Source organism: Streptomyces sp. NPDC052910 (assembly GCF_055585605.1).
In genome coordinates this window covers 341,563-398,829 of record NZ_JBVJJR010000003.1, presented here as the reverse complement: position 1 = coordinate 398,829, position 57,267 = coordinate 341,563, and the positions used below count along the sequence as shown (strand labels likewise).

50 protein-coding genes and 1 riboswitch (1 of these 51 only partly in view) are annotated in these 57,267 nt (G+C 73.3%); of the genes, 29 read left to right on the top strand and 21 right to left on the bottom strand.

Annotated elements, in window-relative coordinates; all coding sequences use genetic code 11:
• Positions 1-311 precede the first annotated feature (311 nt).
• From ACZ6X9_RS12755 to ACZ6X9_RS12735, 5 genes are all read right to left on the bottom strand, one after another.
• Positions 312-953 carry a GntR family transcriptional regulator gene (locus tag ACZ6X9_RS12755; RefSeq protein ID WP_469778003.1) on the bottom strand — a complete coding sequence of 214 codons (642 nt, stop codon included), beginning with the start codon at positions 951-953 and terminating at the stop codon, positions 312-314.
• 116 nt (positions 954-1,069) lie between these two features.
• Positions 1,070-2,842: a 2-oxoglutarate dehydrogenase, E2 component, dihydrolipoamide succinyltransferase gene (sucB, locus tag ACZ6X9_RS12750; RefSeq protein ID WP_469778002.1), complete on the bottom strand. Its 1,773-nt coding sequence runs from the start codon at positions 2,840-2,842 to the stop codon at positions 1,070-1,072.
• Positions 2,843-2,890: 48 nt separating this feature from the next.
• The gene (gene lpdA, locus ACZ6X9_RS12745; RefSeq protein WP_469778001.1) at positions 2,891-4,279 is read right to left on the bottom strand and encodes a dihydrolipoyl dehydrogenase; all 1,389 of its coding nucleotides are present in this window, start codon (positions 4,277-4,279) and stop codon (positions 2,891-2,893) included.
• Between the two features lie 325 nt (positions 4,280-4,604).
• A complete protein-coding gene (locus ACZ6X9_RS12740) occupies positions 4,605-6,131 on the bottom strand; it encodes a leucyl aminopeptidase (RefSeq protein WP_469778000.1) in 1,527 nt (508 codons plus the stop codon).
• A 150-nt stretch (positions 6,132-6,281) separates the two neighbouring features.
• Complete coding sequence (locus tag ACZ6X9_RS12735; RefSeq protein ID WP_469777999.1) at positions 6,282-7,097, bottom strand: adenosylcobinamide-GDP ribazoletransferase; 816 nt, start codon at positions 7,095-7,097, stop codon at positions 6,282-6,284.
• A gap of 176 nt (positions 7,098-7,273) precedes the next feature.
• Here ACZ6X9_RS12735 and ACZ6X9_RS12730 point away from each other — a divergent pair, with 176 nt between their 5' ends.
• The gene (locus tag ACZ6X9_RS12730; protein WP_469777998.1) at positions 7,274-8,011 is read left to right on the top strand and encodes a hypothetical protein; all 738 of its coding nucleotides are present in this window, start codon (positions 7,274-7,276) and stop codon (positions 8,009-8,011) included.
• On the opposite strand, the gene ACZ6X9_RS12725 is transcribed toward ACZ6X9_RS12730, so the two are convergent.
• The 4 genes from ACZ6X9_RS12725 to ACZ6X9_RS12710 form a co-directional block, all read right to left on the bottom strand.
• Positions 7,978-8,718 carry a hypothetical protein gene (locus tag ACZ6X9_RS12725; RefSeq protein WP_469777997.1) on the bottom strand — a complete coding sequence of 247 codons (741 nt, stop codon included), beginning with the start codon at positions 8,716-8,718 and terminating at the stop codon, positions 7,978-7,980. The genes ACZ6X9_RS12730 and ACZ6X9_RS12725 overlap by 34 nt on opposite strands.
• Positions 8,715-10,466 (bottom strand): phosphatidylglycerol lysyltransferase domain-containing protein, encoded by a 1,752-nt coding sequence (locus ACZ6X9_RS12720; protein WP_469777996.1) that lies wholly within the window; start codon positions 10,464-10,466, stop codon positions 8,715-8,717. Before ACZ6X9_RS12720 ends, ACZ6X9_RS12725 begins: the two co-directional genes overlap by 4 nt.
• Positions 10,467-10,581: 115 nt before the next feature.
• Positions 10,582-11,628 carry a nicotinate-nucleotide--dimethylbenzimidazole phosphoribosyltransferase gene (gene cobT / locus ACZ6X9_RS12715; protein WP_469777995.1) on the bottom strand — a complete coding sequence of 349 codons (1,047 nt, stop codon included), beginning with the start codon at positions 11,626-11,628 and terminating at the stop codon, positions 10,582-10,584.
• 248 nt (positions 11,629-11,876) lie between these two features.
• Positions 11,877-13,073 (bottom strand): bifunctional adenosylcobinamide kinase/adenosylcobinamide-phosphate guanylyltransferase, encoded by a 1,197-nt coding sequence (locus ACZ6X9_RS12710; protein WP_469777994.1) that lies wholly within the window; start codon positions 13,071-13,073, stop codon positions 11,877-11,879.
• Positions 13,074-13,200: 127 nt separating this feature from the next.
• On the opposite strand from ACZ6X9_RS12710, the gene ACZ6X9_RS12705 reads away from it, so the two are divergent.
• Complete coding sequence (locus tag ACZ6X9_RS12705) at positions 13,201-13,416, top strand: hypothetical protein (protein ID WP_469777993.1); 216 nt, start codon at positions 13,201-13,203, stop codon at positions 13,414-13,416.
• 72 nt (positions 13,417-13,488) lie between these two features.
• Here the strand turns inward: ACZ6X9_RS12705 and ACZ6X9_RS12700 are convergent, their stop codons facing one another.
• Together ACZ6X9_RS12700 and ACZ6X9_RS12695 are read right to left on the bottom strand one after the other, a co-directional pair.
• Positions 13,489-14,397 carry a class I SAM-dependent methyltransferase gene (locus ACZ6X9_RS12700; RefSeq protein WP_469778639.1) on the bottom strand — a complete coding sequence of 303 codons (909 nt, stop codon included), beginning with the start codon at positions 14,395-14,397 and terminating at the stop codon, positions 13,489-13,491.
• Positions 14,398-14,615: 218 nt separating this feature from the next.
• Complete coding sequence (locus tag ACZ6X9_RS12695) at positions 14,616-15,221, bottom strand: DUF3043 domain-containing protein (RefSeq protein WP_469777992.1); 606 nt, start codon at positions 15,219-15,221, stop codon at positions 14,616-14,618.
• Positions 15,222-15,588: 367 nt separating this feature from the next.
• Here ACZ6X9_RS12695 and ACZ6X9_RS12690 point away from each other — a divergent pair, with 367 nt between their 5' ends.
• From ACZ6X9_RS12690 to ACZ6X9_RS12675, 4 genes are all read left to right on the top strand, one after another.
• On the top strand, positions 15,589-16,377 hold the full coding sequence (locus ACZ6X9_RS12690; RefSeq protein WP_469777991.1) for a PspA/IM30 family protein: 789 nt from the start codon (positions 15,589-15,591) through the stop codon (positions 16,375-16,377).
• A gap of 29 nt (positions 16,378-16,406) precedes the next feature.
• Positions 16,407-16,685: a PspA-associated protein PspAA gene (gene pspAA, locus ACZ6X9_RS12685; protein ID WP_469777990.1), complete on the top strand. Its 279-nt coding sequence runs from the start codon at positions 16,407-16,409 to the stop codon at positions 16,683-16,685.
• A gap of 235 nt (positions 16,686-16,920) precedes the next feature.
• Entirely contained in the window at positions 16,921-18,231 is a 1,311-nt protein-coding gene (locus ACZ6X9_RS12680) for a sensor histidine kinase (RefSeq protein ID WP_469777989.1), read from the top strand.
• A 9-nt stretch (positions 18,232-18,240) separates the two neighbouring features.
• On the top strand, positions 18,241-18,939 hold the full coding sequence (locus ACZ6X9_RS12675) for a response regulator (protein WP_469777988.1): 699 nt from the start codon (positions 18,241-18,243) through the stop codon (positions 18,937-18,939).
• A 217-nt stretch (positions 18,940-19,156) separates the two neighbouring features.
• On the opposite strand, the gene nadA is transcribed toward ACZ6X9_RS12675, so the two are convergent.
• On the bottom strand, positions 19,157-20,344 hold the full coding sequence (gene nadA / locus ACZ6X9_RS12670) for a quinolinate synthase NadA (RefSeq protein WP_469777987.1): 1,188 nt from the start codon (positions 20,342-20,344) through the stop codon (positions 19,157-19,159).
• Positions 20,345-20,596: 252 nt separating this feature from the next.
• Here nadA and erpA point away from each other — a divergent pair, with 252 nt between their 5' ends.
• Positions 20,597-20,953 (top strand): iron-sulfur cluster insertion protein ErpA, encoded by a 357-nt coding sequence (erpA, locus tag ACZ6X9_RS12665; RefSeq protein WP_071963520.1) that lies wholly within the window; start codon positions 20,597-20,599, stop codon positions 20,951-20,953.
• 95 nt (positions 20,954-21,048) lie between these two features.
• On the opposite strand, the gene ACZ6X9_RS12660 is transcribed toward erpA, so the two are convergent.
• A complete protein-coding gene (locus tag ACZ6X9_RS12660) occupies positions 21,049-22,575 on the bottom strand; it encodes a hypothetical protein (RefSeq protein WP_469777986.1) in 1,527 nt (508 codons plus the stop codon).
• A 171-nt stretch (positions 22,576-22,746) separates the two neighbouring features.
• Positions 22,747-22,980, bottom strand: coding sequence for a hypothetical protein (locus tag ACZ6X9_RS12655; RefSeq protein WP_469777985.1), 234 nt, complete (start codon positions 22,978-22,980; stop codon positions 22,747-22,749).
• Between the two features lie 203 nt (positions 22,981-23,183).
• Here ACZ6X9_RS12655 and ACZ6X9_RS12650 point away from each other — a divergent pair, with 203 nt between their 5' ends.
• Entirely contained in the window at positions 23,184-24,158 is a 975-nt protein-coding gene (locus ACZ6X9_RS12650) for a carbohydrate kinase family protein (RefSeq protein WP_469777984.1), read from the top strand.
• 227 nt (positions 24,159-24,385) lie between these two features.
• Here ACZ6X9_RS12650 and ACZ6X9_RS12645 read toward each other — a convergent pair whose 3' ends face one another.
• Positions 24,386-25,768, bottom strand: a complete 1,383-nt coding sequence (locus ACZ6X9_RS12645; RefSeq protein ID WP_469777983.1) for an aminotransferase class V-fold PLP-dependent enzyme — start codon at positions 25,766-25,768, stop codon at positions 24,386-24,388.
• Positions 25,769-26,031: 263 nt separating this feature from the next.
• Between ACZ6X9_RS12645 and ctaC the strand changes: the two genes are divergently transcribed.
• From ctaC to ACZ6X9_RS12625, 4 genes are all read left to right on the top strand, one after another.
• The gene (gene ctaC / locus ACZ6X9_RS12640) at positions 26,032-26,997 is read left to right on the top strand and encodes an aa3-type cytochrome oxidase subunit II (protein WP_469777982.1); all 966 of its coding nucleotides are present in this window, start codon (positions 26,032-26,034) and stop codon (positions 26,995-26,997) included.
• Positions 26,994-28,715: an aa3-type cytochrome oxidase subunit I gene (gene ctaD, locus ACZ6X9_RS12635; RefSeq protein WP_436782726.1), complete on the top strand. Its 1,722-nt coding sequence runs from the start codon at positions 26,994-26,996 to the stop codon at positions 28,713-28,715. Before ctaC ends, ctaD begins: the two co-directional genes overlap by 4 nt.
• Entirely contained in the window at positions 28,712-29,110 is a 399-nt protein-coding gene (locus ACZ6X9_RS12630) for a cytochrome c oxidase subunit 4 (protein ID WP_469777981.1), read from the top strand. Before ctaD ends, ACZ6X9_RS12630 begins: the two co-directional genes overlap by 4 nt.
• A 137-nt stretch (positions 29,111-29,247) precedes the next feature.
• Positions 29,248-30,492 carry a L,D-transpeptidase gene (locus tag ACZ6X9_RS12625; RefSeq protein WP_469777980.1) on the top strand — a complete coding sequence of 415 codons (1,245 nt, stop codon included), beginning with the start codon at positions 29,248-29,250 and terminating at the stop codon, positions 30,490-30,492.
• 274 nt (positions 30,493-30,766) lie between these two features.
• Here the strand turns inward: ACZ6X9_RS12625 and ACZ6X9_RS12620 are convergent, their stop codons facing one another.
• Entirely contained in the window at positions 30,767-31,180 is a 414-nt protein-coding gene (locus ACZ6X9_RS12620) for a hypothetical protein (protein WP_469777979.1), read from the bottom strand.
• Positions 31,181-31,487: 307 nt separating this feature from the next.
• On the opposite strand from ACZ6X9_RS12620, the gene ctaE reads away from it, so the two are divergent.
• The 6 genes from ctaE (at position 31,488) to ACZ6X9_RS12590 (ending at position 38,775) form a co-directional block, all read left to right on the top strand.
• A complete protein-coding gene (gene ctaE / locus ACZ6X9_RS12615) occupies positions 31,488-32,108 on the top strand; it encodes an aa3-type cytochrome oxidase subunit III (protein WP_152264355.1) in 621 nt (206 codons plus the stop codon).
• Between the two features lie 68 nt (positions 32,109-32,176).
• Positions 32,177-32,986, top strand: a complete 810-nt coding sequence (qcrC, locus tag ACZ6X9_RS12610) for a cytochrome bc1 complex diheme cytochrome c subunit (RefSeq protein ID WP_469777978.1) — start codon at positions 32,177-32,179, stop codon at positions 32,984-32,986.
• Positions 32,983-34,038: a cytochrome bc1 complex Rieske iron-sulfur subunit gene (qcrA, locus tag ACZ6X9_RS12605; RefSeq protein ID WP_469777977.1), complete on the top strand. Its 1,056-nt coding sequence runs from the start codon at positions 32,983-32,985 to the stop codon at positions 34,036-34,038. Before qcrC ends, qcrA begins: the two co-directional genes overlap by 4 nt.
• Entirely contained in the window at positions 34,035-35,675 is a 1,641-nt protein-coding gene (gene qcrB, locus ACZ6X9_RS12600; protein WP_469777976.1) for a cytochrome bc1 complex cytochrome b subunit, read from the top strand. Before qcrA ends, qcrB begins: the two co-directional genes overlap by 4 nt.
• Before the next feature lie 154 nt (positions 35,676-35,829).
• On the top strand, positions 35,830-36,897 hold the full coding sequence (gene trpD, locus ACZ6X9_RS12595; protein ID WP_469777975.1) for an anthranilate phosphoribosyltransferase: 1,068 nt from the start codon (positions 35,830-35,832) through the stop codon (positions 36,895-36,897).
• A gap of 297 nt (positions 36,898-37,194) precedes the next feature.
• A riboswitch (SAM riboswitch) is annotated at positions 37,195-37,312 on the top strand.
• Positions 37,313-37,467: 155 nt separating this feature from the next.
• A complete protein-coding gene (locus tag ACZ6X9_RS12590) occupies positions 37,468-38,775 on the top strand; it encodes an aminotransferase class V-fold PLP-dependent enzyme (RefSeq protein WP_469777974.1) in 1,308 nt (435 codons plus the stop codon).
• Between the two features lie 166 nt (positions 38,776-38,941).
• On the opposite strand, the gene ACZ6X9_RS12585 is transcribed toward ACZ6X9_RS12590, so the two are convergent.
• Positions 38,942-39,223, bottom strand: coding sequence for an Lrp/AsnC family transcriptional regulator (locus ACZ6X9_RS12585; RefSeq protein WP_004949419.1), 282 nt, complete (start codon positions 39,221-39,223; stop codon positions 38,942-38,944).
• A complete protein-coding gene (locus ACZ6X9_RS12580; protein WP_469777973.1) occupies positions 39,220-39,951 on the bottom strand; it encodes a rhomboid family intramembrane serine protease in 732 nt (243 codons plus the stop codon). The genes ACZ6X9_RS12585 and ACZ6X9_RS12580 overlap by 4 nt, the downstream gene beginning before the upstream one ends.
• Before the next feature lie 378 nt (positions 39,952-40,329).
• Here ACZ6X9_RS12580 and ACZ6X9_RS12575 point away from each other — a divergent pair, with 378 nt between their 5' ends.
• From ACZ6X9_RS12575 to ACZ6X9_RS12555, 5 genes are all read left to right on the top strand, one after another.
• Positions 40,330-41,700: an NYN domain-containing protein gene (locus tag ACZ6X9_RS12575; RefSeq protein ID WP_469777972.1), complete on the top strand. Its 1,371-nt coding sequence runs from the start codon at positions 40,330-40,332 to the stop codon at positions 41,698-41,700.
• 261 nt (positions 41,701-41,961) lie between these two features.
• A complete protein-coding gene (locus ACZ6X9_RS12570; protein ID WP_469777971.1) occupies positions 41,962-43,074 on the top strand; it encodes a C40 family peptidase in 1,113 nt (370 codons plus the stop codon).
• 347 nt (positions 43,075-43,421) lie between these two features.
• Positions 43,422-44,513: a C40 family peptidase gene (locus tag ACZ6X9_RS12565; protein ID WP_469777970.1), complete on the top strand. Its 1,092-nt coding sequence runs from the start codon at positions 43,422-43,424 to the stop codon at positions 44,511-44,513.
• 100 nt (positions 44,514-44,613) lie between these two features.
• Positions 44,614-45,879, top strand: coding sequence for a hypothetical protein (locus ACZ6X9_RS12560; protein WP_469777969.1), 1,266 nt, complete (start codon positions 44,614-44,616; stop codon positions 45,877-45,879).
• A gap of 347 nt (positions 45,880-46,226) precedes the next feature.
• The gene (locus tag ACZ6X9_RS12555; RefSeq protein ID WP_469777968.1) at positions 46,227-46,973 is read left to right on the top strand and encodes a class I SAM-dependent DNA methyltransferase; all 747 of its coding nucleotides are present in this window, start codon (positions 46,227-46,229) and stop codon (positions 46,971-46,973) included.
• A gap of 454 nt (positions 46,974-47,427) precedes the next feature.
• Here ACZ6X9_RS12555 and ACZ6X9_RS12550 read toward each other — a convergent pair whose 3' ends face one another.
• Together ACZ6X9_RS12550 and ACZ6X9_RS12545 are read right to left on the bottom strand one after the other, a co-directional pair.
• Positions 47,428-48,324 carry a hypothetical protein gene (locus ACZ6X9_RS12550; protein ID WP_469777967.1) on the bottom strand — a complete coding sequence of 299 codons (897 nt, stop codon included), beginning with the start codon at positions 48,322-48,324 and terminating at the stop codon, positions 47,428-47,430.
• A 9-nt stretch (positions 48,325-48,333) separates the two neighbouring features.
• Complete coding sequence (locus ACZ6X9_RS12545) at positions 48,334-49,476, bottom strand: glycosyltransferase family 4 protein (RefSeq protein ID WP_469777966.1); 1,143 nt, start codon at positions 49,474-49,476, stop codon at positions 48,334-48,336.
• A gap of 229 nt (positions 49,477-49,705) precedes the next feature.
• Between ACZ6X9_RS12545 and ACZ6X9_RS12540 the strand changes: the two genes are divergently transcribed.
• Positions 49,706-50,980: a glycosyltransferase 87 family protein gene (locus ACZ6X9_RS12540; RefSeq protein WP_469777965.1), complete on the top strand. Its 1,275-nt coding sequence runs from the start codon at positions 49,706-49,708 to the stop codon at positions 50,978-50,980.
• Positions 50,981-51,145: 165 nt separating this feature from the next.
• On the opposite strand, the gene ACZ6X9_RS12535 is transcribed toward ACZ6X9_RS12540, so the two are convergent.
• Positions 51,146-52,960, bottom strand: coding sequence for an AMP-dependent synthetase/ligase (locus ACZ6X9_RS12535; protein WP_469777964.1), 1,815 nt, complete (start codon positions 52,958-52,960; stop codon positions 51,146-51,148).
• Positions 52,961-53,227: 267 nt separating this feature from the next.
• Between ACZ6X9_RS12535 and ACZ6X9_RS12530 the strand changes: the two genes are divergently transcribed.
• The 5 genes from ACZ6X9_RS12530 to ACZ6X9_RS12510 all read left to right on the top strand — a co-directional run.
• On the top strand, positions 53,228-54,007 hold the full coding sequence (locus tag ACZ6X9_RS12530) for a metallophosphoesterase family protein (protein ID WP_469777963.1): 780 nt from the start codon (positions 53,228-53,230) through the stop codon (positions 54,005-54,007).
• A 74-nt stretch (positions 54,008-54,081) separates the two neighbouring features.
• On the top strand, positions 54,082-54,531 hold the full coding sequence (locus tag ACZ6X9_RS12525) for an SRPBCC family protein (protein ID WP_469777962.1): 450 nt from the start codon (positions 54,082-54,084) through the stop codon (positions 54,529-54,531).
• Positions 54,532-54,601: 70 nt separating this feature from the next.
• On the top strand, positions 54,602-55,873 hold the full coding sequence (locus ACZ6X9_RS12520; RefSeq protein WP_469777961.1) for an ArsA family ATPase: 1,272 nt from the start codon (positions 54,602-54,604) through the stop codon (positions 55,871-55,873).
• A 242-nt stretch (positions 55,874-56,115) separates the two neighbouring features.
• The gene (locus tag ACZ6X9_RS12515; RefSeq protein ID WP_469777960.1) at positions 56,116-56,622 is read left to right on the top strand and encodes a DUF5304 family protein; all 507 of its coding nucleotides are present in this window, start codon (positions 56,116-56,118) and stop codon (positions 56,620-56,622) included.
• A gap of 157 nt (positions 56,623-56,779) precedes the next feature.
• Positions 56,780-57,267, top strand: partial view of an ROK family glucokinase gene (locus ACZ6X9_RS12510; RefSeq protein WP_469777959.1) — the 5' portion only. The gene runs 454 nt beyond the window's last position; the window shows 488 of its 942 coding nt (coding positions 1-488); its start codon is at positions 56,780-56,782; its stop codon lies off the right edge, out of view.

The following is a 57,267-nucleotide window of genomic DNA, read 5'->3' as shown; positions in this document are numbered from 1 at the left end:
GAAGACCGCGGAAGACCGCGGAAGACCGCGGAGGACCGGGGAAGGCAGCCGGAAGGCAGCGGACAGCGAGGTGCGGCACCGGCAGGCTGCCGAAGACGGGGATCAAGACGGGGATCAGGGGACGACGACAGGTACCCGTACGCCCAGCCAGGGCATGGTCGACGGACGAGGACCTGTCGTCACCCCTGAGCCGCTCCGCGACACAGGACAGGGCGCGCGGCGCGGCTCCGGCGGAGACGATACGCCTTGATCGATGATCGATCAACCGGTGGCGGCGGGCACCGTGGGCGACCCGCGCCACACGCCCGTCCTCAGATCTGCGGCGCGCAGCCCAGCACATGGGTCCGCAGCAGCTCCCCGATGTGCGGGTCGCGCCGGCGGAACGCGGCCACGAGCTCCGCGTGGTCGTCCGCGTGCGGCCGGGGCCGGGGGCTCAGCCAGCGGATCGACAGGGTGGTCCACACCTCGATGCCCAGCGACTCCCAGGTGTGCAGCAGCACGGAGTTGCCGGAGGCCAGCACGATCTCCCGGTGGAAGGCCACCGTGTGCCGTACCTGGGCCTCGCGGTCGCCCCGGCGGTCCGCCTCGTACAGCGGCGCCACCTCCCGGTCGAGCGCCGACGTGTCCTCGGCCAGCGCCTCGGCCGCCAGCTCGGCGGCGACCTGCTCCAGGCCCGCGCGGACCGGATAGCTCTCCTTGAGGTCGGCGGCGGTGAGCTCACGGACCCGGACGCCCTTGTTCGGGGACGACTCGATCAGCCGCAGCGACTCCAGCTCGCGCAGCGCCTCGCGCACCGGCGTCTGGCTGACCAGCAGTTCCGAGGCGATCCGCCGTTCCACGATGCGCTCGCCCGGCTGCCACCGGCCGCTGACGATCCCCTCCAGGATGTGCTCGCGGATCTGCTCGCGCAGAGAGTGCACGACGGGGACGGCGGGGACGGCGGGTGGTGACATGGGCGCTCCTCGGCGGCCGGACGATCGCCCGGCCATTATCCCGGCGGGGGAAACGGCGCGGCCCCGGCCCGTACCGGAGTACGGGGCCGGGGCCGCGCCCTGGGCGGGAGCCGGGATCAGAGACCGATCTCGGTCTCGAACTCGGCGGCCTCCAGGATGGCCTTGACCGTCGTCAGGTAACGGGCCGCGTCGGCACCGTCCACCAGGCGGTGGTCGTAGGAGAGCGTCACGTACGTCATGTCGCGGACGCCGATGGTGGTGCCCTCTTCGGACTCGATGACGACCGGGCGCTTCACCGTGGCACCGATGCCCAGGATCGCGACCTGGTTCGGGGGCACGATGACCGTGTCGAACAGCGCACCGCGCGAGCCGGTGTTGCTGATCGTGAAGGTCGCGCCGGACATCTCGTCCGGGCTGATCTTGCCCGTGCGGACCTTGCCCGCCAGCTCCGCCGTCTTCTTGGCGATGCCCGCGATGTTGAGGTCACCCGCACCCTTGATGACCGGGGTCATCAGGCCCTTCTCCGAGTCGACGGCGATGCCGACGTTCTCGGAGTCGAAGTAGGTGATGGTGCCCTCGTCCTCGTTGATCCGGGCGTTGACGACCGGGTGGGCCTTCAGCGCCTGGACGGCGGCCTTGACGAAGAACGGCATCGGGGAGAGCTTGACGCCCTCGCGGGCGGCGAAGCCGTCCTTGGCCTTGGCGCGCATCCGCATGATCTTGGTGATGTCCACCTCGATCACGGAGCTGAGCTGCGCCTGGCCGTGCAGCGCCTTCATCATGTTGTCGGCGATGACCTTGCGCATGCGCGGCATCTTGACCGTCTGACCGCGCAGCGGGGACGCCTCCACGGCCGGGGCCTTGGGAGCGGCGGCGGGAGCGGCCGGGGCCGGCGTGGCCTTGGCGGCCTCGGCGGCGGCCAGGACGTCCTGCTTGCGGATACGGCCGCCGACGCCGGTGCCCTGGACGCCCGCGAGGTTCACGCCGCTCTCGGCGGCGAGCTTGCGGACGAGCGGGGTGACGTAGGCGCCGTCGGTGTTGGCGGCGGCAGCCGGGGCGGCCGGAGCCTGGGCGGCGGGAGCCGCGGGCGCGGCCGGAGCCTGAGCCGCGGGCTGGGCCGGGGCGGCCGGGGCCTGCGGGGCCGGAGCGGCGGGGGCGGCCGGAGCCGCGGGGGCAGCCGGAGCCGCGGGGGCGGCCGGGGCCGGAGCGGCGGCCGGGGCGGCCGGCGCGGGGGCGGCGGCCTGCGCCGGAGCGGCACCCGGGGCACCGATCACGGCGAGCTTGGCGCCGACCTCGGCGACCTCGTCCTCGCCGACGACGATCTCCAGCAGGACGCCGGAGGCCGGGGCCGGGATCTCGGTGTCGACCTTGTCGGTCGAGACCTCGAGCAGCGGCTCGTCCTCGGAGACCTCCTCGCCGACCTCCTTCAGCCAGCGGGTGACGGTGCCCTCGGTGACCGACTCGCCCAGGGCGGGCAGCACGACGTCGGTACCGGTGGCGCCGCTCGCCGGAGCGGAAGCGGCGGGGGCCTCGGCCGGGGCGGCCGGAGCCGGGGCGGCCTCGGAAGGCGCGGCCTCGGCGGCGGGCGCCGGGGCGGGCTCGGCGGGGGCCTCGGCAGCGGCCGGAGCCGCGGCCTCCGCCGGGGCGCCGGAGCCGTCGTCGATGACGGCCAGCTCGGAGCCGACCTCGACCGTCTCGTCCTCGGCCACCTTGATGGAGGCGAGGACGCCGGACGCGGGGGCCGGGATCTCGGTGTCGACCTTGTCGGTGGAGACCTCGAGCAGCGGCTCGTCGACCTCCACGCGGTCACCCTCGGCCTTGAGCCAGCGGGTGACGGTGCCCTCGGACACGCTCTCGCCGAGCGCCGGCAGGGTTACGGAAACCGCCATGGTGCGGTTGCTCCTTACGAGTAGTGCGGATGGTGATGCGCTCGGGACTCAGTCGTGCGAGTGCAGCGGCTTGCCGGCCAGGGCCAGGTGAGCCTCGCCGAGGGCCTCGTTCTGCGTCGGGTGCGCGTGGATGAGCTGCGCGACCTCGGCGGGCAGGGCCTCCCAGTTGTAGATCAACTGGGCTTCGCCGACCTGCTCGCCCATGCGGTCGCCGACCATGTGGACGCCGACCACGGCACCGTCCTTGACCTGGACGAGCTTGATCTCGCCCGCGGTCTTGAGGATCTTGCTCTTGCCGTTGCCCGCGAGGTTGTACTTCAGGGCGACGACCTTGTCGGCGCCGTACAGCTCCTTGGCCTTCGCCTCGGTGATACCGACGGAGGCGACCTCCGGGTGGCAGTACGTGACGCGCGGCACGCCGTCGTAGTCGACCGGCACGGGGTTGAGACCGGCCAGCCGCTCCGCCACCAGGATGCCCTCCGCGAAGCCGACGTGCGCGAGCTGGAGGGTCGGGACCAGGTCGCCGACGGCCGAGATGGTGGGCACGTTGGTGCGCATGTACTCGTCGACGAGGACGTAGCCGCGGTCCATCGCGACCCCGGCCTCCTCGTAGCCCAGGCCCTGGGAGACCGGGCCGCGGCCGACGGCGACGAGCAGCAGCTCGGCCTCGAAGGTCTTGCCGTTCTCCAGCGAGACCTTGACACCGTCGGCGGTGTACTCCACGCCGGAGAAGCGGGAGCCCAGGGAGAAGTTGATGCCGCGCTTGCGGAAGGCGCGCTCCAGCAGCTTGGAGCTGTTCTCGTCCTCGACCGGGACGAGGTGGGGAAGCGCCTCGACGATGGTGACGTCGGTGCCGAAGGACTTCCACGCGGAGGCGAACTCGACGCCGATGACGCCGCCGCCCAGCACGATCGCGGACTTCGGGACGCGGTCCAGGACCAGCGCGTGGTCCGAGGAGATGACGCGGTTGCCGTCGATGGTCAGGCCCGGCAGCGACTTCGGCACGGAGCCGGTCGCCAGCAGGACGTGGCGGCCCTCGACGCGCTGCCCGTTCACGTCGACGGAGGTGGGGGAGGACAGGCGGCCCTCACCGGTGATGTAGGTGACCTTGCGCGAGGCGACCAGGCCCTGCAGACCCTTGTACAGGCCCGAGATCACGTCGTCCTTGTACTTGTGGACGCCCGCGATGTCGATGCCCTCGAAGGACGCCTTGACGCCGAACTGCTCGCTCTCGCGGGCGGAGTCGGCGACCTCGCCGGCGTGCAGCAGAGCCTTGGTGGGGATGCAGCCGCGGTGCAGGCAGGTGCCGCCCAGCTTGTCCTTCTCGATCAGGGCGACGTCGAGACCAAGCTGCGCTCCACGCAGGGCAGCGGCGTAACCGCCGCTACCGCCTCCGAGGATCACTAGGTCGAAAACGGTGCTGGCGTCGTTCGCCACGTCACGTCCTCCATGCATGGGTACGCCGTTGCCGGTCGTCGATGACCGGGCGGCGGCTGTCGTTCGGCCGCTTTGCTTCGGCCCTGTGATTACTGGGGGCCCTGTCCTGCCGAGACAACATCTTCGCACTTGTTGACGGACGGCGGGACGCCGGGCCGGGCTGAGGGGCGACTGATGCGTCACCTTCGATGGGTTACTCGCGCGTAGAGATGTCCGCCGGCGCGGTGCCCCGGGGGCGTTCGTCCAGAGCGAACGCCGCGCGGCCCCGGACGCATTCCCGGGGCCGCGCGGCGCTTCCGCGAGGGGGGCCGACGCGGCCCGGACGTCAGCCCAGGTCGCCGTCGGCGGTGTGCTCGGCCAGCCGGACGAGCGTACGGACGGCGGAGCCGGTGCCGCCCTTGGGGGTGTACCCGTAGGGGGCGCTCTCGTGGAAGGCCGGGCCCGCGATGTCCAGGTGCGCCCAGGTGATGCCCTCGCCCACGAACTCCTGGAGGAACAGGCCGGCGATCAGGCCGCCGCCGTTGCGTACGCCCATGTTGGCGATGTCCGCGACCGGGGAGTCCATCGTCTTCCGCAGCTCGGCGGGCATCGGCATGGGCCACGCCTGCTCGCCGACCGCCTCGGCGATCTCGTGGATCGCGGTGCGGAACGCGTCGTCGTTGGCCATGACACCGAAGGTGCGGTCACCCAGGGCGAGGACCATGGCACCCGTCAGGGTGGCGACGTCCACGATCGCGTCCGGGTTCTCCTCCGAGGCCCGGGTCAGGGCGTCGGCGAGCACCAGCCGGCCCTCGGCGTCGGTGTTGAGGACCTCGACGGTCTTGCCGCTGTACATGGTCAGCACGTCGCCCGGACGGGTGGCCGTGCCGGACGGCATGTTCTCCGCGAGGGCCAGCCAGCCGGTGACGTTGACGCGCAGGCCCAGCTTGGCGGCGGCCAGCACGGCCGAGAACACGGCGGCGGCGCCGCTCATGTCGCACTTCATGGTCTCGTTGTGGCCGGCCGGCTTGAGCGAGATGCCGCCCGAGTCGTAGGTGATGCCCTTGCCGACCAGGGCGAGGGTCTTCTCCGCCTTGGGGTGGGTGTAGCCGAGGCGCACCAGCCGCGGCGGGTTCGCCGAGCCCTGGCCGACGCCCATCAGACCGCCGTAACCGCCCTTGAGCAGCGCCTTCTCGTCCAGCACCTCGATCTTGAGGCCGTGCTCCTTGGCGGCCTCCTGGGCGAGGGCGGCGAACGCGGCCGGGTGCAGGGCGTTCGACGGGGTGTTGATCAGGTCGCGGGCGCGATTGACCTCGGCGGCCACCACGGCGGCCCGCTCGACGGCGGCCTTGAACGCCTTGTCGCGCGGCTTGCCGCCGAGGATCACGACGTCCGCCGGCGGCTCGCCCTTCTTCGAGGCGCCCTTGCCGCCGCCGTTGCTGCGGAAGGCGGTGAAGGTGTACGCGCCCAGCAGGGCGCCCTCGCCGATCGCGGCGACGTCGTCCGCGTCCGTCACGGGCAGCGCGAAGGCGGCCTTCTTCGTACCGGCGAGGGCACGGGCGGCGGCGCCCGCGGCGCGGCGCAGCGCCTCACCCTCGTAGCCGTCACCCTTCGCGGGGACGCCGCCGAGACCGGCGGCGACCACGACGGAGGCCTTGACGCCGGCCGGGGCGGGCAGCTTGGTGACCTCGCCCTCCTCGCCGGAGGCGCCGAGGGTCTCCAGGACGGCGGCCAGCTTTCCGTCGAAAGCCTGGTCCACGGCTTCGGCGCCGGGCGCGAGGACGGGTCCCTTCGGGCCCTTGGCGACACCGACGACGAGGGCGTCCGCGCGCAGCGTCGCCGCGCCGGAGGTGCTGAGAGTGAGAGCAGTCACGGTGGTGGGTGTCCCTACTTCCGTTGAGGTTCCACGGCTTGAGAGCACAGCGAGGCCTGTGCCGGCCGCCACCGCGCATCGTATGCGCCGCGCGTGCGCCGCCGGGGTCCGGGCCTTCGGGCTGGCGCGAGCCTATCCCCGCGCGGTCGTTCAGCCCAGGGCCGTGACGATCACCGCGGTGGTCGCCGCGGTCTCCGCGAGGGCGCCGAAGACGTCCCCGGTGACTCCGCCGAAGCGGCGCAGGCAGTGCCGGAGGAGCAGTTCGGCCGCCACGGCGGCCAGCGGGACGGCCATCCCGGCGCGCAGGGCGGCGCCCGGGCCGAGGAACGCGCCGGCACCGGCCGCCGCGCAGCAGGCGACGGCGGTCACCGCCAGGGCGGCGGGGACGGGCACCGCCCCGGCGACCGCCGCGCCCAGCCCGCCGGGGCGGGCCGCCGGGACGCCGCGGCGGGCGGCGAGGGTGAGGGCGCAGCGCGCGGCGACGGCCGCCACCAGGGCGGCGAGCGCGCCGCGCGCCCCGCCGGCGGCGTACTGGCCGTGCAGCGCGGCGGCCTGGCCGAGCAGCACGAACACCAGGGTGACGACGCCGAACGGACCGATGTCCGACTGCTTCATGATCCGCAGCGCGTCCTCGGCGGGCTTGCCGCTGCCCAGCCCGTCGGCGACGTCGGCGAGCCCGTCCAGGTGCAGCCCCCGGGTGAGCACGGCGGGCACGGCGGCGGCGGCCACCGCGGCGACCGCGGGCCCCGCGCCGAGCAGCAGCAGGAGCCAGCCCGCCGCACCGGCGCACGCGCCGACGACGAGCCCGGCGAGCGGGGCGACGAGCATGCCCCCGCGCGCCGCCGCACGGTCCCAGCGGGTGAGGCGGACCGGCAGTACGGTCAACGTACCGAAGGCGAACCGGAGGGCGTCACCGCTGGTCGCGCGGGGGGAACCGGGGGAGTCCGGGGAGGGGGTGTCGGTCATCGCGGGCAGGGTATCCCGGGCCTCGGCAGTGGCCCCCGGGCGGTCGGGGGGCGACCGCGGAGGGGCCGGCCGGAGGGCGGACTCCCGGTCGCCGGAAGCCGTTCGCGCGAGCGGGGGCGGATGCCCGCCGGTCGGTAAGCTGCACGTCAGGGCGAGTTCGGAAGTGCGGGAGTCCGATGGAACACTGGCTTGACCGCAACGTCGTCGAGCCGGGCAAGCTGCCGCTGCTGGCGGCCCTGACCGCGTTCGTGCTGACGTTCCTCGTCACCCGGGTCATCACCCGGCTCATCCGCGCGGGCAAGGGCCCCTTCCGCAACATCCGGCCCGGCGGCCTGCACGTCCACCACGTCGTGCCGGGCGTGGTGCTGATGGTGATCGGCGGCTTCGGCGCGGTGGCGGCGGGCCGGCACGGGCTGGGCGCGCTGGTCGCGGCGGTCCTCTTCGGCGCGGGCGCCGGGCTGGTGCTGGACGAGTTCGCGCTGATCCTGCACCTCGACGACGTCTACTGGACCGAACAGGGCCGCAAGAGCGTCGAGATCGTGGTGCTGACGGCGGCCCTGGTCGGTCTGGTCCTCTTCGGGTTCTCCCCCTTCGGGGTGAACGAGCTGACGCCCGAGGAGCTGCGCGGCCGCAGCATCCTGGTCTCGAACATCCTGATCAACTTTCTGATCGCGCTGTTCGCACTGGCGAAGGGCAAGCCGCGGATAGCGCTCATCGGCGCGGTGGTGCCGCTGGTGGCGCTGGTCGGCGCGGTGCGGCTGGCCCGGCCCGGGTCGCCGTGGGCCCGCCGTTTCTACCGCCACCGCCCGCGCGCCCGCCGCCGGGCCCGGGTGCGGGCCTACCGGCACGACGCCCGCTGGAACGCGGTCCGCAACCGGCTTCACGACCTGGTGGCCGGCGCCCCCGACCGCTGACCCCCGCCGCCCGGGCTCCCGGGGCCGCCCCGGAAGCGGTCGTCCCGCGGCTTGCGGCGGCGCCCGCGCACCTCCTCCGCCGCGCTCAGCGTCAGCATCGCCACGACGGCCGCGATGTGCTCCTTGCCCGCCAGATTCGGCTTGACGGCCACCTCGGCCGCCATCGCCAGCGCCACCACCGCGCAGGTGGCCCAGGCCCGGTACCGCCACGCCACGTACACCGCCAGCCCCACCACGGCCGCCGACGGGCCGGTGTCGACCACCTTGGCCGCCTCCGGGGGCAGCCCCAGCCAGCCGGGGCCCAGGGCGATGGCCAGCCGCGCGTACATCGTCCCGGCCAGGGTGGCGACGTAGGCGATGCCGAGCGTCCGCCACCGGCCCAGGCAGATCTCGGCGATCCCGAAGACGATCAGCACCTGGACCAGCGCCCCCCAGACCGGCAGGTCCAGGGCCGGGACGAACAGCGACAGCGGCGTGCGCAGCAGCGCCAGCCACCACGGCAGCTCGGCCCGGACCGACCCCGCCGCCTGGACGGGGCCGAAACCCCAGGGCCGGTTCTGCACCCACTGGAGGGCCATGGTGAGGGCGACCGCCGAGAGGGTCATCGGGATCGCGCGGAGCCGGTCGCGGGCGAGGGCGTCCGTCACGGTCGCGGCGAGCGGTCCCCATTCCGTGCGTGCGGCGCGGCGCAGCGCCGCACGGTTCATCGCCGGCTCTCCAGATGCTTGCGGTTCAGCCACTTGGGCAGCCCGGGCGCCTCCAGGAAACCCTCCGCGCGGGCGCTGGCGATGCCGATGCGCAGCAGGTCACTGCTCTTTTCGAACAGCATGAAACGAGGCTCCCAGATCGGCCGGTACTTCGCATTCGCGCGGTACAGCGACTCGATCTGCCACCAGCGCGAGAAGAAGCTGAGCAGCGACCGCCAGGCCCGCAGCACCGGCCCGGCGCCGAGCCGGGAACCGCGTTCGAAGACCGAGCGGAACATCGCGAAGTTCAGCGAGACCTGGACGATGCCGAGGTCCCGCGCCCGCTGCAGGAGTTCGATGACCATGAACTCCATCAGGCCGTTCTCCGACTCCCGGTCACGGCGCATCAGGTCGAGCGACAGGCCCTTGGGCCCCCACGGCACGAAGCTCAGCAGCGCCCGCAACTCGCCCTTGCCGTCATGGCATTCCAGCATCACGCAGCGGCCGTCGTCCGGGTCGCCCAGCCGGCCCAGCGCCATCGAGAAGCCGCGCTCGGTCGCCCCGTCGCGCCAGTCGTCCGCGCGCCGCAGCAGCTCGGCCATCTCCTCCTCGGGGATGTCCTCGTGCCGCCGGATGCGGACCGTGTACCCGGCCCGCTTCACCCGGTTGAACGCCTGCCGGACGGTGCGCATGGCCCGGCCCTCCAGGGTGAACTCCGCGGTGTCGACGATGGCCTCGTCACCGAGTTCCAGGGCGTCCATGCCGTGCCGGGCGTAGACGGTGCCGCCCTCCTCGCTCGCGCCCATCACGGCCGGGATCCAGCCGTGCGCCCGGGCCTCGGCCAGCCAGGGTTCGATCGCCCCCGGCCACGCCTCGGGGTCGCCGAGCGGGTCGCCCGAGGCCAGCGAGACCCCGCCGACCACCCGGTAGGTCACCGCGGCCTTCCCGGACGGCGACCACACGACGCTCTTCTCGCGGCGCAGCGCGAAGTAGCCCAGCGAGTCCCGGTCCCCGTACTTGTCGAGCAGTGCCCGCAGCCGCGCCTCGTCCTCGGGCGTCAACGGGTCGGTGGCCCGGCGGGAGCGGAACGCCGCCCACACCACCAGCACCAGCAGCACCGTGCTCATCACGTTGATGGTGACGTTGACCCAGTCCGGGGTGTCGATCGCCGGGAACGGGCTGTCGTCGCTCACCAGGAAGACCAGCCGCCGTACGCCGTAGCGCCAGCGGTCCCAGAACGTCGACCGGTACGCGTCACCGGCCTGGTTGGTGACGGTCACCAGGAAGGCGGCGATCAGCGAGCAGACCAGCAGCCCCCCGGCCGCCACCGCCGCGGCGAGCCGGGGGTTGGAGCGGTCGCCGATCGCGTAGAACTCCCGGCGGCCCACCACCAGGGCGGCCACGAACAGCGCCGTGATCACCACCGAGAACCAGTTCTGGCCGTGCGCCCGGAACTCCGGGAACCACATCAGCAGACCCAGCAGCAACAGGAGTACCCCGGCCAGTGCCAGGTTGAGGATCCAGGCCGCCCGTTTGCGGCGCCGCAGGGTCACCGCCATGAACAGCGACACCACGGCCGAGGTGAAGCTGGCCTCCAGCAGATACGGCGTGAAGTAGTCGTCGACGCTGTGCCGCCGGATGCTCGCCCCGAAGGACACCCAGACCGCGCTGAGCAGGTTGACGAAGGCGGCGACACGCAGGTACCACACGGCGAAGGCTGCGGCGCGCCGAGGCCAGGGGCCGCGGCGCACCTCGTCATCCGGAGTCAAGCGGACTTCTCCTGAGAAAGGCGGCGGAAGGGGACGCGGGTACGGCGTGGCCCCCACGTTTCCGCTGCCGGTGACCGCTGTCGAGACCTTCCGGCCCGTGTCGGCCTCCGGAACGTCAGGAACGCTCGGGGAGCTCCGCCGCCAGGGACGCCGCGGCCCGCACCAGCGGCAGAGCGAGCAGCGCCCCTGTTCCCTCGCCCAGTGTGACGCCATGATCGAGCAGAGGGTTGAGCGCGATCCGGTCGAGCGCCTTCGCCTGGGCCGGATCGCCGCTGCTCTGCCCCGCCAGCCACCAGTCCGGCGCCCGGAAGGCGACACGCTGCGCGACGAGGGCGCACGCCGCCGACACCACGCCGTCCAGGATCACCGGCGTCCGGCGGACCGCGCTCTGCAACAGGAACCCGGTCATCGCCGTCAGATCCGCGCCGCCCGTCGTCGCCAGCAACCGCAACTGGTCGCCCAGGACGGGCCGGGCCCGGCGCAGCGCGTCCCGGATCGCCGCGCACTTGCGCATCCACGCCAGATCGTCGATGCCCGCGCCGCCGCGCCCGGTCACCACCGACGCGTCCGTCCCGCACAGCGCGCCGATCAGCGCGCCCGCGGCGGTCGTGCCGCCCACGCTCAGGTCGCCGAGCACCACGAGATCCGTGCCGGAGTCGGCCTCCTCGTCGGCGACCGCCATCCCCGCCCGGAACGCGGCCTCCGCCTCCTCCGCGGTCAGCGCGTCCTCGATGTCGATCCGGCCCGAACCGCGGCGCACCCGGTGCCGCGTGACGTCCGCCGGCAGCAGCTCCGGGTCGCAGTCCAGCGCCATGTCGACGACCCGCAGCCCGACGTCGAACCGGCGGGCGAGCACGGCCGGGGCGCTCGCCCCGTCCAGCGCGGCGCGGACGAGCGGGTACGCGCCCTCGGCCGGACCGGCGGACACGCCGAGCGAGGCGACGCCGTGATCACCCGCGAAGAGAATCGCCTTCGGCCGCTCCACCGGCTTCACCGGCACCCCGCCCTGCGCGGCGGCGAGCCACTCGCCGAGCTCGTCCAGGCGGCCGAAGGCGCCCGGGCGGGGGGCCAGCCGTTCGCGCCGCTCCTCCGCTTCGCGGCGGGTGTCGGGGTCGGGGCGCTCGATCAGCGTGGCGAACTCGTCAAGATTCAGACCGCTCATCCGCGACACATTACCGCTGCGCGGGGGCGGGGTCGGGGGGTGCGGTGCCCCGGTCCCGCCCTTTCGCCGTTTCCTGGGGCTGCGCCCCAGACCCCCTTGTCGCGGCTTCGCCGCTCGTCCTCAAACGCCGGACGGGCTGTATCAGCCCGTCCGGCGTTTGAGGACAACCGCGCGGAGCGCGGTTTCGGGGTCCGGGGGCTGGGCCCCGGGAAACGGCGAAAGGGCGGGACCGGGGCAACACCCCCTCCCTACCGCAACCGCACCGCCTGCCCCGCCACCACCATCAGCACATGCTCACACTCCGCCGCCCACGCCGCGTTCAACCTCCCCAGCTCATCCCGGAACCGCCGCCCGGAAGCGGTCGCGGGCACCACCCCGGACCCGACCTCGTTGCTGACGGCGACGACCGTCCGCCGCGTCTCCCGGACGGCCCGGACGAGCGAGGCGACCCGCTGCGCGAGCGCCGAGGACCCCCCGTCCGCCCACGCCGCGTCGTCCCACGCCGACACGGCGTCCATCGCATGGGTAAGCCACAGCGAGAGGCAGTCGATCAGCAGCGGCGGTCCGTCGGCGGTGAGCAGGGGGACGAGGTCGCAGGTCTCGGCGGTGCGCCAGGAGGAGGGGCGGCGTTCGCGGTGCAGGGCGACGCGTGCCGCCCAGTCGGAGTCGCCGTCGCGGGTGCCGCCGGTCGCGACGTAGAGGACCTCGGGGAACGATTCCAGCCGCCGCTCCGCCTCCACGGACTTGCCCGAGCGCGCCCCGCCGAGGACGAGCGTCCGCCGGGGCACGTCCGGGACGGCGTGGTAGTCGCCGACCGTCAGCGTGCTGCCGTCCGGGACGGCCCGCGCGCCGGCCGCGGCGAGCCGGCGGTGCAGTTCGGGCCCCGGCGGCACCTCGTGGCCGAGGTGGACGGCGATCACGTCCGTGGTCGCCGTGACGGCACCCGTCTCGCGCAGCCGGGCCAGCGCGTCCGGGCGGTCCACCACGTCGAGCAGGACGATGTCGTAGGGGCCGGCCGCGGTGGAGAGCCCGGCCGGGGCGCCGCCGGGCGGCAGGTAGAGCAGCCGGTCGCCGTCGGGACCCGTCACCTCGTAACCGGTGCCCGGCGCGTCCAGGGCCACCGCCCGCACCCGGTGCCCGCTGATCAGCGACAGGTCCCGGCCGTCCGGTACCCGCACCGGCGCCGGCAGGCCGGGCGGCAGCTCGACGGCCGGGCCGTCGTGCGGGTGGGAGAGCAGCACCTGCCGCACCCCGGCGACGGACCGGCCCGCCCGCGCGGCCGCGAACGCGGGCCCGGGCGTGAGATCCAGCAGCAGTTCACCGTCGACGAGCAGCGCGGTCGCCGCCCGGGCGTCCTCGCCCACGGCGGTGGCGCAGGCGGCGCAGGGGCAGCCGGGGCGCGGCAGCCCCTCGGGGGCCCCGGTGCCGAGCAGAGTCAGTTCCACGCCACGATCGTCTCGCGTCCGCGCACGGCGGGCGCGTCGGGATCACCCTTTCCCGCCCCGGGACCGCGCCCCCGACCGGGGGTTAGGCTGCGCTACGGCAGCGAACCACGAGCCTTTGGAGGCTGGCATGGCGTGGGTGTGGCGGTTCGAGAAGGCGGACGGGACGGAGACGGCCCCGGCCGTCGAGCCGGAGGAGTTCACGACACAGGGGGACGCGGAGTCCTGGCTCGGCGAGGAGTGGCGGGCGCTGCTGGAGGGCGGCGTGGAGCAGGTGCGCCTCTTCGAGGACGGCCAGGAGATCTACGAGTCCCCCATGAGCCTCAGGGCCGCGGCGGAGAGCTGACCGGACGTTCCGGGGCCCCGCTTCCGCCGTTTCCCGGGCGCCCCTCCGGGGGCGGGACCGGGGCCACGGGCCCTACCCGCCCCTGACCCCGCACAGGTGCAGCAGCGCCGCCACCGACCGGTACGGGTCCGTGCGGCCGGCCCGGTCCTCCGCCGCGAGCAGGCGGTCGAGGTCGGACCGGCGGGGGCGCGCCGGAGGGTCGCAGAAGACCCGGACGCCGTACCAGGCACGCAGCGGAGCCCCGATGCCGGCCAGGGTCGCGGTCAGGGTCTCGCGCCGGTCGGCGCGGACGGGGACGCCGGCCCGGTCGGTGGCGTAGGGGGAGTCGAAGGCGGCCAGCGCCCGGTCCCAGTCGCCGGCCAGCCCGGGCCGCAGCGCCAGCGCGTCCGCGTTGCGGACCAGCAGGGAGAGCAGACCGCCGGGGGCCAGTACCCGGGCGAGGCCGGCCAGCAGGGGGTCGGGCTCCGGCACGTACATCAGCACACCGTGGCAGAGGACCAGGTCGAAGGCGCCCGGCGTGAAGTGCGCCCCCGTGTCCCGGCCGTCACCCTCGATGAGCCGGACCCGCTCCCGGACGTCCGCGGACTCGGCGGCGAGCACCTTGCGGACGGCGGACACCGTCGCCGGGTCGGACTCCAGCGCCGTCACCTCGTGTCCCGCGCGGGCCAGGCGCAGCGACTGGGTGCCGTGGGCCAGGCCGACGTCCAGGACGCGCAGGCGCTGCCCGGCGGCGAAGCGGGCCGCCGTCTGCTCGTCTATCTGCCGGGCGACCAGCTCGTGCCGGACGGTGTTCCGCAGGCCTTCGCACAGGTCCTCGTCGACGGCCGCCACGTCCCCGGCGTATCCGGCGTATCCGACGGTCCCCGCCGGCCGGCCGGCCGGAGCGGCGAAGCCGGTGACGGGAGCGGGCGGCACGGCCGGGTGGTACTCGGGGGCGTGCCCCGTGGCCGGCCCGGGGGCCGCCACCGCGGGGAGGGCCATCGCGTGGACGCCGTACCCGCCCTCGGAGGGCGTGGCCGTACCGGCGTACGTCGCCGGCCCCGCGTCGGAGAACGACCCGGCCGTCACCCGGAACACCGCCCCGGGACCGGGCCCGGGAAAGGAACCGGGAACCGCGCCGGGTTCAGGGCCGGGCCCCGCCGCCGGTACCGCTCCGGGCCCGTCCGACAACGCGCCGGCCGGGCCCCACGAGGAGCCGCTCAGGGCTTCTCCCCACGCGCGACCTTCGGCTTCGGCAGCCGCAGCCGCCGCATCTGCAGCGAGCGCATCAGCGCGTACGGCACGGCGCCCCGGGTGGGCTCGCCGGCGAAGCGCTTCTTCAGCTCCGCGCGCAGGCCGATCGCGATGACCAGGGAGTTGACCACGATCACGAGGATGACGACCACCCACGCCAGCAGCACGTACTGCTGGAAGGACCCGCGGTTGAACATGCTCAGGACGAGGATCGCCACCGCCAGCGGCAGGAAGAACTCCATGACGGTGAACCGGGAGTCCACGAAGTCCCGCGCGAAGCGGCGCACGGGCCCCTTGTCGCGGACCGGCAGGAACCGCTCGTCGCCGTTGGCCAGCGCCTCGCGCTGCTTGGCCATGTCGGCCCGGCGGGCCTCACGCTGCCGCTTGGCGGCCTCCTTGCGGTTGGCCGGCGTGCCGGCGAGGCTGCGGCGCTGGGACGCCGCCTCGCTGCGCTTGGGCGTCGGGCGGCCCTTGGGGGCCTCGGGATGACGGGGCTGCTGGGGCTGGTCCGCGGTCACCTTGGCGTCGGCGGCCTGGGCGGACTGCTCTTCCTTCGAACGGCTTCGGAACACGGGACCCAAGGGTACGGGGTCCCGGGGGTGGACCCCAGCGTTCTGGGGAATGATCCCGGGATGGTCTCCCGGGGACGCCCCCGGTTTTCCCCGGACGGTTCCCCGGAGGCCGCCCGGTGGCCGCCCGGTGGCCGCCCGGTGGCCGCCCGGTGGCCGCCCGGTGGCCGCCCGGTGGCCGCCCGGTGGCCGCCCGGTGGGCCGTCTCCTCCTCCCGCCGGAGGAGGACGTCCCTCTGATCGTCCTGCAGGAGGAGCGCATCCGGGCCCGGACAGTGCGGTAATGGGGACAGGCCCCGTACTGTGGGTTCTGTAGGTGTGATGGAGCCGAAGCCCGAGCTAAGTCGGTCAGAAGGGGGCGCGCGAGGCCCATGAGCGGTGTCATGAAGCGTATGGGGATGATTTTCCGCGCGAAGGCCAACAAGGCCCTGGACCGGGCCGAGGATCCGCGCGAGACCCTCGACTACTCGTACCAGAAGCAGGTCGAACTGCTCCAGAAGGTGCGCCGGGGCGTGGCCGACGTGGCCACCTCCCGCAAGCGCCTGGAGCTCCAGCTCACCCAGCTCCAGGGACAGTCCGCGAAGCTGGAGGAGCAGGGCCGCAAGGCGCTCGCCCTCGGCCGCGAGGACCTGGCGCGTGAGGCGCTCACCCGGAGGTCCGCCCTCCAGCAGCAGGTCAGCGACCTGGAGACGCAGCACCGGACGCTCCAGGGCGAGGAGGAGAAGCTCACCCTGGCCTCCCAGCGGCTCCAGGCCAAGGTCGACGCCTTCCGCACCAAGAAGGAGACCATCAAGGCCACCTACACCGCGGCCCAGGCCCAGACCCGCATCGGCGAGGCCTTCTCCGGCATCTCGGAGGAGATGGGCGACGTCGGCATGGCCATCCAGCGCGCCGAGGACAAGACGGCCCAGTTGCAGGCCCGGGCCGGCGCCATCGACGAGCTCCTCGCCTCCGGCGCCCTCGACGACCCCACCGGCATGGCCAAGGACGACATCACGGCCGAGCTGGACCGCCTGTCCAGCGGTTCTGACGTGGAGCTGGAACTCCAGCGGATGAAGGCCGAGCTCTCCGGCGGCGGCGCCGCCAAGCCGGCCATCGAGGGCGGCGCCGCGTCGCAGACCGCCCAGCCGCAGGACCGGCCCGACTTCCACAAGCGCTGACCGCGGGCCGCGGAACGAGAGGAGGCGCCGTGATCGTTCGCATCATGGGGGAGGGCCAGTGGAAACTGGCCGACAGCCACTTCGCCGAGCTCAACACGCTGGACGACGAGCTCCTCGAAGAGATGGAGAGCGGCGACGAGGACGGCTTCCGCCGGACGCTCGGCGCGCTGCTCGACGCCGTGCGGCGGATCGGCGAGCCGCTGCCCGACGACGCTCTGGAGCCTTCCGAGCTGATTCTGCCGGCGCCCGACGCTTCGCTCGCGGAGGTCCGCGAGATGCTCAGCGACGACGGTCTCATCCCTGGGTGACCCCTGCGGGGGCTGTGCCCCGGTCCCTCCCCCAGAGGGGGCACCCCCAACGGGCTGAAGTCAGCCCGTCCGGCGTTTGAGGACGCGCGCCGCAGGCGCGCTTGGGGGGCGCGGGGGCTTGCCCCCGCAAGAAACTGGGGGCACCTCCCAGCGGTAGCTGGGGGAGAAAGGGCGGGACCGGGGCACAGCCCGCCGCAGGCGCCCGCAGCCGCATCCCGCCCCGGAGGGGACCGCGATGACCACCCCCGCCCCCTCCGGCGCAGCCGGCCCGCACGGGAAGCTGCGCGCGCACCCCGTGGCCGCCGACGCCGCGGTCGCCGCCGCCGTCCTCGCCCTGATGATCGGCAGCGTTTTCGTCGGCCACCGGGTGGCGGAGCACCCGCTCGAACCCCTCTTCGTCACGTGTGCCGTCCTCGCCGCCGCGGCCCTCGCCGTCCGGCGCCGGGCGCCGCGTACCGTCCTGGCCGTCACGTCGGCACTGACCGTGGCGGGCGCCGCGGACGCCGGGGACGGGATCCCGCGCATCCAGGTGGCGCTGTCGGCCGTCGTGGCGCTCTACACCGTCGTCTCCCGCACCGAGCGCGCCGCGGCCCTGCGCATCGCGACGGTGACGATCGCCGTCCTCACCGGGGCGGTGATGCTGGTGGGCCCGCCGCCCTGGTACGCCCAGGAGAACGTGGGGATGCTCGCCTGGGCCGGCATGGCCGCCGCCGCGGGCGACGCCGTCCGCAGTCGGCGTGCGTACGTCGCCGCGATCGAGGAACGGGCGCTGCGCGCCGAGCGGTCCCGGGAGGAGGAGGCGCGCCGCCGGGTCGCCGAGGAGCGGCTGCGCATCGCCCGCGAGCTGCACGACGTGGTCGCCCACCACATCGCGTTGGTCAACGTCCAGGCCGGGGTCGCCTCGCACGTCATGGACAGCCGCCCGGACCAGGCGAAGCAGGCCCTGGCCCACGTCCGGGAGGCCAGCCGGTCCGCGCTGGACGAACTCCGCGCCACCGTCGGCCTGTTGCGCCAGTACGGCGACCCGGAGGCGCCCACCGAGCCGGCGCCCGGCCTCGGCGCCTTCGACCAGCTCGTGGACGGTTTCACCCGGGCCGGCCTGCGGGTGGCCGTCACCGTGACCGGCGCGCCGGCGGAGGCGCCGGAGCCCGGCGACGAGGACCCCGCCACGTCCGTCGCCGGCGCGCTGCCGGCCGCCGTCGACCTCACCGCGTACCGGGTCCTCCAGGAGGCGCTGACCAACGTCCACAAGCACGCCGGGCCGGGGGCCCGCGCCGAGGTGGTCATCCTGCGGGCGCCCGGAAGTCTGGTGCTCACCGTTCTGGACGACGGCCCGGAGGACGGCGGCCCGGGCGGTGGTGGTCCGGGCGGTGGTGGTCCGGCCGGCGGGCACGGCCTGGTCGGCATGCGGGAGCGGGTGACCGCGCTCGGCGGCACCATCGAGACCGGACCACGGCAGGGGACGCCCGGATTCCGGGTCCGCGTCCGGCTGCCCGTCCCCACCGGCCCCCGCGCCCGCCCCGGGCCCGCCCGCCGCCCGGCCTAGGCTGACCCCATGACCGACGAGTCCTCCATCAGCGTGCTCCTCGCCGACGACCAGGCCCTGCTGCGCAGCGCCTTCCGCGTCCTGGTCGACTCCGAACCCGGCATGCGCGTGGTCGGCGAGGCGGCGGACGGCGCCGAGGCGGTGCGCGTGGCCCGCGAGGTACGCCCCGACGTGGTGCTCATGGACATCCGGATGCCCGGCGTGGACGGCCTCGCCGCGACCCGCGAGATCTGCTCCGACCCGACGCTCGACGGGGTGCGCGTGGTGATGCTGACGACCTTCGAGGTCGACGAGTACGTGGTGCAGTCCCTGCGCGCGGGCGCCTCCGGCTTCCTCGGCAAGGGCGCCGAGCCCGACGAGCTCCTCGCCGCCATCCGGATCGCCGCGGCCGGCGAGGCGCTGCTCTCGCCCGCGGCGACGAAGGGGCTGATCGCCACGTTCCTCGCCCAGGGCGGCGGCTTCGACACCGGCGGCCCGGCGCGGCGGGGGGCGGAGGCGCTGGACGCGCTGACGGGGCGGGAGCGGGAGGTGCTGGTGCGGGTGGCCGGCGGGTTGTCGAACGACGAGATAGGGGAGCGGCTGGCCGTCAGCCCGTTGACGGTGAAGACGCACGTCAATCGGGCGATGGCCAAGTTGGGGGCGCGGGATCGGGCGCAGTTGGTTGTGATCGCGTATGAGACGGGTCTGGTGCGGCCACGGGGGGAGTAGGCCCCAGCCCCGCCCTTTCACCGTTTCTTGCGGGGGCGGACCCCCGCACCCCCGAAGCGCGCTGCGCGCGCTGTCCTCAAACGCCGGACGGGCTAAATCAGCCCGTCCGGCGTTTGAGGACGAGCGGCGAAGCCGCGAAAAGGGGGTCTGGGGGGCTTGCCCCCAGGAATCGGCGAAGGGGCGGGACTGGGGCACCACCCCCCAAACCAACCGCTGCCTACGGCAGCGCGAGCATCCGCTCCAGCGCCAGCTTCGAGAACGCCGCCACCTCCGGATCGACCTCGATCCGGTTGACGACCTTGCCCTCGGCGAGCGACTCCAGCGCCCACACCAGGTGCGGCAGGTCGATCCGGTTCATGGTCGAGCAGAAGCACACCGTCCGGTCGAGGAAGACGATCTCCTTGCCGTCCGCCGCGAAACGGTTCGCCAGCCGTCGCACCAGGTTGAGCTCGGTGCCGATGGCCCACTTCGACCCGGCCGGGGCGGCCTCCAGGGTCTTGATGATGTACTCCGTCGAGCCGACGTGGTCGGCGGCGGCCACGACCTCGTGCTTGCACTCGGGGTGCACGAGCACGTTGACGCCGGGGATGCGCTCGCGCACCTCGCGGACGGAGTCCAGCGAGAAGCGGCCGTGGACGGAGCAGTGCCCGCGCCAGAGGATCATCTTGGCGCCGCGCAGCTCCTCGGCGGTGAGGCCGCCGTTCGGCTTGTGCGGGTTGTAGAGGACGCAGTCGTCGAGGGACATGCCGAGGTCCCGGACGGCGGTGTTGCGGCCGAGGTGCTGGTCCGGGAGGAAGAGGACCTTCTCGCCCTGCTCGAACGCCCAGTTGAGCGCCCGCTCCGCGTTGGAGGAGGTGCAGATGGTGCCGCCGTGCTTGCCGGTGAAGGCCTTGATGTCGGCGGAGGAGTTCATGTACGAGACGGGGACGGTGGTCTCGGCCACACCCGCCTCGGTGAGGACGTCCCAGCACTCGGCGACCTGCTCGGCGGTGGCCATGTCGGCCATCGAGCAGCCGGCGGCCAGGTCCGGCAGGACGACCTGCTGGGCGTCGGTGGTGAGGATGTCGGCCGACTCGGCCATGAAGTGCACGCCGCAGAAGACGATGTACTCCGCGTCGGGGCGGGCCGCCGCGTCGCGGGCCAGCTTGAAGGAGTCGCCGGTGACGTCCGCGAACTCGATCACCTCGTCGCGCTGGTAGTGGTGGCCGAGGACGAAGACCCGGTCACCCAGCTTCGCCTTCGCGGCGCGTGCCCGCTCCACCAGGTCCGGGTCGGAGGGCGCGGGCAGGTCGCCGGGGCACTCCACGCCGCGCTCGCTGCGCGGGTCGGACTCGCGGCCGAGCAGCAGCAGGGCGAGGGGCGACGGGGCGGGGTCCTGGAAATCCAGGGACTGGGCGGTGGTCACGACACGCACCCTTTCTGTTCTGCGGACGACCGGACTGAGCTGCACCGGCCTTGTCGTCAATTTGACGCTATCTATCATAACTGCTTCGTGTCACTTTGACGATGCCCATTGCGTCGATGTGACGCATTCCCGGGCGCGCAAGGGATGTGCGAGCATGAAAGGCAGGAACACACGGCCGGACCCGGAATGAATCCCGGGCTCCGTCGGTTCAGCCGAGGGCAAGAGTCCGCACGAAACCCGGGAGTGAAGCAGATGTCCGTTCAGGACGAGAAGACCACTGTGAGCGACGGCATCCTCCTGTCCGACGCCGCGGCAGCGAAGGTCAAGAGCCTGCTGGAGCAGGAAGGCCGGGAGGACCTGGCGCTGCGCGTCGCCGTCCAGCCCGGCGGCTGCTCCGGCCTGCGCTACCAGCTCTTCTTCGACGAGCGCTCGCTCGACGGCGATGTCGTGAAGGACTTCGACGGCGTCAAGGTCGTCACCGACCGGATGAGCGCCCCGTACCTGGGCGGCGCCTCCATCGACTTCGTCGACACCATCGAGAAGCAGGGCTTCACGATCGACAACCCCAACGCCACCGGCTCCTGCGCCTGCGGCGACTCCTTCAGCTAAGGGCCGCGGGCACCGCGCGCGGAGAAGGCGGGCACCCCTCACGAAGGGGTGCCCGCCTTCCGCATGCCCAGGGACGGGGTGAAAGGGGGGGGCGGTCAGCCCCGCGGCACCGGCTCGCCCGTCGCCACGTCCACCACCTTGCGCCCGTCCAGCGGCCGGTCCAGCGCCACCTTCCGGTCGAACCGCCGGGCCATCAGCACACACGGCCGGCCGGGCTCCCGCTCCACGCCGGTGATCTTCACCGTCACCGCCGCCGGCGACTGGGCCTGCGCCGACACCGCGTAGTCGCTGCACACCCCACCCCAGAAGTGCAGGGTGAGCCGCGAGCCGTCGGCGCTGTACGAGGTCACCTGGGCCGGGACCGTCCGCCCCCGGACCCCGCCAGGAGCCGGCCGCGCACCCCGCGCCGCGGTGCGGAACTTCGGGTCCACGGCCGGCTCCACGACCGTCACCGTGGCCTTCCCGCCACCCGGCACCGCCGCCTCGAACAGCCACGACGGCACCAGCGCCGGCCGGCCCTCCACCGACCGCGCCGCCAGCGCGAACCGTGCCCCGCGTATCGGCACCGAGGCGCGCGGCAGCGTGCCGCCCGCACAGGGCGGGGAGGTGGTCTCCGGCCCGGACGGTTCCAGGGCGCTTCCCGCGTCCCCGCCCGCCGGCACGGGCGTCGCGCAGCCCCCGATCCGTACACCGTCCTTCCCGCCCTTCCCGGCCCGTCGGTTGAGCTCGTCGAGCGCCCGCGCGGCGCTGACCAGCGGATACTCGGCACCCTTCACCGGCGACACCAGCGCCCCCGCACCGTCCGTCACCCGGCCGTCGGCGCCGACCCGCAGCACGGTCTGCCGGCCGTACGTGGGGTGGCCGCCCAGCACCGGATCGGCCGTGACCGTCCGGACGGCACCGAACACCCGGCTCGCGTCCACCGTCGCGTCGCCCAAACCCAGCGCCGCGAGCACCGGCCGGGCCGCCGCCCGCGCCCGTTCCTCCGACACCGGACGAGCCGCCGCCGGATCGGACCCGCCGGGCCGGTCCCGGAACGACGGGCAGGCCGGGGCGTCACCGGAATCCCCGGGGCCTTCCTTCTCCGGCCCCGCGCCCGGCGGACGCACGCACGGCTTCCCGCCGGCGATCCCGTGCAGCGCGTACGTCCAGTCGCCCGGCGCGGCCACGCCCACCTGCACCGACGGTTCCGTTCCCCGTCCGACGGCCCAGACGCCGTCCGCCTTCCGCGGCTCACCCTTGACGCCCAGGGCCCGGGCCAGCGTCGCCACATCCGAGGCGGCCGGCGCCCGGCCCGCCGTGTAGACGGGGGCCCTGGCCGGGCCGTCGGGCAGCTTCCCCTCGGCCCGGTAGCGGGTGCCGCCGCCGTTGGGGTCCGGCTCGCCCACCGCGATGCCCGGCGGTGGCCCGCTCGAACCGGTGCCCCCGTCGTCGTCCAGCGCCAGCGGCGGCGGGGGCACCGCCCGTTCCTCCGCGGCCGGCCCCGACGAGCCGCCGCCCGCCGTCGCCGCCCAGTACGCGCCGCCGCCCCCGGCCAGCAGCACGGCCGCCGCGACCGACGCGACCACCGTCGGCGAGTGCTTCCGCCGCCGCTTGCCGGAGGTGTCGCCCTCGGTGCCCACCGCATCGCTCCTTCGCTCCGCTCCCACCGGTGTCCCGGTCCCCGCCCCGGCCGGGGTGAGGTGCCGGTGGGACGGAGCGGGGGAGCGGGCGGTTCCACGGCGGACCCGTCCGCCCCGGCCGGCTCGGGCGCCGTGCCCGTCGAGCCCCGTACCCGCCGGTCGCCGAAGCCGTCAGTCCCCGTAATCGGACATGCCGCGCAGCAGCCGCGCGGTCCGCTCCGGCACCGACACCCCGTGCGGCGGCCGGGCCGCCGGGGCGGACGGGGCCGCGGGGGTGTCAAGGGCCACCGCGACCGGCCAGTGCGGCAGCATCCCGGCACAGTCCCGGCGCAGCGCGGCGAGGGTGTCGTCGTCGGGAGCGGCGTCCGCGGCGGGCGGGGTGACGTGGTTCACAGGAGTCCCCATACCGGCACCGTACCGATCGCCGTGGCCGGGGAGAAAGGCCGACCATCGGGTAAATTCAGCCGCTCGTGGCGAGATCAGGACTGGTGTCCCGAGCGGGAGCCGGTAGCGTGGTACGGCCTTTTCCTGTTCGGCCCGCTTCCTCCCGTATAGCGCCACCGCCCCACGCCCCTTCACCGCCTCGCCCCGCAAGGAGCAGATTCGCCGTGCGTATCGCTGTCACCGGCTCCATCGCCACCGACCACCTGATGACGTTCCCCGGCCGATTCGCCGACCAGCTCGTGGCGGACCAGTTGCACACGGTCTCCCTCTCCTTCCTCGTCGACGACCTCGACGTCCGCCGGGGCGGCGTCGGCCCCAACATCTGCTTCGGCATGGGCGTCCTGGGCCTGCGCCCGATCCTCGTCGGCGCGGCGGGCGAGGACTTCGGCGACTACCGCGCCTGGCTGGAACGGCACGGTGTCGACACGGAGTCGGTGCACATCTCCGAGGTCCTGCACACCGCCCGTTTCGTCTGCACCACGGACACCGACCACAACCAGATCGCGTCCTTCTACACCGGCGCCATGAGCGAGGCCCGCCTCATCGAGCTCCAGCCGGTCGCCGACCGCGTCGGCGGCCTCGACCTGGTACTGATCGGCGCCGACGACCCCGAGGCGATGCTCCGCCACACACAGGAGTGCCGCACCCGCGGCATCCCCTTCGCCGCCGACCCCTCCCAGCAGCTCGCCCGCATGGACGGCGACGACATCCGGCAGTTGGTCGAAGGCGCCACGTACCTCTTCACCAACGAGTACGAGAAGGCCCTGATCGAGTCCAAGACCGGCTGGACCGGCGACGAGATCCTCGCCAAGGTCGGCACCCGCGTCACCACTCTCGGCGCCCGCGGCGTCCGCATCGAGCGCACCGGCGAGCCCGCGATCGAGGTCGGCTGCGCGGAGGAGCAGGCGAAGGTCGACCCGACGGGCGTCGGCGACGCGTTCCGCGCCGGATTCCTCGCGGGCCTCACGTGGGAGCTCTCCCTGGAGCGGGCGGCTCAGGTGGGGTGCATGCTGGCCACCCTCGTGATCGAGACGCTCGGTACTCAGGAGTACGAGCTGCGGCGCGGGCACTTCATGGAGCGGTTCGCCAAGGCGTACGGGCACGAGGCGGCGGCGGAGGTCCAGGGTCACCTGGGGTGACCCCTGCGGGGGGCTGTGCCCCGGTCCCGCCCTTTCACCGTTTCCTGGGGCTGCGCCCCAGACCCCGCTTATCGCGGCTTCGCCGCTCGTCCTCAACGCCGGACGGGCTGAATAGGGCGCCCACTCCAGCCCGTCCGGCGTTTGAGGACCTCGCGGCAAAGCCGCGATGCAGGGGTGCGGGCCCTCCCGCAAGAAACGGTGAAAGGGTGGGACCGGGGCACACCCCCCTACGAAACCCGCCGCACCGTATACCCCACCCCACCCTCCACCGCCCGCTCCCCTACATACTCCTGCCCCCGCATATCGCACCAGGCGGGAACATCCAGCCGCGCAGCCTCATCATCGGACAGCACGGTCACCAGCCCCCCGACCGGCACCCGGTCGAACACCTTCGCCAGCTCGATCACCGGAATCGGACACCGCTTCCCGAGCGCGTCCACGACGACCTCCGCCGCCCCGGAGGGCGGGGCCGCCGCCGGAGTGGGCGCGCCCAGGTGTTGCCGGACCCCTTCCACCACTGCCGGCAGCACGTCCAGGAACCGCTCCACATCCGTTTCGAGAGCGCCGCGCGGCAGCGAGACCCGTACGTTTCCTTCCGACAGCACCCCCATCGCCCGCAGCACATGGCTGGGTTCCAGCGTGCTGGAGGTGCAGGAGGAGCCGGACGAGACGGAGAAGCCTTCGCGGTCGAGGGCGTGGAGGAGGGCCTCGCCGTCGACGTAGAGGCAGGAGAAGGTGACGATGTGGGGGAGCCGGCGGGCGGGGTGGCCGACGACCTCGACGTCGGGGACGAGGGCGGGGACGCGGGCGCGGATCCGGTCGACGAGGGCGCGCAGCCGGGCCGCCTCCGCGTCGGCCTCCGCCCGTACCGCCCGCAGCGAGGCCGCCGCGGCGACGATGGCGGGGAGGGCGGGGAAGCCGGGCGCGCGGCCCGCCTCCCGTTCGTCCGCCGGGCCGGGCGGGGAGAAGCGGGTGCCCTTGCGGACGGCGAGCAGGCCGACGCCCGCCGGGCCGCCCCACTTGTGGGCGCTTGCCGTCAGCAGTGACCAGCCCTCAGGGACCGGTCCCCAGCCGAGCGACTGGGCGGCGTCCACCAGCAGCGGCACCCCCGCGGCCCGGCACACCGCCGCGACCTCGGCCAACGGCTGTTCCGTGCCGGTCTCGTGGTTGGCGGACTGGAGGGCGGCCAGCGCGGTGCCGGGGCGCAGCGCCGCCGCGTACTCGGCGGGGTCGACGAGTCCGGTCCGGTCCACGGCCACCCGGGTGACGCTCCCGCCGTCCGCCTCCAGGGCGTCGGCCGCGTGGAGTACGGCGGAGTGCTCGACCGAGGAGACCACCAGGTGGCGTCCGGTCCGGCGGCGGCCGCCGAGCGCCCCGGCGATGCCGTCGTGCAGCGCCCGGGTACCCGAAGGGGTGAACGAGAGTTCGTCGGGCCGGCAGCCGACCGCCTCGGCCGCCGTCTCCCGGGCCGCGTCGAGCAGCATGCGGGCCCGCCGGCCCTCCCGGTGGAGCCGGGCGGGGTCGGCCCAGCCCTCGTCGAGGGCGGCGAGCAGCGCCTGTCGGGCGACGGGGTGCGGGGGAGCGGCGGAGGCGGCGTCGAAGTAGGGCACGTCATCGAACCTAGCGCGCCGCCCGTTCCCGCGCGGGCCAGGGCTGACGCCCTCCCAGATCCTGCCCGGAGCCGGTCGTTCCATCCCTTCGGTGGGTCTTGGCGCGGCCCCCCGGCGCGTTGGGCACCCTCCCCGCGCGACCCCAAATAGCGTCCAGTAGGGTTTGGTCCGCATAAACATCCAAACCCTGCCCGCAGCGGGCCGGCGACCGACCGAGACGGCCGCAGCCGGCCGCGCGGGCGAGACTCTCGGGAAGGCGCTACGTGAGTCCCAACGGCTCCGACCGCTCGTCGCGGCGCCCGGTGCGGCGGAAGCTGCTGCAGGCGCTGGCCGCGGGCGCTGTTCTGGCGACCGCCACCGGTTGCACATCGAAGGACTTTCCCCGCCTCGGAATGCCCACTCCCGTCACGGAGGAGGCGCCGCGGATCCTCTCCCTGTGGCAGGGCTCGTGGGCTGCGGCCCTCGCGGTCGGTGTCCTGGTGTGGGGCCTGATCCTCTGGAGCGTCATCTTCCACCGGCGCAGCCGGAGCAAGATCGAGGTTCCTACCCAGACCCGGTACAACATGCCTCTCGAGGCGCTGTACACCGTGGTCCCGATCCTCATCGTCTCGGTGCTCTTCTACTTCACGGCCCGTGACGAGAACAAGCTCATCGCCAACCCGGACAAGCCGAAGCACGTCGTGAACGTGATCGGCTTCCAGTGGAACTGGGCCTTCAACTACATGGAGACCGCCCAGGGCCAGAAGCCGGGCAAGGCGCTGCGCGGCATCAAGGAGCTCGACGCCATCCCCGACCGGTTCCTGAAGAAGGCTCCGGCGGACGCGGCGGGCGTCTACGACACGGGCATCCCGGGCACCCGGAACCCGCAGAACGGCATGCCCGGTCCCACGCTGTGGCTCCCCAAGGGAGAGACGGTCGAGTTCATCCTGACCTCGCGCGACGTCAACCACTCCTTCTGGGTGCTGCCGTTCCTGATGAAGCAGGACGTCATTCCGGGCCACACCAACAGCTTCACGGTGACCCCCAACCGGGAGGGCACCTTCCGGGGCAAGTGCGCCGAGCTCTGTGGGCAGGACCACTCGCGGATGCTCTTCAACGTCAAGGTCGTCTCTCCTGAGCGGTACCAGAAGCACCTCAAGGAGCTGGCCGAGAAGGGCCAGACCGGCTACCTGCCGGCGGGCATCGCGCAGACGGATCACGCGAAGAACGCGGAGACCAAGAACAAGTGAGCATCCTCAACGAACCCCAGGGTGCCGCCGCATCAGCCCCGGCAGCACCGCCTGTTCGCGCCAAGACGCCAGGCAACCAGGTGATCAAGTGGCTGACCACCACCGACCACAAGACGATCGGGACCCTGTACCTGGTCACGTCGTTCGTGTTCTTCTGCATCGGCGGCGTCATGGCGCTGCTGATGCGCGCCGAACTCGCTCGCCCCGGCACGCAGATCATGTCGAACGAGCAGTTCAACCAGGCGTTCACGATGCACGGCACGATCATGCTGCTGATGTTCGCGACGCCGCTGTTCGCCGGCTTCGCGAACTGGATCATGCCGCTGCAGATCGGCGCGCCCGACGTGGCGTTCCCGCGACTGAACATGTTCGCCTACTGGCTGTACCTGTTCGGCTCGCTGATCGCCGTGGCCGGCTTCCTCACCCCGCAGGGTGCGGCCGACTTCGGCTGGTTCGCCTACGCGCCGCTGACCGACAGCGCCCACTCCCCGGGCGTCGGCGGTGACCTCTGGATCATGGGTCTGGCCTTCTCCGGCTTCGGTACGATCCTCGGCTCGGTCAACTTCATCACCACGATCATCTGCATGCGCGCGCCCGGCATGACGATGTTCCGGATGCCGATCTTCACCTGGAACGTCCTGCTGACCGGTGTCCTGGTCCTGCTGGCCTTCCCGGTGCTGGCCGCCGCGCTCTTCGCGCTGGAGGCGGACCGCAAGTTCGGGGCCCACATCTTCGACGCGGCCAACGGCGGCGCGCTGCTGTGGCAGCACCTGTTCTGGTTCTTCGGCCACCCCGAGGTCTACATCATCGCCCTGCCGTTCTTCGGCATCATCTCCGAGGTCATCCCGGTCTTCTCCCGCAAGCCGATGTTCGGCTACTGGGGCCTGATCGCGGCGACCATCTCCATCGCCGGTCTCTCGGTGACGGTGTGGGCGCACCACATGTACGTGACCGGTGGCGTGCTGCTGCCGTTCTTCTCCTTCATGACCTTCCTGATCGCGGTCCCGACCGGTGTGAAGTTCTTCAACTGGATCGGCACCATGTGGAAGGGCTCGCTGTCCTTCGAGACACCGATGCTCTGGGCCGTCGGCTTCCTGATCACCTTCACCTTCGGTGGTCTGACCGGCGTCATCCTGGCCTCGCCCCCGATGGACTTCCACGTCTCCGACTCGTACTTCGTCGTCGCGCACTTCCACTACGTCATCTTCGGCACCGTGGTCTTCGCGATGTTCGCCGGATTCCACTTCTGGTGGCCGAAGTTCACCGGCAAGATGCTGGACGAGCGGCTCGGCAAGATCACCTTCTGGACGCTGTTCGTGGGCTTCCACGGCACGTTCCTGGTCCAGCACTGGCTGGGCGCGGAGGGCATGCCCCGCCGGTACGCCGACTACCTGGCGGCCGACGGCTGGACCACGCTGAACACCATCTCCACCATCAGCTCGTTCCTGCTCGGCCTGTCGATCCTGCCGTTCTTCTACAACGTCTGGAAGACCGCCAAGTACGGCAAGAAGGTCGAGGTCGACGACCCGTGGGGTTACGGCCGCTCCCTCGAGTGGGCGACCTCCTGCCCGCCGCCGCGGCACAACTTCCTCACGCTGCCCCGCATCCGCTCCGAATCCCCGGCGTTCGACCTGCACCACCCGGAGATCGCGGCGCTGGAGCTGGAGGAGAACCTCGCTGACAAGGCCCTCGTGGGTGGCAAGGAGGCCGGCAAGTGAAGATCCAAGGCCGGATGTTCATCTGGCTCTCCGTCTTCATCCTGGCCATGGCCGTCGTCTACGGCGTGTGGTCGAAGGAGCCGGCGGGCACGACCGCGCTGTTCCTCGCCTTCGGCCTGTGCATCATGGTCGGCTACTACCTGGCGTTCACCGCGCGCCGGGTGGACGCCGGAGCGCAGGACAACAAGAACGCGGACGTCGCGGACGACGCCGGTGAGCTGGGCTTCTTCGCCCCGCACAGTTGGCAGCCGCTGTCCCTGGCGATCGGTGGCGCCCTCGCCTTCGCGTCCATCGCGATCGGCTGGTGGCTGATGTACTTCTCCGCCCCCCTGATCGCGGTCGGCCTCTTCGGCTGGGTGTTCGAGTTCTACCGCGGCGAGAACCAGAACCAGTAGGTTCCGCGCCGCGCACGGGCCGGGCCCCGCACACCACTCGGTGTGCGGGGCCCGGCCTTTTGCCGGAGTGTCAGGAGTCCCCACCCGTTTGCACCGCCCCGGGGGCCGAAGAGGCCGATCCTTCCTACGGTGTGACCATGAGCCACTCTCCTCGACGCCGCACGGTGCTCGGCGGCGCGCTGCTGCTGGTCCCCCTGGCGCTGGGGGGCAGCGGGTGCAGCTCGTCCAACCCGCTGGCCGACGCGCCCTACGACGCCACCGGCCAGGTCGTGCTGAAGGGCGCCGAGGACGGCCGCAAGGTCGACCCGAGCGTGCCCCTGGAGGTGAAGGCCACCGGCGACGACCGCATCACGGACGTCATCGCCACCGACGCCGCCGGCCGGTACGTCGGCGGCGAACTGGCCCCCGACGGCTCGTCCTGGCACAGCACCGGATCGCTCGCGGCCGGCGCGCACTACACGGTCCGGGTGAGCACGGAGGACGACGACGGGGCCCAGGGCCGCCGTACGATCGGTTTCGACACCGGCCCGGCCACCCGGCTGCTGACCGTCGCGTTCGGCCCCAAGACGGGCACCTACGGCGTCGGACAGCCGATCACGGCGGAGCTCAGCACCCCCGTCCAAACCCCCGCCGCGCGGGCCGTCGTCGAACGCACCCTGCGGGTGGAGTCACGACCCGCCGTCCAGGGCTCCTGGTACTGGGTGAACAACCGGGTCCTGCACTACCGGCCCAAGGAGTTCTGGCCCGCGCACGCCTCCATCGACGTCCGTGCCACCCTCGACGGCATCAAGGTCGGCGGCGGCATGTACGGCGGCCCGTCCAAGCCGCTGCACCTCGACACGGGCGACCGCGTGGAGGCCGTCACGGACGCCGCCGGGCACTACATGACGGTTCTGAAGAACGGCCAGGAGATCCGGTCGATCCCGGTCACCACCGGCAAGCCCGGCTACGACACGCGCAACGGGGTCAAGGTGATCCTGGGCCAGGAATCCTTCGTACGGATGCGCGGGGACACCATCGGCATCGCCGAGGGCAGCGCCGACTCCTACGACCTGCCCGTCTACTGGGCCACCCGGGTGACATGGAGCGGCGAATACGTGCACGCCGCGCCGTGGTCCGTCGGCTCGCAGGGCGCCGACAACGTCAGCCACGGCTGCACCGGCATGTCCACCGAGAACGCCAAATGGTTCTTCGACACCGTCCGGGTGGGTGACATCGTCAAGGTCGTCGGCAGCGCGGGCGCCACCATGACGCCCTTCGACAACGGCTTCGGCGACTGGAACCTGTCCTGGGAGGACTGGCGCAAGGGCAGCGCCCTGGCGGCCGGGACACGGGAGGGCGCCACCCCGGCCGACGCGGCCCGGCTGCGGCCCAGCGTCTGACGGCCCTGGGCTCCGACGGCCCTGAGCTCCCACGGCCCTCTGCCCGGACGGCCCCTGGGCTCCGACGGCCCTGGGCTCCCACGGCCCTCTGCCCGGACGGCCCTCTCCCCGGACGGCCCTGTGCCCCTGTGCCCGGACGGCTCCGCGCGCCGACCACCCCCGCGTATCCGTCCTGACGCCCGTCGCGGTTCCGGACCCCCGTCCCGGGCCGCCGTCCCGGGCGCCCGTCACATCCCCAGGCGCCCCTCGCGTACTCAGGCGCCCCCCGGGGCCCTCAGGCGTCCGTCACGGCGTGTGCCGCCGACCGTGCCCGCAGCAGCCCGGCCAGGGCGCCGGCGAAGGCCACCGGGTCCACCGGGTGCGTCACCGCCGCGTCCGCCCGGCTCCAGGTGGCCAGCCAGGCGTCCTGCGGGCGGCCCATCAGGAGCAGTACGGGCGGGCACCGGAACACCTCGTCCTTGAGCTGCCGGCAGACGCCCATGCCGCCCGCGGGGGCCGTCTCGCCGTCCAGGACGCAGACGTCGACCCGGTGGTCCGCCAGGGTCCGCAGCACCGCCGGGAGGGTGGCGCACTCCAGGTACTCGACCGGCGGCACGTCCGCCGCCGGGCGCCGGCCGCCGGCCAGCCGCACCTGTTCGCGGGTGCGCGCGTCGTCGCTGTAGACCAGCACCGTGGCCGTCGGCTGCATCGTTACCTCCACGCTCAGACTGGGGTGTCCCGGGCACAGCTATGGAACGAGGGGACCGCTGGCGCGGATGCTACTCCGCGGGAGGGGCCCGCGAGGAGGGGCCGAGCGGGCCGACGGCCCGTCACCGGCGCCCGGTGCATAACGTGCGAAGCCCTGCGGAAGGGTTCGTTCCTCCCTTCGGGGGACCACGTGACGGCTCCGGGGCGGCCGTTGCCGGACACCGCGTTCGGCCGTACGAGCAGGGCACACGTCCTTGACACACCGAACGGCACCCCCCGGAGTGAGCGCGAGATAAGCGACCGACATAATGTCGGTCGTGGCGACAGCAACAGCAGTAGATACCGGGCACGCGCACCCCTCGGTCAACCGACCGAACCTCACCAGCGTCGGAACCATCATCTGGCTGAGTTCCGAGCTGATGTTCTTCGCGGCCCTCTTCGCGATGTACTTCACCCTGCGATCGGTGACCGGCACCGACCACTGGTCGGACATGGCGTCGCATCTGAACGTCCCGTTCTCGGCGGCGAACACCACGATCCTGGTGCTCTCCTCGCTGACCTGTCAGCTCGGCGTGTTCGCGGCCGAGCGCGGTGACGTGAAGAAGCTGCGTACCTGGTTCGTGATCACCTTCGTGATGGGTGCCATCTTCATCGGTGGCCAGATCTTCGAGTACACCGACCTGGTCAAGGAGGCGGGCCTCTCGCTGTCTTCCGACGCGTACGGCTCGGCCTTCTACCTGACGACCGGCTTCCACGGCCTGCACGTGACGGGCGGACTCATCGCCTTCCTGCTGGTCCTGGGCAGGACGTACGCGGCCAAGAGGTTCACCCACCACCAGGCGACGGCGGCCATCGTCGTCTCCTACTACTGGCACTTCGTCGACGTGGTGTGGATCGGCCTCTTCGCCACGATCTACTTGATCAAGTAATCGGTCCCGTCCCGCACCGGACCAACAGTCCAGCATCGACGCAGAAGATCCTGACACCGGGGTAATCCGTGAAAAAGCTCTCCGCACGACGACGCCATCCGCTGGCGGCGGTCGTCGTCCTACTCTTCGCGCTGGCGGTAACCGGGGGGCTGTACGCCGCTTTCGCGCCGGCCGAGTCGGCCAAGGCCGATGACACCGCCCAGTCCCTGGCCATCGAGGAGGGCAAGAAGCTCTACGCCGTCGGCTGTGCAAGCTGCCACGGCACCGGCGCTCAGGGCACCTCCGACGGGCCGAGCCTGGTCGGCGTGGGTTCCGCGGCCGTGGACTTCCAGGTCCGCACCGGCCGTATGCCGATGCAGCAGCAGGGCGCCCAGGCGCCCCGCAAGAAGCCGGTCTACACGCAGGCGCAGACCGACCAGCTCGCCGCGTACATCGCGTCGCTCGGCGCGGGCCCGGCGGTGCCCTCGAAGGACCAGTACAGCCCCGACGGCGGCGACATCGCCCGGGGTGGCGAACTGTTCCGTACGAACTGCGCCCAGTGCCACAACTTCACGGGCAAGGGCGGCGCGCTGTCGAACGGCAAGTTCGCGCCCAGCCTGGAGGACGTCGACCCGAAGCACATCTACGAGGCCATGCAGACCGGCCCGCAGAACATGCCGTCCTTCCCCGACACCACGATGTCCCAGAAGAACAAGAAGGACATCATCGCGTACCTCGACGAGGTCAACACCAGCAAGTCGGAGAGCCCGGGCGGCCTCAACCTGGGCGGGCTCGGCCCGGTCAGTGAGGGTCTGTTCGGGTGGATCTTCGGCCTCGGCGCGCTGATCGCCCTCGCCATCTGGGTCGCCGCCCGGACCGCAAAGGCCAAGAAGTCATGAGTAGCCAAGACATTCCAGAAGAGACCCTGCCGAGCAAGCAGGGCGACACGCGCGAGGGCGCGGTGACGGTCAAGGGCGATCCCTTCGCCGACCCGGGCCTGCCGCCGCACGAGCACCGCATCCAGGACATCGACGAGCGGGCCGCCAAGCGCTCCGAGCGCGCCGTGGCGTTCATGTTCACGCTGTCCATGCTGGCCACGGTCGGCTTCATCGCCGCCTACCTGGCCATCCCGATCGACAAGAACATCTACCTGTTCCCGCTCGGGCATGTCAGCGCCATGAACTTCACGCTGGGGCTCACCCTCGGCGTGGCCCTGTTCTGCATCGGCGCCGGCGCGGTCCACTGGGCGCGGACCCTGATGTCCGACGTCGAGCACATCGACGAGCGCCACCCGATCCAGGCGTCCCCCGAGGTCAAGGCCAAGGTCATGGCCGACTTCGCCGACGGTGCCGCCGAGTCGGCGATGGGCCGCCGCCCGCTGATCCGCAACACGATGTTCGGCGCCCTGGCGCTGATGCCGCTCTCCGCCCTGTTCCTCTTCGGCGGCATGGGCCCCAAGCCGGGCACCAAGCTCCGCAAGACCAAGTGGGCGGCCGGCAAGATGCTGGTCAACCAGAACACGATGCAGCCCCTGCGTCCCGAGGACGTCCAGGTCGGCTCCCTCACCTTCGCCATGCCGCAGGGCATGTCGGAGGAGGACCACGACTTCCAGAACCAGATCGCCAAGGCCGCCCTGATGATCGTCCGGCTCCGTCCGGAGGACATCAAGGACAAGAAGGAACTGGACTGGTCGGTCGACGGCATCGTCGCGTTCTCGAAGATCTGCACGCACGTGGGCTGTCCGATCAGCCTCTACGAGCAGCAGACCCACCACGTGCTCTGCCCGTGCCACCAGTCCACCTTCGACCTCTCCGACGGCGGTCGCGTGGTCTTCGGTCCGGCCGGGCACGCCCTTCCGCAGTTGCGGATCAAGGTCAATGACAAGGGCTACCTCGAGGCGATGGGCGACTTCGCCGAGCCCGTCGGTCCTGCCTTCTGGGAGCGCGGATGAGTACTGCAGACACCACCGCGGCCGGCAAGGCCGGCCGCAAGGCACCCGCGGGTGAGCGGGTCGCCGACTGGGCCGACGGCCGGCTGGGCATCTACAGCCTGGCCAAGGCCAACATGCGGAAGATCTTCCCGGACCACTGGTCCTTCATGCTGGGCGAGGTCTGCCTCTACAGCTTCCTGATCATCATCCTCACGGGTGTGTATCTGACGCTGTTCTTCCACCCGAGCATGAACGAGGTCGTCTACCACGGCTCCTACGTCCCGCTCCAGGGACAGCGGATGTCCGAGGCGTTCTCCTCGACGCTGCACATCAGCTTCGACGTCCGCGGTGGTCTGCTCATCCGGCAGATCCACCACTGGGCCGCGCTGATCTTCCTCGCCGGCATGTTCGTGCACATGATGCGCGTCTTCTTCACGGGCGCGTTCCGCAAGCCGCGTGAGATCAACTGGCTGTTCGGCTTCCTGCTGTTCGTCCTCGGCATGTTCACCGGCTTCACCGGTTACTCGCTGCCGGACGACCTGCTCTCCGGCACCGGTGTCCGCTTCGTGGACGGCGCGATCCTGTCCGTGCCGCTGATCGGCACGTACCTGTCGATGCTGATCTTCGGCGGGGAGTTCCCCGGCGGGGACTTCGTGGCGCGGTTCTACTCGGTCCACATCCTGCTGCTGCCGGGCATCATGCTCGGTCTCGTGGTGGCCCACCTGATCCTGGTCATCTACCACAAGCACACGCAGTACCCCGGCCCCGGCCGGACCGAGAAGAACGTCGTCGGCATGCCGCTGCTGCCGGTCTACATGGCGAAGGCGGGAGGCTTCTTCTTCCTGGTCTTCGGTGCCATCGCGGCCATCGCGGCGATCGCCACGATCAACCCCATCTGGGAGATCGGCCCCTACCGGCCGGACCAGGTGTCCACCGGCGCCCAGCCCGACTGGTACATGGGCTTCGCCGAGGGTCTGATCCGTGTCATGCCGGGCTGGGAGATCAACATCTGGGGCCACACCCTGGTCCTGGGCGTGTTCATCCCGCTGGTCATCTTCCCGCTGGTGCTCATCGCCATCGCCGTCTGGCCGTTCCTGGAGTCCTGGGCGACCGGCGACAAGCGGGAGCACCACCTGCTGGACCGCCCGCGCAACGCTCCGACGCGCACCGCCTTCGGTGTCGCCTGGATCGCCGCGTACTTCGTGATGCTGATCGGCGGTGGAAACGACCTCTGGGCCACGCACTTCCACCTGTCGCTCAACGCGATCACCTGGTTCGTCCGCATCGGCTTCTTCGTGGTTCCCGCGCTGTCGTTCATCGCCACCCGCCGGATCTGCATGGGCCTCCAGCGGCGCGACCGGGAGAAGGTGCTGCACGGCCGCGAGTCGGGCATCATCAAGCGCCTGCCGCACGGTGAGTTCGTGGAGGTCCATGAGCCGCTGACGCAGGAGCAGCTCCACACGCTCACCGCGCACGAGCAGCCCAAGCCGCTGGAGCTGGAGCCCGAGGTCGACGAGAACGGCGTCGCCCGCAAGGCGTCGGCGAGCCAGAAGCTGAAGGTGCGCCTCTCCAAGAGCATGTACGGGGAGGACAAGTTCGTCCCCAAGGCCACGGCGGAGGAGTACCAGGAGATCACGAGCGGCCACGGCCACCACTGATCCCCTGACCGCCCTCTACTGATCACGACTGATCGCCACGGCAGGAGCCCCGTCCAGCGCATGGACGGGGCTCTTCGCCGTCCCGGGACCTGGTTAGGCTGGGCACGTGCCCTGCGAGGACGGGGCCCCGTACCGACCACCAGGAGCGTGGACCATGAACGTTGCGACCCCGACAGGCGGCGACGGCACGGTGTCCCGGTCCTGGCCCGGCATCCTTGAGGCCCTGCTCGGCGGACGGGACCTGGGCGCGGACGACACCGCCTGGGCCATGGACCGCATCATGCGCGGCGCCGCCACCGACGCCCAGATCGCCGGCTTCGCCGTGGCCCTGCGCGCCAAGGGCGAGACCGTCGCCGAGATCTCCGGCCTGGTCCGGGCCATGTACGCGCACGCCAACCTCATCGAGGTGCCCGGCCCCAGCGTGGACATCGTGGGCACCGGCGGCGACGGCGCCAAGACGGTGAACATCTCCACGATGTCGTCGATCGTCGTCGCGGGGACCGGCGTCAAGGTCGTCAAGCACGGCAACCGGGCCGCGTCCTCCGCCAGCGGCGCCTCGGACGTCCTGGAGAAACTGGGCGTCAACCTCGACCTCTCCCCGGAGCGGGTCGTCGAGGTGGCCCACGAGGCCGGCATCACCTTCTGCTTCGCCGTGAAGTTCCACCCCGCGCTGCGGCACGTCGCCGCCGCCCGCCGCGAACTGGGCGTCCGGACGACGTTCAACGTCCTCGGCCCGCTGACGAATCCGGCCCGCGTCCGCGCCCAGGCCACCGGCGTCGCCGACGCGCGGATGGCACCGATCCTGGCCGGCGTCCTCGCCGAACGGGGATCGTCGGCGCTGGTGTTCCGCGGTGACGACGGGCTGGACGAGCTGACGACCACGGCGACGTCGCGGGTGTGGGTCGTACGGGACGGTGTGGTGCGGGAGGAGCACTTCGATCCCCGGGAGGTCGGGATCGAGCTGGTGCCGGTCGAAGCGCTGCGGGGCGCCGACGCGTCGTACAACGCGGACGTGGCGCGGCGGGTGCTGGCCGGTGAGACCGGGCCGGTGCGGGATGCGGTTTTGCTGAACTCGGCGGCGGCGTTGGCGGCGCTGGAGCCGTCCGACGAGCCGCTCGTCGCGCGGATCGCGGCGGGGATGGCGCGGGCGGCCGAGTCGATCGACTCGGGGGCGGCTCGGGCGGCGTTGGAGCGGTGGGTGCGGGTGAGCAACGGGGGGTGAGGGTGCCCCGGTCCCTCCCTTTCGCCGTTTCCTGGGGCTGCGCCCCAGACCCCCTTGTCGCGGCTTCGCCGCTCGTCCTCAATCGCCGGACGGGCTGGATAGTGCCGCCCTGGGCGCGCACTTCAGCCCGTCCGGCGATTGAGGACAACCGCGCGGAGCGCGGTTTCGGGGGTCCGGGGGCGCAGCCCCTGCAAGAAACGGTGAAAGGGAGGGACCGGGGCACCCCCACGGCGTGAGCCGTCCGCATCGCGGACCCCGCTTTTCCCGCCCCGACCCCCTATGCCATACTCCCCACCAGGTCACGAGTGACAGCGACACAGGCCCCGGCCCGCTGTCCGGCAACCCTCCGTCCGTGGCGGGGTGCCCCGGGTGATGACCGGGCCGCAGGCAGTGAGGTCTGCGGCAAGCGCGGATCCCTCGCCAGGGATCCTGGTCGTCGAGGGAGTTCCTTCCGTGATCAAGCGAATGCGCTAGGGCCGAGAGCCCCTTCTCCGCGCCCGCACATTCCTCTTCTCCTGCGCCGCCGTGCTGCCGTGCAGTGATCTCGCCTGCCTTCCACGGGAGTTCGTCATGTCCTCCGCCGTTTCCGCCGCCGTTCCCGCCACCGCCGCCCGGCCCGTCGCCTCCTCGCCCTCGCTGCCGCTGCCCGTCCTCGGCCGGGACGTCCGCGTCCCCGTCGCCGGCGGCGGCGACGTCACCTACGCCGCCCTCGACTACGCGGCGAGCGCGCCCGCCCTCCAGCGGGTGTGGGACGACGTGGCCGCCTACGCGCCGTACTACGGCAGCGTGCACCGGGGCGCGGGGTACCTCTCGCGGCTCTCCACCGAACTGTTCGAGAACAGCCGGGCGACGGTCGGCGCGTTCCTCGGCTGCCGCGCCGACGACCAGGTGGTCTTCACCCGCTCGACCACCGACTCGCTCAACCTCCTCGCCGCGGCCCTGCCCGCCGGCACCCGCGTCTTCGTCTTCGAGACCGAGCACCACGCCGCCCTGCTGCCCTGGACGCGCCGCGCGGAGACCGGCGAGACGCCCCTGACCTGGCTGGAGGCGCCGCGCAGCGCCGGGCAGGCCGTCGAGACGCTGGAACGGGCGCTGGCCGCCCGGGAACCGTACGGGCCCGCGCTGGTCTGCGTGACGGGCGCGTCCAACGTGACGGGGGAGGTGTGGCCCGTCCGGGAACTCGCCGCCGCGGCCCACGCCCACGGCGCCCGCGTCGTCCTCGACGCGGCCCAGCTCGCGCCGCACCGCGCGGTCGACATCCGCGAACTGGACGTCGACTGGGTCGCCTTCTCCGGCCACAAGCTCTACGCGCCGTTCGGCGCGGGGGTGTTGGCCGGACGCGCGGACTGGCTGCGGTCCGCCGCGCCGTACCTCGCCGGCGGCGGCGCCACGCGCAGCGTGCGCCGGGGCGCGGCCGGCGCGCCGCCGGAGGTGGAGTGGCACGACGGCGTCGCCCGCCACGAGGCGGGAACCCCCAACGTCATCGGCGCCCACGCGGTCGCGTCCGCCTGCCGCGCCCTGACGGAGGCCGGGTTCGAGCGGCTCGCCGCCCGGGAGGAGGCGCTGCTCACGCGGCTCCGGAGCGGGCTCGCGGCGGTGCCGGGCGTTCGCGTCCTCTCCCTTTTCGGGGACGACGCGCCGCGGGTGGGGGTGGTGTCGTTCGTCGTGGAGGGGTGGGACAGTTCCGCGCTGGCGGGGGCGCTTTCCGCCGAATACGGGATCGGGGTGCGGGACGGGTTGTTCTGCGCTCATCCGCTGGTGCGGGTGCTTCTCGGGGAGCGCTCGGGGTCGGCGGTCCGGGTGAGTTTCGGTGTCGGGACGCCTGATGAGCACATCGAGCGGTTTGTGCGGGCAGTGGGGGAGTTGGCGCGGCAGTAGCCGCTTGGGGGTCGCGGCCCCTCCGGACGGGCTGACTTCAGCCCGTCCGGCGCTTGAGGACGAGCGGCGAAGCCGCGGCAGGGGGGGGTCTGGGGGCTCGCCCCCAGGAATCGGCGAAGGGGTGGGACCGGGGCACAGCCCGCCGCAGGCGTCCCGCGCGGAGCGTCTAGCTGTCGAGCCCGATCGCGAACGCCGCCTCCAGATCGTGCTGCGAATACGTACGGAACGCGATGTGCGTCTCGGTCGACGCCACCCCGGGCACCTTGCTGATCCGCCCCGGGATGACCTCCGCGAGATCGTCGTGCCGTGCCACCCGCACCATCGCGATGAGGTCGTACGCCCCGGTCACGGAGAACACCTCGCTCACCCCCTCCAGCGCGGCGATCTGCTCGGCGATCTCGGGGATCCGGTCCACGTCCGTCTTGATGAGCACGATCGAGGTGATCACGTCGTTCTGTCTCCTTCGGTGGACCCGGCCGCGTCGTTCACGGGGGATTTCACTCTAACCGGCCGTTCCCGGCACACCCATGCGAAGCCGAAGCCGAGGGCGAAGCCCACGACGTGGGCCAGGTAGGCGACGCCGGGGCGGTCGTCGGGGGCGCCGACGCCGGGCCACTGGAGGGCGAACCAGAAGAGGAGGACGGCCCAGGCGGGGAAGCGCAGCGGGAGGAAGAAGAGGAAGGGGAAGAGGCTGGTCACCCGGGCCCGCGGGAAGAGATGGAGGAAGGCTCCGAGGATTCCGGAGATCGCTCCGGAGGCTCCGACGAGCGACTGGGCGGAGTGGGCGTGCGCGGCCGCGTAGCCGAGCAGGGCGAGGGAGCCGGTGACGAGGTAGCAGAGGGCGAAGGAGAGGCGGCCCATGCGTTCCTCGGTCATCGCCCCGAAGACGTGGAGGAAGAGCATGTTGCCGAGCAGGTGCAGCCAGTTGCCGTGGACGAAGAGGGCGGTGAACGGGGTGGTGAGGGAGCTGGGCAGCCCGTGCCAGAGTTCGTCGGGCACCACGCCCCAGCGGGCGAAGTAGGACGTCTGGGCGGCGACCAGGTCGGGCCCCGTGCCGTACGAGGGATCGAGGCCGGACGCCGGACCGAGGAGGAAGACCACGCAGCAGGCGGCCAGGATGGTGCGGGTGACCCAGGGGGTGCGGGGCCGGTCCCGCCGCACTGCCTTTACGATCATGGGCAGATCATGGCGTACCGGGGCAAGCGGTACGGAGAGCCTCGCCGGTCGCTCCGGCTCGTGCCGGTCCCAACCCGTCGCGGGTCGGGCAGGCCGTAGGGTTACGACGAACGCCCCGCACCCCGTATGCCATGAACAGGACGGACGGCACCCATGGACGTTCCCGGGCCGACCGCCACCACCCGGTGGCGCCGCACCCCGTGCGGGCACCCCGCACGCCCCGGCGCGCCCCGCGCGGCCGCCGTGGCGGGACGGGGCACGGGAGGGGGGCCGGCCGGTGGGACGATCGGGTCGGTGCGTCGTGGCGGGAGTGACGCGGTGGACGGGATCGGACCGGTGGACCGTCCGGGGACGAGCTGAGGAACGGAGCGGACACGCGTGGTGGAGCACACGGACGACGAGGAGACGGCCGGTGACGACGGCCGGGCCGACGGCGTCGGCGAGGTGCTCGACCGCCCGTTGCCCGAGGGCATCCGGCGGCGCGTCATCGGACTCGTCGCCGAGGCGTTCGGCGGGCTGACGGTCGCCGAACTCCCCGCTCAGTTGCGCCAGTACGCCCGCTTCACCCCCGCCCGCCGCGCCAAGTTCGCCGGCAACGCCATGGCCGCGGCCGTCGAGACCGACACCGCGTTCCGGCAGCGGGTCTCGGCCCGGCTCCGGGAGACCGGCTCCGAGCTGGCCCGCGCCCTGGAGGCCGGTTCGCCGCCCGCCGCCGCGGACCCCGAGGACGTCGCGGCCATGGCCTTCGTGCTGCGCCCGCCCGGCTGGGTGAAGCTGGTCACCGCCGCCGGCGAGGAGGCCCAGCGGGCCAGCGCCGAGCGGGCCGGCGAAGAGGCCCAGCGCGAACTGCGGCAGCTCCGCGAGGAGCTCGCCCGGGTGCGCGGCGAGGCCCGCGCGGAGGCCGACCGGGCCCGCGCCGAGCTGGAGACCGTACGCAAGGAAGGCGAGGGACTGCACCGCAAGCTGCGGAGCGCCCTCAACGACGTGCGGCGCGGCGAGGCGGCCCTCCGCAAGGCCCACGCCGAGCTGGAGACCCTGCGGTCGGAGGCCGCCGCCGAACTGGCCGCCGCCCTGGGCGAGACCCGGCGCGTCAAGGCGCGGCTCGCGGAGGCCGAGGCCGCCCTGGAGGCGAGCCGCCGGGCGGTCCGCGAGGGCCGCAGCGTCGAGGACATGCGGCTGCGGCTGCTGCTCGACACCGTCCTGGACGCCGCCCAGGGGCTGCGCCGCGAACTCGCCCTGCCCCCCACCTCCGTCCACCCGGCCGATTTGGTCGACGCGGTGGAGCCGGGCCGGATGACCCCCAAGGACATCGCGGCCCGCGCCCTGTCGGAGACCGACCCCGCGCTGCTCGACCAACTCCTCGCCCTGCCGCAGGCGCACCTCGTGGTGGACGGCTACAACGTCACCAAGTCCGGCTATCCCACGATGCCGTTGGACAAGCAGCGGCTGCGGCTGCTGGGCGGCCTCTCCATGCTCGCCGCGCAGACCGGCGCCGAGATGACCTGCGTCTTCGACGGCGCCGAGCTGGCCGCCCCCGTGCTCCTCGCGCCGCCGCGCGGGGTGCGCGTGCTCTTCAGCAAGCCCGGGGTGACGGCGGACGAGCTCATCCGCCAGCTCGTCCGGGCGGAGCCGCCCGGGCGGCCCGTGGTCGTGGTCTCCACCGACCGGGAGGTGGCCGACGGGGTCGCCAAGGCGGGGGCGCGGCCGGTGGCGTCGGCGCTGCTCTTGCGCCGGCTGGCGCGGACTTGAGCCCCTGACCCTCCCTTTCACCGTTTCCCGGGGGCTGCGCCCCCGGACCCTCCCTTGTCGCGGCTTCGCCGCTCGTCAACGGCGTGAGCGCCGAGCGACGATTTCCCCCAGGGGATTTGAACCGATCATATGAGGGTCACTAAGGTCTGGCCTCGAACCTTCGCGCGGTGATCATCCCATCAGGTTGTCGTGAAGTACCCCGTCGTGCCCGCGCGCCCAGCGCGCGGTCGCGGCGGCCGAGGAGAAAAGGAGCTCGACTCCGTGGCGTCCCACCGTCGTCCCAAACAGCCGAGCCGTACTCGGGTGACCGTCCTCACCGCGACCGCCGCCGCAGCCGTCGCCCTCTCCGCCCAGGCGGCCTCCGCCGACCCCGGCGCCAAGCCGACGCGGAGCGAGGCCAAGGAGAAGGTCGACCGGCTCTACGAGCAGGCGGAGCAGGCCACCGAGAAGTACAACGGGGCGAAGCAGAAGCAGGAGAAGCTGGAGAAGGAGGCCGGCGCGCTCCAGGACCGCGTCGCGCGCGGCCAGGAGGAGCTCAACAAGCTCCGCGACGGCCTCGGCGCGGTGGCCACCGCCCAGTACCGCACCGGCTCGGTGGACCCGTCCCTGCAACTGATGCTCTCCTCCGACCCGGACAGCTACCTGGAGCGGGCCTCCACGCTCCACCAGGTGAGCGCCAAGCAGGCGGAGACGCTCCGCCAGATCGCCACCAAGCAGCGCGCCCTGAAGCAGCAGCGGGAGGAGGCCGCGGGCAAGCTCGCCGACCTGGAGTCCACCCGGAAGGCGCTCGGCGAGCGCAAGTCCGAGGTGCAGGGCAAGCTCGCCGAGGCGCAGGACGTCCTCAACTCCCTCACGGAGAAGGAGCGCGCGGCCATCGCCGCCGCCGAGAAGGAGGAGGCCGCCGAGGCCGCCGCCAAGGCGGACGCGGCCAAGGGCGACTCCGGAACCGGCGGGTCCAAGGGCGGCTCGCAGGACGACGGTTCGGGGCAGACGGGCAGCAGCGGCAAGGCGGTCCCGGGCTCCGGCCGGGCGGGCGCCGCGCTCGCCGCCGCGCAGTCGAAGATAGGGTCCCCGTACGTCTGGGGCGCGACCGGCCCGAGCTCCTTCGACTGCTCCGGGCTGACCTCCTGGGCCTACGCCCAGGCCGGGGTCACGCTGCCCCGCACCTCCCAGGCGCAGGCCGGCGCCGGCGCCCGTATCTCCGACCCGAGCCAGTTGCAGCCCGGCGACCTGGTCATCTTCTACGGCGACCAGCACCACGTCGGCCTCTACGCCGGCAACGGCCAGGTGCTGCACGCGCCGCGCACCGGCACGTTCGTCCGCTACGAGGCGATGAGCAACATGCCGTTCCAGTTCGGGGTGCGCGTGGGCTGACGGGACCGGGACCGGAGGCGGGGCGGCGGGAGCCGCCCGGAGGCCGGTCGCCTCTCCCGTCTCCCCGCCGGTTCCGTACCTAGGCCGAGCGGCCCCGCCAATCCACCCGTTCGGGTGGTGTCGCACCGCCCGCGGAAGACTCGACGCCCCGCCCATGACCTGCGTCTCGGGCGGGGCGTCCGGCCTTTCCGCCGGGGCACGCCCGAGATGCACCCTCCGTAGCGGTTGTTGAGCGGAGAGTGAACGAGTCGCTACTGTCGGCCGCCGCGGTGCCCCCGCCGTCGTCCGCCCGTCCGGGCGGCAGGGGGCGGACAGGGGACCGCGCAGCGAAGGGAGTACGGCAGCACGTGGCGTCCCACCGTCGACCCGCGCCCTCCGGGCTCGCCCGGACCGCACGGATCACCGTCCTGTCCGCCGCCGTGGCCACCGCCGCGGCCGGTCTCTCGTCGTCGCCCGCCGACGCCCGTCCGGGAGGCCCCGCCGGGGACGCCACCGCGACCGGCGCGGTGAGGGAGCGGCTGGACCGGCTCTACCGGCAGGCCGAGCGGGCCACCGAGCAGTACAACGCCGCCGGCGAACGGGCCGGCGCCCTGCGGCGGAAGGTGGAGCTGACCGCCGACCGGGTCGCCCGCGGCCAGGAGACGGTCAACCGGATGCGCAACGCCCTCGGCACGGTCGCCGCCGCCCAGTACCGGGCCGGAGCCGTGGACCCCGCCCTCCACCTGCTGCTCTCCGCCGACCCCGACCGCTACCTCGACCGGGCCTCCGCCCTCGAACGCGTCACCGGCCGGCAGGCCGAGCAGCTCCACGCCCTGCTCGCCGCCCAGCGCGCGCTCGGCCAGGAACGCCTGGAGGCCGTCCGCGCCCTCGCCGAACTGGAGGACAGCCGCCGGGCCGTCGCCCGCCACAAACACGAGGTCGAGGGCAGGCTCGCCGCCGCCCGCCGGCTCCTCAACACGCTGCCGGACGGCGAACGGGCCCGCTACGCCCGCGCCTCGCGCTCCGCGCGCGGCCCCCGGGCCGGCTTCCTGTCCCCGGTGCCCCCGCCGGACCCGTCGTCCGCCGCCGACTCCGCGCTCTCCGACGCCGGTTCCTCACGAGGGGCCGCCGCCGCGCGGGCCGCCCGCTCGGCCGTCGGCTCGCCCTACGCGTGGGGCGCCAGCGGCCCGTTCGCCTTCGACTGCTCGGGGCTGACGCAGTGGGCCTACGCCCGGGCGGGCGTCGGCCTGCCCCGCACCTCGCAGGCCCAGCGGAACGCGGGCCGGCACGTACCCCTGTCCGAGGCCCGCCCGGGCGACCTCGTCATCTACCGCGACGACGCCAGCCACGTGGGCATGTACGTGGGCAACGGCCAGGTGGTGCACGCGCCGTACCCGGGGGCGCGGGTCCGCTACGACCGGGCCGACATGATGCCGATCTCGTCGATCACGCGGCCGTGAGGGCCGGTCGCGGGGCGGCGGCGGTGCGGGCCGGGTGTGCACCGGTCCGCACGCGTCCGCCGCGCCCCCGCCCCCGTTGACCGGCCGCCCGGCTCGTACGATGCGGGCCATGGACGGCCCCACGAGACGACCGGGCGGCGGGCACCGGGCGGCACTGCGCTTCCTGGCCGTCGTGCTCATCGCCCTGCCGGCCCTCGCCAACTGCGGCACCGGGCCCGTCGGCGGGGCCGCCGTCCGCGACACCGACGCCGTCAGGCGGCTGCTCGACACCTGGGCGGCGGCGCTGCGCGACCGCGACGAGCACGCCTACCTCGCCGCCGTCGACCCGTCCGAGCCGGCCTACCGTGACCGCCGCCGCCGGGTCTTCACCAACCTCGCCGACGTACCGCTCGCCTCCTGGGAGTACGGCGCCGTCCGCACCGGCGGCTTCACGCCCGCCCCCGGCGACGGCCACCGGGTCGCCACCCAGGCCGAACTCCGCTACCGGCTGGCCGGTTACGACACCGCCCCGATCACCGTCCCGGTCCGGCTGACGGCCGTCCGGCGCGCCGGACGCTGGTACGTGGCGGGCGACGACACCGCCTCCGGCGACCGCCAGCTCTGGGAACAGGGCCGGGTCACCGCCGTCCGCGGCCGGCACAGCCTCGTCCTCGGCGCCGGCCAGGACACGGCGGCGCTGCGCGCCCTGTCCGGCCTGGCCGACGCGGCGGTGCCCGACGTGGCCGCCGCCTGGCCGGAGGACGGCCGGCCCGGGCGGCTCGTCGTCGAGATGCCCGCCTCGCTGGAGCGCATGGGCGGCCTGCTCGGCGCGCCGCCCTCCGACTACCGGGGCATCGCCGCGGTGACCACCGCCGCCGGCGAGAAGGAGGGCCCCGGATCCGCCCCCGCCGGCCGGATCGTCGTCAACCCCGAGGCGTACACGGCCCTCAGCCCCTTCGGCCGCCGCGCCGTCCTCACCCACGAGGCCACCCACGTCGCCACCCGCGCCCGCACCACCGACACCACCCCCATGTGGCTCTCCGAGGGCTTCGCCGACTGGGTCGCCTACCGCACCACCGGCCGCGCCCCCACCGCCATCGCCCCCGAACTGGCCCGCACGGTCACCGCCGGCCACCCCCCGGACCGCCTCCCCACCGACGCCGACTTCCGCTTCACCGGCGGCGCCGGCCGCCTCGCCCGCGCCTACGAGGGCGCCTGGCTCGCCTGCCGCATGCTCGCCGAGCGCTGGGGCGAACGGAAACTCGTCGCCTTCTACCGCGCGGCGGGTACGAGCCCATGGGACAAGGCGGCCCGGGACGTCCTCGGGGTGGGCGAACGGCAACTCACGGAGCGCTGGCGGGAGTACGTGGGGAAGGTGCTGCGCTGAGGCGGTGCGAGGGGCCCTCCTTCGGCTGCTCACCGGCTCCTCTCCGGCTGCTCACCGGCTCCTCACCGGGGGCTTGCTGCGCCCCGAGTGTCGCTCCGGGCACATCCGCCCCCCCGGAACCGTCGATTTCCTCCGCATTCCGCCCGTTACGCGGTCGTTCGCGCTCCCAGGAAGGCGGCGCACACCCTTGAGCCCTCACCCGCCGTGGTGCGAAGATCGGCCGCCGAACGTCACGCACCACCGCTCATCGGACGCTCTCGGCAGCCCGCCCGCCGCGGAACCGCTCCCCGCGACGACGCCACCGCGGCCCGCCGAGTCGCCCGCAACCCACCGACGGGGGAAGCACGTTGACGCCACAGTACGACCGCATCGCCGCCCGGTACGAGGAGATCGACCGTCTCCTGCACGCCTATCGCGAGACCGTGGAGATCCCCTCGCTCCTCCGGGCCCTCGGCCCGGTGGACGGCACCTCGATCCTCGACCTGGGCTGCGGCACGGGCCCGTTCACCCGGCTGTTGCGCCGTGAGGGCGCGGCCGACGTGCTCGGCGTGGACATCTCCGCCCCGATGGTCGAACTCGCGCATCGCGAGGAACGGGACGAGCCGCTCGGCGTGCGGTACGAGGTGCGGGACATCGTCGACCTGCCCGCCCTGGGCGCCTTCGACATCGTCACCGCGGCCGCCGTCCTGCACTACGCCGACTCCTTCGACACCCTCGTCCGCATGTGCCGCGGCGCCTACGCCAACCTCGCCCCGCGGGGGCGCCTGCTCGCCGTCGTCGGCAACCCCCGCCTGGAACCCGGCGTCACCCAGCCCAACGGCTTCGTCCTGCACCGCCCCGACGACGCGCGCGACGGCGACCCGTGCACCATCTCCCTCCCCACCACCCCGCCCTCCACCCTCGCGGTCCACTTCTGGACCTGCGCGGCGTACGAGAAGGCCCTCACCGACTGCGGCTTCACCGACATCACCTGGGAGCCCGTCCAGGGCCTCCCGCCCGCGACGGAACCCGTCAACCTGATCGTCACCGCCCGCCGCCCGGCGACGGACGCTCGCGGCGAAGGGCAAGCGCAGCAGCGGCCGCCGACGGGGTGAGCGGACCGGCGAGGCCGGGACGCGGCGGCCCGGCGAGCCGTACGGGCACGCGCCCGACGGCCGCCGTCCCCCGCTCCGGCCGCGGAACTCCGGTGAGGACGTGCCGCCGTCGGGGGCCCGCCGGGGGTGAGGCGAAGTCGGGGGTGGGGCCGGGGCGGGTGCAGCCGGTGACGCCGGAGGGGCGGGAGCGGGCGGGGGTCCGGAGCGTGGCGGGGAGGGGCGTGTGAGTGCGCGGTCGTTTCCGCCGCCCATGGGGGACCCGCCGCCGATGCCGCCGCTGCCGCACGGGAGCGGGCCGTTGACGAACCCCGCGCCGCACGAGTGCGGGACGTGCCGGTGGTACGCCGCCGCCGAGACCGCGGCGCGGCGGCGCGGGGACGGGGAGGCGGCGGGGGCGTACCGCCGGAGGCGGGCCGGGCACCGGGCTCGGTACCCGCATCGGGTCGGGTGAGGGTCAGGACTCCTCGTGGTGGGCGTCCGGCTCGGCGATCTCGTCCGACCAGTCCGTGCCCAGGGCCGCGGCGAGGCGGTGCAGTGCCGCCTCGGTGCGGCCGAAGAGGGCGAGTTCCGTGTCGCCGTGCCCCGTGTTGTGGCGGGCGATGACGTCCGGGCCGCCCAGGAGCTCCGTGTGGGCGCCCAGTTCGCGCCAGGGCAGCAGGCCCATCGGGCGGAGCACCTCGCGGAGACGGGCCATGGACTCGGGGGACAGGTCCGGGTCCTCCACCACCCAGCCGTAGTGGTCGGGGAGGCGGACCGCCGCCAGGGCGAGGAAGAACTCCGAGACCGAGTGGCTCTGGAGGACCCACTCCCGGTCCGCGACGGTCACCAGGACCGGTGGGTCGACGAGGTGGGCGCGGGCCGCCGGGTAGCCCCACTCGTTGCAGAACTGGTCCTCGGCCATCAGGACGCAGACGCGGGTGTCCTCGTCGGGGCCGGTGAAAGGGTTGTCGCGCGGCAGGCCGTCCGCGACGCCGTACCCGGTCGGGTCGGGGCGGACGGTGGGCGGCCGGACGGGGTTCGTCCAGTACAGCCGCGGGCGGTCGGCGAAGGAGTTGAACGGGAGGTCCCACCACTCGTCCAGGGCGGCGGGTATGGGGAGGCGGCGGTCGACATCGTCCGGTTCGGGCTCGGCCCCGGTCGCGTCGGGGCGGAGGCCCGTCACGTACTGCTGGTGCGCGTCCGGTTCGTCGCGCTCCCGGCGTTCGCCGCCGGTCGGCGCGTACCCCCACTCCTCCTGGAACGCGCGCAGCAGCTCCCAGCGGGCGGCGCTGCCCGCTGGTTCCGTCGCCGCCACCCGCCGGGCCGCCGCCAGGCGCTCCCCGAAACGGCCGTAATCGATCTCCATCGTCATGGTCACGGTTTACAGCAGATCCTTCAGGCGTTCCGCCAGCAGGTCCCAGCGCCAGCGCTCCTCCACCCAGGCCCGGCCGCGCGCCCCCATGCGGGCGCGCAGCTCCGGGTCGAGGAGGAGCGTCGCGACGCGGTCCGCCGTCTCGGCGGCCGACTCGCCGCGCACCACGAACCCCGTCTCGCCCTCCAGCACCGCGTCGGGAGCGCCGCCCGAGTCGCCGGCGACGACCGGCAGGCCCGTAGCCGACGCCTCCAGGTAGACGATGCCGAGCCCCTCGACGTCCAGGCCGCCGCGCCGGGTGCGGCAGGGCATGGCGAAGACGTCGCCTGCGCCGTAGTGGGCGGGGAGTTCGTCCCACTCGACCGGGCCGGTGAAGCGGACGGACGCGGCGACGCCCGTCTCCTCGGCGAGCTTGCGCAGGTCGCCGGCGTAGGGGCCGCCGCCGACGATGAGCAGGACGGCGTCCGGGACCCGGGCGAGGACGGCGGGCAGGGCGCGGATGAGGGTGTCCTGGCCCTTGCGGGGGACGAGCCGGGAGACGCACACGACCACCGGGCGGTCGGTGAGGCCGAGCCGGGCCCGGACCGCGTCGCCGCCCGAACCGGGGTGGAAGGTCTTCTCGTCCACGCCGGGCGGGAGTTGGACCATGCGGGCCGCCGCCTCGGGGGTGAGGGCGGAGGCGATACGGGAGCGCGTGTACTCACCCAGATAGGTGATCGTGTCGGCGCCCTCGCCGATCCGCCGCAGCAACCGCCGCGCGGCGGGCAGTTGGGCCCAGCCCGCCTCGTGGCCGTGGCTGGTGGCGACGATCCGCCGCGCGCCCGCCGCCCGCAGCGCCGGCGCCATCAGGCCCAGGGGGGCCGCCGCGCCGAACCAGACCGAGGAACAGCCGTGTTCCCGCAGCAGGCCGGCCGCCCGGCGGGTCACCCGGGGCGTGGGCAGCAGCATCGTCGTCCGGTCGCGCACGACGCGGAACGGCTGCTCCGCGTCGAACCGGGCGGTGGCCGCCACGCCCTCCCGGCTCCGCTTCCACGTCGATGCGTAGACGACGATCTCCGCCGGGTCCAGCCGCAGCGCCATGTTGTGCAGGAACGCCTGGATGCCGCCGGGGCGCGGCGGGAAGTCGTTGGTGACGATGAGGGTCTTGTGCATGCCGGTTCGTTCGCTTCTCCGTCCGCGCGCGCGGGGCGGCGCGGGTGTCGTGGGGCGGTGCGGTGGGCGGTGGCGTGTGCCGACAGTACCCGGTGCGTCCGGGCGGCGATCGGGCGGCAATGACGCCACGACCCCGCACGTCACCGAGGACCGGCCGCCGGAGGGGCATCATGCCTTGCAGTGACGGCACCATCACGGCGTGTGGTGCCCCGACGGGACGAGGTGGACGATGGCGGGCTCCGGTACGGGCTCCTCCGGTACGGGCTCACGACTGCGGCTCCTGCTCACGGTGGGGGCCGTGTGGTCCGCCACCCGGGCGTTCCTGCTGCTGTGCGTGTTCCGGGTGCTGGACATGCCCGGTTCGGACGTCGGCATCGACATCGAGGTGATCTACCGGCGCTGGTACGGCGTCTTCAGCTCCGGCGTCTTCCCCTACGACGACGTCACCTGGCAGTACCCGCCCGCCGCCGCCCTCGCCGTCCTCTCCCCGGGCCTGCTGCCCTTCCTCGACTACGCCCACGCCTTCTTCCTCGTCTGCTGGGTGGCCGACGCCGTCATCCTCGCCCTGCTGCTGTACGCCGTCCGGGACGGCCGCCGCAGCCCGCGCGGGGTCTGGGTCTGGGTACTCGGAGTGCCGCTGCTCGGGCCGATCGTCTACGCCCGGTACGACGTGATGGTGACCGCCGTCGCCGTCGCCGGACTACTGGCCCTGGGCCGCCGGACCCGCCTGGCGGGCGCGCTGGCCGGATTCGGCGCGCTGCTCAAGGTCTGGCCGGTGCTGCTGCTCGCCGGAGTGCCGCGCGGGGCCCGGACCCGGTCGGCGTGGAGCTCCGCCCTGGTCACGGGCGTCGTCCTGCTGATGCTGTTCGCCGCCGCGATGCCGGGCGCACTCGCCTTCCTGACGTTCCAGCGGGACCGGGGAACGGAAGTGGAGTCACTGGGAGCGATGGTCTTCCACCTGGCCCGGCACTTCGGATGGCACGGGCGGGCCCGGCTGCACTACGGGTCCGTGGAGTTCCTCGGGCGGCACGTGCACGCGGTGAGCGCGCTCGCTCTCGGGCTGAGCCTGGTGGCTTTCGCCTGGCTGCTGCTGTGGCGGATGCGGGCCCGGAGATTCGAGGACTGCACGCCGTCGGACGCGGCTTTCACCGCCGTGCTGCTGTTCACGACGACGAGCCGGGTGATCAGCCCGCAGTACGTGGTGTGGCTGATCGGGCTCGCGGCCGTCTGCGCGGCCGTTCGGACCACGCGGCAGGGGTTGCCGATCGTGCTGGTGCTGGTGGCCGCGCCGCTGACACAGTTGGAATTCCCGATTTGGTTCCAGCACGTCATCGCGAGCGACAAGTTGGGGGTCGCGACGCTCACGTTGCGGAATGCGTTGCTGGTGGTGGCGACGGTGGTCGCCTGTCGGCGGCTTTGGCGGGCCACGGTGAGTGTGCCGCCGGCGGTGGCGGGGGAGCCGGAGCCTCCGGCCGAGCGGGAGTCCGAGCTGGTCTCGGGTTGAGCTGTCCCCTGTCCCGCCCCTTCCCGTTTCTTGCGGGGGCAAGCCCCCGCACCCCCCGAAGCGCCCTCCGGGCGTTTGAGGACGAGCGGCGAAGCCGCGAAAGGGGGGCTGGGGGCGTAGCCCCCAGGAAACGGCGAAAGGGAGGGACCGGGGCACCCCCACCCCCTACCCGTGATAAATCGCCTCGATCTCGTGCGCGAAGTCCTTCGCCACCACATTCCGCTTCAGTTTCAGGGACGGCGTCACATGCCCCGACTCCTCCGTGAACTGTCCCGGCAGGATGCGGAACTTCCGCACCGACTCCGCCTTCGACACCGCCGCGTTGCCGTCGTCGACGGCTTTCTGGACGTCGGCGAGGAGTTCGGGGTCGTCGGAGAGGTCGGCGGCCGTGAGGCCGGCGGGTTTGCCGTGGCGTTCGAGCCAGCGGGGGAGGAAGTCCTCGTCGAGGGTGACGAGGGCGCCGACGAAGGGGCGGCCGTCGCCGACGACCATGCACTCGGCGATGAGGGCGTGGGCGCGGATGCGGTCCTCGATGACGGCGGGGGCGACGTTCTTGCCGCCGGCGGTGACGAGGATCTCCTTCTTGCGGCCGGTGATGCTGAGGTAGCCGTCCTCGTCGAGCATGCCGAGGTCGCCGGTGTGGAACCAGCCGTCCTCGAGGGCCTCGGCGGTGGCCTTCTCGTTGTTCCAGTAGCCGGTGAACAGGTGCTCGCCGTGCAGCATGACCTCGCCGTCGTCGGCGATGCGGATCACCGAGCCGGGGAGCGGCTGGCCGACCGTGCCGATCTTCGGGCGGTCCCAGGGGTTGAAGGCGGTGGCGGCGCAGGACTCCGTCAGGCCGTAGCCCTCCAGGACGGTGAAGCCGATGCCGCGGTAGAAGTGGCCGAGGCGCTCGCCCAGCGGGGCGCCGCCGGAGATGGCGTGGGTGGCCCGGCCGCCGAGGACCGCGCGGAGCTTGCCGTAGACGAGCCGGTCGAAGACCTTGTGCTTGAGCTTGAGGCCGAAGCCGGGGCCTGACGGGGTGTCCAGGGCGCGGCTGTAGGCGATGGCGGTGTCCGCCGCCTTGTCGAAGATCTTGCCCTTGCCTTCCGCCTGGGCCTTGGCGCGGGCGCCGTTGTAGACCTTCTCGAAGACCCGGGGGACGCCCAGGATGAGGGTCGGGCGGAAGCCCGCCAGGTCGTCGGTCAGGTTCTTGATGTCGCTGACCATGCCCAGCCGGATGGGGGCCATCAGCGCGGCCACCTCGACCAGCCGCCCGAAGACGTGCGCGGCGGGCAGGAACAGGAGGACGGAGGAGTCGCCGGTGCGGAAGAGGGGCTTGAGGCGCTCCACCGCGTTGCCGCACTCGGCGAAGAAGCTGCGGTGGGTGAGCACACAGCCCTTGGGGCGGCCGGTGGTGCCCGAGGTGTAGACGAGAGTGGCGGGGGTGTCGGCGTCGGCCAGCGCGCTGCGCTCGTCGACCTCCTCGTCCGTCAGGCCCTCGCCGGCGGCCCGCAGCGTCTCCACGGCACCGGCGGCGTCGTCGGCGCCGGCTTCGATCTTCCAGACGTGCTTGAGGTCCGGCAGCGACGCGCGGACGGACGCGACGGCGGCCTCGTGCGCGTCGGTCTCCACCAGGCAGGCGACGGCGCCGGAGTCGCCGAGGATCCACTCGATCTGCTCGGGCGAGCTCGTCTCGTAGACGGGGACGGTGACGCCGCCCGCGCTCCAGATGGCGAAGTCCAGCAGCGCCCACTCGTAGCGGGTGCGGGAGAGCAGACCGATCCGGTCGCCCGGCCGCACGCCCGAGGCCATCAGGCCCTTGGCGGCGGCGCGCACCTCGGCCAGGAACTCGACCGCGGTGACGTCCTGCCACCGGCCGTCCACCTTGCGTCCTATGACCGCGACATCTGGGTGCAGCGAGGCGTTCCGGCGGATGAGATCCGTCAGGTTTCCGTCCGCTGGGACCTCATAGAGGGCCGGAAGGCTGAACTCGCGCAAGACTGCTGCTCCTCGTCGGGCGCCGGCGCCGCCGCGTCGTCGAGGGGCGCTGCGTCGGCTGCGGTCCATGTAATTCGGGCACGGTGAAGGACGGCCCGGACGTTACCCACCAGTACTGGTTTCGAATAGAGGGTCACGCCCAGATGTTCTGTGCGTCACATGCCCCGGGACCGCCTTCCGCACCCTAGCCCCTCCCCTCGGTGACCCGGAAGTAACCGCAGGTCGCGGCCCTTCCGCCGGGCCGGACGGCGATCTAGGGTGCTGCTCATGCGAGGCTCCGGAGGCACCAGGGTTCATGTGGTCAGCGACGTGCACGGAAACGCCCGGGACCTGGCCCGCGCGGGCGACGGCGCCGATGCCCTGATCTGCCTCGGCGACCTCGTGCTCTTCCTCGACTACGCCGATCACGCGCGTGGCATCTTCCCCGACCTGTTCGGCGCCGAGAACGCCGGCCGCCTCGTCGAGCTGCGCACCGCCCGCCGCTTCGACGAGGCCCGGGCCTTCGCCCGCGGCCTCTGGGACGGCATGGACCGCGCCGCCGCCATCGAACGGGCGGTCCGCAAGCAGTACGCCGAACTCTTCGCCGCCTTCCCCACCCCCACGTACGCCACCTACGGCAACGTGGACCTTCCGGCCCTGTGGCCGGAATTCGCCCGCCCCGGCACCACCGTCCTCGACGGCGAGCGCGTCGAGATCGCGGGGCGCGTCTTCGGCTTCGTCGGAGGTGGCCTGCGGACGCCCATGCGCACCCCCTACGAGATCGACGACGAGGCGTACGCCGCCAAGGTCGAAGCGCTCGGCGAGGTCGACGTGCTCTGCTCCCACATCCCGCCCGACCTGCCCGAACTCTGCTACGACACGGTCGCCCGGCGCTTCGAGCGCGGCAGTTCCGCCCTGCTGGAGGCGATCCGCGCCACCCGCCCCCGGTACGCGCTCTTCGGCCACGTCCACCAGCCGCTGGCCCGCCGGATGCGCGTCGGCGTGACCGAATGTGTCAACGTCGGGCACTTCGCCTCCACCGGTACACCCTGGGCCATGGAGTGGTGACACGCCGGGAGAGGTAGCCTTCAGCGGCAGACAGCACTGACAGTCGGCCGGACCGGCACGGAGGAGCCACAGCGATGGCGGAACACACCAGCTCGAGCATCACGATCGAGGCGAGCCCCGCCGAGGTCATGGCGGTGATCGCCGACTTCGACCGCTACCCGGCGTGGACGGGCGAGGTGAAGCAGGCCGAGGTGCTGGAGCGGGACGACCGGGGCCGCGCCGCCAAGGTGCGCCTGGTGCTGGACGCGGGCGCGATCAAGGACGACCACACCCTCGCCTACAGTTGGCCGGACGAGCACACCGTCTCCTGGTCCCTGGTGAAGTCCGCGATGCTGCGGCAGCTCGACGGCTCGTACAGCCTGGAGCCGCTGGACGGCGGGCGCCGCACCGAGGCGACCTACAAGCTCACCGTCGACGTCAAGATCCCCATGCTCGGGATGATCAAGCGCAAGGCGGAGAAGGTCATCATCGACCGGGCCCTCGCCGGCCTCAAGCAGCGCGTCGAGACCGTCGCCGCCTCCTGAGCCCCCGCTCCCTCCCGCGCGCCGCGCCGCACACCCCGCACCTCTTCCGCTCTCCGCCGGAGGCTTTCCCTTGCGTACGGTCCTCGTCACCGGTCCCGGAGGCGCGGGCCGCACCACCGTCGCGGCCGCCACCGCGCTGGCCGCCGCCCGCGCCGGGCGGCGCGTCCTGCTGCTGACCACCGACCCCGGCCCGGCGCCGGACGCCGTCCTCGGCACGCCGCTGCCGGCCGGCGGCGGCGACGCGCGCCGGCCCTGGACGCCGCCCGTCGAGGTCGCGCCCGGACTCCGGGCCGCCCGGATCGCCACCGGCGAGCACTTCACCGCCCTCGCCGTCGACCTCCAGGAACGCGGCGGCGCCCTCTTCGACCTGCTGGGCGCCGTCCCCCTGGACGCCGAGGAGTTCACCGAGCTCCCCGGCGCCGAGCCGCTCGCCGTCCTCGCCGCGCTGCGCGCCGCGCACCGGGGCGGCGCGGCGGACGAGGCGTGGGACCTGCTCGTCGTCGACCTGCCCCCCGGGCACGACACCGTCCGCCTGCTCGCCCTGCCCGAACAGCTCCGCCGCTACCTGCGCCGGCTGCTGCCGCCCGAGCGGCAGGCCGCCCGCGCCCTGCGCCCGGTGCTCGCCCAGCTCGCCGGGGTGCCCATGCCCGCCCAGCGGCTCTACGAGCTCGCCGGGCGCTGGGACGAGGAGCTGGCCGCCGTCCAGGACGTCCTCGACGCCGAGGACACCACCGTCCACCTGGTCGCCGAACCCGGGCCGCTCACCGCCGACACCCTGCGGACCGTCCGCGCCGGCCTCGCCCTGCACGGCTGCCGGCTCGGCGCCCTCGTCGCCAACCGGCTGCTGCCCGACAGCGACGACCCGTGGCCGGCCGCCCGGGCCGAGGCGCAGCGCGCCGCGCTGAAGACCCTGCGCGCGGAGTACGCGGACGACCCCCACCCCGTACCCGTCCTCGAACTGCCGCACCTCGGCGCGGACCCGCTGGGCACCGGGCCCGGCGGCCTCGGCGGGCTGGCGGAGGCGGCCGGGCCCGGGCCCGAGCCCGTACCCCTCCTCCCCGGTCCCGCCCCGGCCCCCCTCCCGGCCGTCGAGGACCGGCTGGCCGACGACAACCTGCTCGTCTGGCGGCTGCCGCTGCCCGGCGCCGAACGCGACCGGATCGGGCTGGTCCGGCGCGGCGACGAACTCATCGTCTCCGTCGGACCCTTCCGCCGCTCGCTGCCCCTGCCGTCCGCCCTGCGCCGGTGCACGGTCTCCGGCGCCGGACTCCGCGACGGCGCCCTGTGCGTGCGCTTCACACCGGACCCGGAGCTCTGGCCCCGGGCTCGGGCGACGGGCTGAGAGACGACGGGCCGAGGGGTGACCGGCCGGAGGCATCGGGCGGGGGTGCGGGTGGCCCCCGCGGGTGTGGACGGACCGGGGTGTGCGGGTCGCCCGGCGTGGCCGGGGACGGCCCCCGGGCGTTCCCCGAGGGTGCGCACCGCCCGGCGCGTCCGGGTACCCGTACGGGTGTGCGCAGCGCCCTGAACGGCACGGCCCCGTTCGGGTACCGTCGAAGGAAAGACCAGCCCCAGGAGTCCGTCGTGAACGATGCCACCGAGCGCCCCGCCTCCCCGGCGGAACCCGACCCCGACGCCTGGGAGGCGGCCTGCGCCGAGGACCTCGCCGAGGAGCGCGCCCGCAGGCGGGAGCGGTCCGGCGAGGGCGCGGCGCCCGGCTCCGCCGCCGACGAGCTGCGCAAGCTCGTGGAAGCGGTCGCCGACAAGGTCGCGTCCTTCCAGTTGCCGCTCGCCGGCGCCGTCGCACAGGGCGCCGTGCAGCAGGTCGTGGAGCGGGCGAAGGCCGTGGTCGAGCCCGTCATCGAACGCAATCCCGACGTCTTCGACCACCTCGCCTCCGCCGGTTCCGAGCTGCTGGCCGCCTACCGGGCCGCCGTCCGGGGCCAGGAGCAGCGGTGGACCCGCGGCGCCGCGGAGGACCGCCCGGCGGGGGACCGGCCGGCCGCGGGCCGTGACGGCGGCGGTGACGGTAGTGGCAACGGTGACGGCGGCGAGGCCGCGGGCGGCACTGAGCGCATCGACCTGGACTGACGCCCCGGCGGCCGGGCCTGCACCCCGCCGGCGTACCCGGACCACCGCCCCCACCTGCCACTCCCCGCCGGACGCCGGTCCCCGCCGGGCCCCGGGGCACTCCCCGCCTCCGGTACGGTTGGTCGCGGCGGGGATCGAGCGAAAAACTGAGGGACACATGGGACTCACCATCGGCGTCGACATCGGCGGCACGAAGATCGCGGCCGGAGTGGTGGACGAAGAGGGTTCGATCCTCGCGACATGCAAGGTGCCGACCCCGGACACCCCCGAAGCGGTCATCGACGCCATCGCCGACGCGATCCGTACCGTCAGCGCCGACCACGACGTGGAGGCCGTCGGCATCGGCGCGGCCGGCTACGTGGACGACAAGCGCGCCACCGTCCTCTTCGCCCCCAACATCAACTGGCGGCACGAGGCGCTCAAGGACAAGGTCGAGCAGCGCGTCGGCCTCCCGGTCGTCGTCGAGAACGACGCCAACGCCGCCGCCTGGGGCGAATACCGCTTCGGCGCGGGCCAGGGCCACGACGACGTCATCTGCATCACCCTGGGCACCGGCCTGGGCGGCGGCATCATCATCGGCAACAAGCTGCGCCGCGGCCGCTTCGGCGTCGCCGCCGAGTTCGGCCACATCCGGGTCGTCCCCGA

Coding starts and splice junctions, on each gene's coding strand:
- ACZ6X9_RS12755 (WP_469778003.1), bottom strand. CDS start 953: ATGTCACCACCCGCCGTCCCCGCCGTCCCCGTCGTGCACTCTCTGCGC.
- sucB (WP_469778002.1), bottom strand. CDS start 2,842: ATGGCGGTTTCCGTAACCCTGCCGGCGCTCGGCGAGAGCGTGTCCGAG.
- ACZ6X9_RS12735 (WP_469777999.1), bottom strand. CDS start 7,097: ATGACCGACACCCCCTCCCCGGACTCCCCCGGTTCCCCCCGCGCGACC.
- ACZ6X9_RS12730 (WP_469777998.1), top strand. CDS start 7,274: ATGGAACACTGGCTTGACCGCAACGTCGTCGAGCCGGGCAAGCTGCCG.
- ACZ6X9_RS12725 (WP_469777997.1), bottom strand. CDS start 8,718: ATGAACCGTGCGGCGCTGCGCCGCGCCGCACGCACGGAATGGGGACCG.
- cobT (WP_469777995.1), bottom strand. CDS start 11,628: ATGAGCGGTCTGAATCTTGACGAGTTCGCCACGCTGATCGAGCGCCCC.
- ACZ6X9_RS12705 (WP_469777993.1), top strand. CDS start 13,201: ATGGCGTGGGTGTGGCGGTTCGAGAAGGCGGACGGGACGGAGACGGCC.
- ACZ6X9_RS12700 (WP_469778639.1), bottom strand. CDS start 14,397: ATGGCCCTCCCCGCGGTGGCGGCCCCCGGGCCGGCCACGGGGCACGCC.
- ACZ6X9_RS12690 (WP_469777991.1), top strand. CDS start 15,589: ATGAGCGGTGTCATGAAGCGTATGGGGATGATTTTCCGCGCGAAGGCC.
- ACZ6X9_RS12680 (WP_469777989.1), top strand. CDS start 16,921: ATGACCACCCCCGCCCCCTCCGGCGCAGCCGGCCCGCACGGGAAGCTG.
- ACZ6X9_RS12675 (WP_469777988.1), top strand. CDS start 18,241: ATGACCGACGAGTCCTCCATCAGCGTGCTCCTCGCCGACGACCAGGCC.
- erpA (WP_071963520.1), top strand. CDS start 20,597: ATGTCCGTTCAGGACGAGAAGACCACTGTGAGCGACGGCATCCTCCTG.
- ACZ6X9_RS12655 (WP_469777985.1), bottom strand. CDS start 22,980: ATGGGGACTCCTGTGAACCACGTCACCCCGCCCGCCGCGGACGCCGCT.
- ACZ6X9_RS12625 (WP_469777980.1), top strand. CDS start 29,248: ATGAGCCACTCTCCTCGACGCCGCACGGTGCTCGGCGGCGCGCTGCTG.
- ACZ6X9_RS12620 (WP_469777979.1), bottom strand. CDS start 31,180: ATGCAGCCGACGGCCACGGTGCTGGTCTACAGCGACGACGCGCGCACC.
- ctaE (WP_152264355.1), top strand. CDS start 31,488: ATGTCGGTCGTGGCGACAGCAACAGCAGTAGATACCGGGCACGCGCAC.
- qcrA (WP_469777977.1), top strand. CDS start 32,983: ATGAGTAGCCAAGACATTCCAGAAGAGACCCTGCCGAGCAAGCAGGGC.
- qcrB (WP_469777976.1), top strand. CDS start 34,035: ATGAGTACTGCAGACACCACCGCGGCCGGCAAGGCCGGCCGCAAGGCA.
- trpD (WP_469777975.1), top strand. CDS start 35,830: ATGAACGTTGCGACCCCGACAGGCGGCGACGGCACGGTGTCCCGGTCC.
- ACZ6X9_RS12590 (WP_469777974.1), top strand. CDS start 37,468: ATGTCCTCCGCCGTTTCCGCCGCCGTTCCCGCCACCGCCGCCCGGCCC.
- ACZ6X9_RS12580 (WP_469777973.1), bottom strand. CDS start 39,951: ATGATCGTAAAGGCAGTGCGGCGGGACCGGCCCCGCACCCCCTGGGTC.
- ACZ6X9_RS12560 (WP_469777969.1), top strand. CDS start 44,614: ATGCGGGCCATGGACGGCCCCACGAGACGACCGGGCGGCGGGCACCGG.
- ACZ6X9_RS12550 (WP_469777967.1), bottom strand. CDS start 48,324: ATGACGATGGAGATCGATTACGGCCGTTTCGGGGAGCGCCTGGCGGCG.
- ACZ6X9_RS12545 (WP_469777966.1), bottom strand. CDS start 49,476: ATGCACAAGACCCTCATCGTCACCAACGACTTCCCGCCGCGCCCCGGC.
- ACZ6X9_RS12540 (WP_469777965.1), top strand. CDS start 49,706: ATGGCGGGCTCCGGTACGGGCTCCTCCGGTACGGGCTCACGACTGCGG.
- ACZ6X9_RS12530 (WP_469777963.1), top strand. CDS start 53,228: ATGCGAGGCTCCGGAGGCACCAGGGTTCATGTGGTCAGCGACGTGCAC.
- ACZ6X9_RS12525 (WP_469777962.1), top strand. CDS start 54,082: ATGGCGGAACACACCAGCTCGAGCATCACGATCGAGGCGAGCCCCGCC.